At 71.0% G+C, this 57,671-nt stretch carries 42 protein-coding genes and 2 tRNA genes (2 of these 44 cut by a window edge); 26 read left to right on the top strand and 18 right to left on the bottom strand.

What is annotated here, in order from left to right; genetic code table 11:
* On the top strand, positions 1 to 241 hold the final stretch of the coding sequence (locus GF068_RS01685; RefSeq protein ID WP_170319253.1) for a protein kinase domain-containing protein. Its footprint begins 1,319 nt before the window's first position; only the last 241 of its 1,560 coding nucleotides appear in the window; its start codon lies off the left edge, out of view; the stop codon is at positions 239 to 241.
* Positions 242 to 321: 80 nt separating this feature from the next.
* Positions 322 to 2,856 (top strand): response regulator, encoded by a 2,535-nt coding sequence (locus tag GF068_RS44715; RefSeq protein ID WP_338046161.1) that lies wholly within the window; start codon positions 322 to 324, stop codon positions 2,854 to 2,856.
* On the opposite strand, the gene GF068_RS01675 is transcribed toward GF068_RS44715, so the two are convergent.
* Genes GF068_RS01675 through GF068_RS01665 form a run of 3 tightly spaced genes read right to left on the bottom strand, consistent with a single transcriptional unit; the run spans position 2,857 to position 7,345 of the window.
* A complete protein-coding gene (locus tag GF068_RS01675; RefSeq protein ID WP_153817529.1) occupies positions 2,857 to 3,891 on the bottom strand; it encodes an ABC transporter permease in 1,035 nt (344 codons plus the stop codon).
* Positions 3,888 to 6,497, bottom strand: a complete 2,610-nt coding sequence (locus GF068_RS01670; protein ID WP_338046160.1) for an ABC transporter substrate-binding protein — start codon at positions 6,495 to 6,497, stop codon at positions 3,888 to 3,890. Before GF068_RS01670 ends, GF068_RS01675 begins: the two co-directional genes overlap by 4 nt.
* Complete coding sequence (locus tag GF068_RS01665) at positions 6,494 to 7,345, bottom strand: alpha/beta fold hydrolase (protein WP_153817528.1); 852 nt, start codon at positions 7,343 to 7,345, stop codon at positions 6,494 to 6,496. The genes GF068_RS01670 and GF068_RS01665 overlap by 4 nt, the downstream gene beginning before the upstream one ends.
* 282 nt (positions 7,346 to 7,627) lie before the next feature.
* On the opposite strand from GF068_RS01665, the gene GF068_RS01660 reads away from it, so the two are divergent.
* Complete coding sequence (locus GF068_RS01660) at positions 7,628 to 8,152, top strand: MerR family transcriptional regulator (RefSeq protein ID WP_153817527.1); 525 nt, start codon at positions 7,628 to 7,630, stop codon at positions 8,150 to 8,152.
* 208 nt (positions 8,153 to 8,360) lie between these two features.
* Entirely contained in the window at positions 8,361 to 9,131 is a 771-nt protein-coding gene (locus GF068_RS01655; RefSeq protein WP_153817526.1) for a sigma factor-like helix-turn-helix DNA-binding protein, read from the top strand.
* Between the two features lie 118 nt (positions 9,132 to 9,249).
* Here the strand turns inward: GF068_RS01655 and GF068_RS01650 are convergent, their stop codons facing one another.
* Together GF068_RS01650 and GF068_RS01645 are read right to left on the bottom strand one after the other, a co-directional pair.
* Positions 9,250 to 11,724, bottom strand: a complete 2,475-nt coding sequence (locus GF068_RS01650) for a hypothetical protein (RefSeq protein ID WP_153817525.1) — start codon at positions 11,722 to 11,724, stop codon at positions 9,250 to 9,252.
* A gap of 22 nt (positions 11,725 to 11,746) precedes the next feature.
* On the bottom strand, positions 11,747 to 12,628 hold the full coding sequence (locus GF068_RS01645) for a hypothetical protein (RefSeq protein WP_240806566.1): 882 nt from the start codon (positions 12,626 to 12,628) through the stop codon (positions 11,747 to 11,749).
* 122 nt (positions 12,629 to 12,750) lie between these two features.
* Here GF068_RS01645 and GF068_RS01640 point away from each other — a divergent pair, with 122 nt between their 5' ends.
* Together GF068_RS01640 and GF068_RS01635 are read left to right on the top strand one after the other, a co-directional pair.
* Positions 12,751 to 13,269 carry a hypothetical protein gene (locus GF068_RS01640; protein WP_206079378.1) on the top strand — a complete coding sequence of 173 codons (519 nt, stop codon included), beginning with the start codon at positions 12,751 to 12,753 and terminating at the stop codon, positions 13,267 to 13,269.
* A gap of 90 nt (positions 13,270 to 13,359) precedes the next feature.
* Positions 13,360 to 13,878, top strand: a complete 519-nt coding sequence (locus GF068_RS01635; RefSeq protein WP_153817524.1) for a septal ring lytic transglycosylase RlpA family protein — start codon at positions 13,360 to 13,362, stop codon at positions 13,876 to 13,878.
* 33 nt (positions 13,879 to 13,911) lie between these two features.
* Here the strand turns inward: GF068_RS01635 and GF068_RS01630 are convergent, their stop codons facing one another.
* Positions 13,912 to 16,272 (bottom strand): PQQ-binding-like beta-propeller repeat protein, encoded by a 2,361-nt coding sequence (locus tag GF068_RS01630; RefSeq protein WP_153817523.1) that lies wholly within the window; start codon positions 16,270 to 16,272, stop codon positions 13,912 to 13,914.
* A 101-nt stretch (positions 16,273 to 16,373) separates the two neighbouring features.
* Here GF068_RS01630 and GF068_RS01625 point away from each other — a divergent pair, with 101 nt between their 5' ends.
* From GF068_RS01625 to GF068_RS01615, 3 genes are all read left to right on the top strand, one after another.
* Positions 16,374 to 17,960, top strand: a complete 1,587-nt coding sequence (locus GF068_RS01625; RefSeq protein ID WP_153817522.1) for a hypothetical protein — start codon at positions 16,374 to 16,376, stop codon at positions 17,958 to 17,960.
* 31 nt (positions 17,961 to 17,991) lie between these two features.
* On the top strand, positions 17,992 to 20,583 hold the full coding sequence (locus GF068_RS01620; RefSeq protein ID WP_153817521.1) for a dynamin family protein: 2,592 nt from the start codon (positions 17,992 to 17,994) through the stop codon (positions 20,581 to 20,583).
* Positions 20,584 to 20,701: 118 nt separating this feature from the next.
* Positions 20,702 to 22,444 (top strand): ABC transporter substrate-binding protein, encoded by a 1,743-nt coding sequence (locus GF068_RS01615; protein ID WP_170319252.1) that lies wholly within the window; start codon positions 20,702 to 20,704, stop codon positions 22,442 to 22,444.
* Between the two features lie 140 nt (positions 22,445 to 22,584).
* Here GF068_RS01615 and GF068_RS01610 read toward each other — a convergent pair whose 3' ends face one another.
* Both GF068_RS01610 and GF068_RS01605 read right to left on the bottom strand, forming a co-directional pair.
* Positions 22,585 to 23,670 carry a PEGA domain-containing protein gene (locus GF068_RS01610; RefSeq protein ID WP_153817519.1) on the bottom strand — a complete coding sequence of 362 codons (1,086 nt, stop codon included), beginning with the start codon at positions 23,668 to 23,670 and terminating at the stop codon, positions 22,585 to 22,587.
* On the bottom strand, positions 23,670 to 25,385 hold the full coding sequence (locus GF068_RS01605) for a serine/threonine protein kinase (protein ID WP_170319251.1): 1,716 nt from the start codon (positions 25,383 to 25,385) through the stop codon (positions 23,670 to 23,672). The genes GF068_RS01610 and GF068_RS01605 overlap by 1 nt, the downstream gene beginning before the upstream one ends.
* Positions 25,386 to 25,732: 347 nt before the next feature.
* Here GF068_RS01605 and GF068_RS01600 point away from each other — a divergent pair, with 347 nt between their 5' ends.
* The 9 genes from GF068_RS01600 (at position 25,733) to GF068_RS01560 (ending at position 37,125) form a co-directional block, all read left to right on the top strand.
* Positions 25,733 to 26,920: an FIST signal transduction protein gene (locus tag GF068_RS01600; RefSeq protein WP_170319250.1), complete on the top strand. Its 1,188-nt coding sequence runs from the start codon at positions 25,733 to 25,735 to the stop codon at positions 26,918 to 26,920.
* 62 nt (positions 26,921 to 26,982) lie between these two features.
* A complete protein-coding gene (locus GF068_RS01595; protein ID WP_153817516.1) occupies positions 26,983 to 28,068 on the top strand; it encodes a methyl-accepting chemotaxis protein in 1,086 nt (361 codons plus the stop codon).
* Between the two features lie 14 nt (positions 28,069 to 28,082).
* Positions 28,083 to 28,493, top strand: a complete 411-nt coding sequence (locus tag GF068_RS01590) for a chemotaxis protein CheW (RefSeq protein WP_153817515.1) — start codon at positions 28,083 to 28,085, stop codon at positions 28,491 to 28,493.
* Positions 28,480 to 29,859: a CheR family methyltransferase gene (locus GF068_RS01585; protein WP_153817514.1), complete on the top strand. Its 1,380-nt coding sequence runs from the start codon at positions 28,480 to 28,482 to the stop codon at positions 29,857 to 29,859. Before GF068_RS01590 ends, GF068_RS01585 begins: the two co-directional genes overlap by 14 nt.
* Entirely contained in the window at positions 29,856 to 30,461 is a 606-nt protein-coding gene (locus GF068_RS01580) for a chemotaxis protein CheW (protein ID WP_170319249.1), read from the top strand. Before GF068_RS01585 ends, GF068_RS01580 begins: the two co-directional genes overlap by 4 nt.
* A complete protein-coding gene (locus GF068_RS01575; RefSeq protein WP_153817512.1) occupies positions 30,461 to 33,193 on the top strand; it encodes a hybrid sensor histidine kinase/response regulator in 2,733 nt (910 codons plus the stop codon). The genes GF068_RS01580 and GF068_RS01575 overlap by 1 nt, the downstream gene beginning before the upstream one ends.
* The gene (locus GF068_RS01570) at positions 33,193 to 34,659 is read left to right on the top strand and encodes a chemotaxis protein CheB (protein ID WP_153817511.1); all 1,467 of its coding nucleotides are present in this window, start codon (positions 33,193 to 33,195) and stop codon (positions 34,657 to 34,659) included. Before GF068_RS01575 ends, GF068_RS01570 begins: the two co-directional genes overlap by 1 nt.
* A gap of 29 nt (positions 34,660 to 34,688) precedes the next feature.
* Entirely contained in the window at positions 34,689 to 36,026 is a 1,338-nt protein-coding gene (locus GF068_RS01565; protein ID WP_170319248.1) for a serine/threonine-protein kinase, read from the top strand.
* 58 nt (positions 36,027 to 36,084) lie between these two features.
* Positions 36,085 to 37,125 (top strand): hypothetical protein, encoded by a 1,041-nt coding sequence (locus GF068_RS01560; protein WP_153817509.1) that lies wholly within the window; start codon positions 36,085 to 36,087, stop codon positions 37,123 to 37,125.
* Here GF068_RS01560 and GF068_RS01555 read toward each other — a convergent pair.
* The gene (locus GF068_RS01555; RefSeq protein WP_153817508.1) at positions 37,122 to 37,910 is read right to left on the bottom strand and encodes an exodeoxyribonuclease III; all 789 of its coding nucleotides are present in this window, start codon (positions 37,908 to 37,910) and stop codon (positions 37,122 to 37,124) included. The two genes, GF068_RS01560 and GF068_RS01555, sit on opposite strands and share 4 nt — an antisense overlap.
* Before the next feature lie 144 nt (positions 37,911 to 38,054).
* Between GF068_RS01555 and GF068_RS01550 the strand changes: the two genes are divergently transcribed.
* Positions 38,055 to 38,882 (top strand): hypothetical protein, encoded by an 828-nt coding sequence (locus GF068_RS01550; protein WP_153817507.1) that lies wholly within the window; start codon positions 38,055 to 38,057, stop codon positions 38,880 to 38,882.
* Positions 38,883 to 38,969: 87 nt separating this feature from the next.
* Here GF068_RS01550 and GF068_RS01545 read toward each other — a convergent pair.
* Together GF068_RS01545 and GF068_RS01540 are read right to left on the bottom strand one after the other, a co-directional pair.
* A tRNA-Asp gene (locus GF068_RS01545) sits at positions 38,970 to 39,043 on the bottom strand.
* A gap of 129 nt (positions 39,044 to 39,172) precedes the next feature.
* Positions 39,173 to 39,244 (bottom strand) — tRNA-Val (locus GF068_RS01540).
* Between the two features lie 184 nt (positions 39,245 to 39,428).
* Here GF068_RS01540 and GF068_RS01535 point away from each other — a divergent pair.
* The 4 genes from GF068_RS01535 to GF068_RS01520 all read left to right on the top strand — a co-directional run bounded on the left by GF068_RS01535 (position 39,429) and on the right by GF068_RS01520 (position 43,818).
* On the top strand, positions 39,429 to 40,409 hold the full coding sequence (locus tag GF068_RS01535) for an ATP-grasp domain-containing protein (RefSeq protein ID WP_153817506.1): 981 nt from the start codon (positions 39,429 to 39,431) through the stop codon (positions 40,407 to 40,409).
* Complete coding sequence (locus GF068_RS01530; RefSeq protein WP_153817505.1) at positions 40,391 to 41,797, top strand: hypothetical protein; 1,407 nt, start codon at positions 40,391 to 40,393, stop codon at positions 41,795 to 41,797. The genes GF068_RS01535 and GF068_RS01530 overlap by 19 nt, the downstream gene beginning before the upstream one ends.
* Positions 41,794 to 42,921 (top strand): carboxylate-amine ligase, encoded by a 1,128-nt coding sequence (locus GF068_RS01525; RefSeq protein WP_153817504.1) that lies wholly within the window; start codon positions 41,794 to 41,796, stop codon positions 42,919 to 42,921. The genes GF068_RS01530 and GF068_RS01525 overlap by 4 nt, the downstream gene beginning before the upstream one ends.
* A 123-nt stretch (positions 42,922 to 43,044) precedes the next feature.
* A complete protein-coding gene (locus tag GF068_RS01520; RefSeq protein WP_338046159.1) occupies positions 43,045 to 43,818 on the top strand; it encodes a hypothetical protein in 774 nt (257 codons plus the stop codon).
* A gap of 118 nt (positions 43,819 to 43,936) precedes the next feature.
* Here GF068_RS01520 and GF068_RS01515 read toward each other — a convergent pair whose 3' ends face one another.
* Positions 43,937 to 45,640: a protein kinase domain-containing protein gene (locus GF068_RS01515; protein ID WP_153817503.1), complete on the bottom strand. Its 1,704-nt coding sequence runs from the start codon at positions 45,638 to 45,640 to the stop codon at positions 43,937 to 43,939.
* A gap of 290 nt (positions 45,641 to 45,930) precedes the next feature.
* Here GF068_RS01515 and GF068_RS01510 point away from each other — a divergent pair, with 290 nt between their 5' ends.
* The gene (locus GF068_RS01510; RefSeq protein WP_153817502.1) at positions 45,931 to 47,325 is read left to right on the top strand and encodes a hypothetical protein; all 1,395 of its coding nucleotides are present in this window, start codon (positions 45,931 to 45,933) and stop codon (positions 47,323 to 47,325) included.
* Positions 47,326 to 47,373: 48 nt separating this feature from the next.
* Positions 47,374 to 47,922, top strand: coding sequence for a GNAT family N-acetyltransferase (locus GF068_RS01505; RefSeq protein ID WP_153817501.1), 549 nt, complete (start codon positions 47,374 to 47,376; stop codon positions 47,920 to 47,922).
* A 446-nt stretch (positions 47,923 to 48,368) separates the two neighbouring features.
* Here GF068_RS01505 and GF068_RS01500 read toward each other — a convergent pair whose 3' ends face one another.
* The 6 genes from GF068_RS01500 to GF068_RS01475 all read right to left on the bottom strand — a co-directional run bounded on the left by GF068_RS01500 (position 48,369) and on the right by GF068_RS01475 (position 56,234).
* Complete coding sequence (locus tag GF068_RS01500) at positions 48,369 to 49,688, bottom strand: outer membrane protein assembly factor BamB family protein (RefSeq protein ID WP_338046158.1); 1,320 nt, start codon at positions 49,686 to 49,688, stop codon at positions 48,369 to 48,371.
* A gap of 11 nt (positions 49,689 to 49,699) precedes the next feature.
* Positions 49,700 to 51,019 (bottom strand): YfgM family protein, encoded by a 1,320-nt coding sequence (locus GF068_RS44710; protein ID WP_338046157.1) that lies wholly within the window; start codon positions 51,017 to 51,019, stop codon positions 49,700 to 49,702.
* A gap of 123 nt (positions 51,020 to 51,142) precedes the next feature.
* On the bottom strand, positions 51,143 to 54,484 hold the full coding sequence (locus tag GF068_RS01490) for a sulfatase-like hydrolase/transferase (protein ID WP_153817499.1): 3,342 nt from the start codon (positions 54,482 to 54,484) through the stop codon (positions 51,143 to 51,145).
* Positions 54,481 to 54,957, bottom strand: coding sequence for a transcription elongation factor GreA (gene greA, locus GF068_RS01485; protein ID WP_153817498.1), 477 nt, complete (start codon positions 54,955 to 54,957; stop codon positions 54,481 to 54,483). Before greA ends, GF068_RS01490 begins: the two co-directional genes overlap by 4 nt.
* Positions 54,958 to 55,044: 87 nt before the next feature.
* Positions 55,045 to 55,371 carry a hypothetical protein gene (locus GF068_RS01480; protein WP_153817497.1) on the bottom strand — a complete coding sequence of 109 codons (327 nt, stop codon included), beginning with the start codon at positions 55,369 to 55,371 and terminating at the stop codon, positions 55,045 to 55,047.
* 5 nt (positions 55,372 to 55,376) lie between these two features.
* Positions 55,377 to 56,234 (bottom strand): outer membrane protein assembly factor BamD, encoded by an 858-nt coding sequence (locus GF068_RS01475; protein WP_153817496.1) that lies wholly within the window; start codon positions 56,232 to 56,234, stop codon positions 55,377 to 55,379.
* Between the two features lie 79 nt (positions 56,235 to 56,313).
* Here GF068_RS01475 and GF068_RS01470 point away from each other — a divergent pair, with 79 nt between their 5' ends.
* Positions 56,314 to 57,671, top strand: the 5' portion of a protein-coding gene (locus tag GF068_RS01470; RefSeq protein ID WP_153817495.1) for a sigma-54-dependent transcriptional regulator. The gene runs 145 nt beyond the window's last position; only the first 1,358 of its 1,503 coding nucleotides appear in the window; its start codon is at positions 56,314 to 56,316; its stop codon lies off the right edge, out of view.

The raw sequence follows: 57,671 nt of genomic DNA, 5'->3' as shown, positions 1-57,671 counted from the left end.
GCCGACGACGCCGCCCGCGGTCGCGACGGAGGATCCGGCGCCGACCGCGACGCAGGCCACGGCGCCTCCGACGGGCGCGCAGACCGCGGTGGTGCGCCCGTGGACGACCGGCGGCACGTTGAAGAGCACGAGCTCGCCGCCCACAGCGACCGCGCCTGCGACCACGCCGACGCCGCCGCCCACCACGACGACGAAGAAGAAGCCGGGCGGTGGTGGAGATGTCGTGGATCCGTGGGGCTGACGACGAGCCCTTGCTGGCGGGACTGCCCGACTTGACACCGGACGCGCGCCCTCGCCATCCTTCCTGGGCGGAAAACCCTCGTGGCAAAACAACAGCTCCTCCTGGTCGACGCTGACGCCCGCAGCCTGCGGGTGCTCGAAGTAAGCCTCAAAAAGGCCGGTTTCAGCGTCACGACGGCGCAAGACGGAGCGGATGCCCTCGCGAAGATCGAGCTCTCCTCGCCGGACCTGATCCTCACGGACACGCGCCTGCCGAACATGGACGGCTACGCGCTCGTGCGGCGGCTGAAGGAGAATCGCGACTGGGCCACGATCCCGGTCGTCTTTCTCACGAGCCAGAAGTCGATCGAGGACAAGATCCGGGGCCTCGAGCTCGGCGTCGAGGACTACCTGACGAAGCCCATCTTCGTCCGCGAGCTCATCGCCCGCGTGAACCTGCTCATCGCGCGGCGTACGCGCGAGGGCATCGCCACGAAGCAGCAGAACCAGACCGGCGGTCGCACGCGCTTCAGCGGCCTCGTCTCGGACATGGGCGTGGTCGATCTCTTGCAGACCTTCGAGGTCAGCCGGAAGAGCGGCATCGTGCACATCCGCTTCGAGCGGCACGAGGCGCACATCTACTTCCGCGAAGGCAAGGTCGTCGACGCGACGCTCGGGCGCCTCATGGGCGAGGAGGCGGTCTACCGCGCGTTGCTCTGGAACGAGGGGTCGTTCGAGGTCGAGTTCTGCAAGGTCGACAATGTCGACGTGATCGGCGCCTCCACGCAGGGCCTCTTGATGGAGGGCATGCGGCGCGTCGACGAGTGGGGGCGCCTGCTCGAGGCGCTGCCGCCGCTCACGACGGTGTTCGAGGTGAACGCCGAGGAGCTCGTCGATCGGCTGAACGAGATCCCCGACGAGCTGAACGGGATCTTGCGGCTGTTCGATGGTCGTCGTGATCTGATGGGCGTCGTCGACGCGTCGCCGTTCGAAGATCTCTCGACGCTGTCGACGATTTCGAAGCTCTACTTCGAAGGCCTGCTCGTGCCACGCATGGAGCCCTCCGAGCCGCCTGCGCCGCCGGAGGACGCGGTCGTGGGCGAGGGCGCGCACGACGAGCTGGCGCCGCATACGGCCGTGGCGCGCTCGCTCCTCGGCGCGACGTCGTCGTCGCGCGCGGTCGTGCCCGGCGAGCCGATCGCGCCAATGCCGGGCGATCTGCTCTTCGAGGATCCGGTCGTGCCGGCCGCGTCGTCGATGATGTTGTCGTCGGCGCCCATGAGCTCGAAGGGCCGCGGATCGAGCGCGTGGGGCGGCGTGACGAGCCCGATCCGGTCGATCGGGATCGCGCCCGCGCCGGAGAGCCGGCTGAACCCGCCGCGCGGGCCCGAGACGATCCGGCAAGGGACGCCCGGCGCGAGCGCCGTGGCGATCGGGCGCGCGGTCGAGATCGAGGAGCGGCCACCACACACGCGGCGCGCAGGCGGAAGAGGAGCGCTCGACGCGTCGGACCGAGACGGCGCCGACGAGGGCGAGGAGACCGCGCCGCCGACGACAGCGTCGGGTCGAGCGCCCGGCGCGCCGGCCGTCACGGCAGAGCCGCAGGCGCCCGCGGCGAACGCAGCAGAGCCGACGCAAGAAGAAGCGCCCGCGCCGCTCCCGGCTGCGGAGACGACACAACCGACCGAACGCGAAGCCGTGCGGCTGCCCGAGCCCGAGGCCGCGCCGGCGGAAGCGGAGGCGACGCAGGAAGAGGCGACGGCCGAGGCGACGCGGGAAGAGGCGCCAGCCGAGGCGCCGGCGACGAACGAGGGCGCGGCGCCTGCCGCGGAAGAGGCCGCGCCGGAGCAAGAGGCGGCGCCCGCAGAGGCAGAGGCGGCGCCGGCGGAGGAGAACACGAGCGAGGAGGGCGCGGCGGCGTTCGTGGAGGGGGCCGACGCGGAAGGGGCGGGCGAGCTGCAAGAGGATGCGGCGAGCACGGAGATGGCGCGCTTCAGCGAGCCACCTCCGTCGAGCGACGTGCTGCCGATCGGCCCGTCGCCGGAGCAACGCGCGCGTCAGGCGCGGATGATGAAGATCGTCGTCGGCGTGCTCGCCGTGCTCGCCGTGCTCGTGGTGATCGGGGTGGTGAAGCAGAATCTGTCGGGAAAAACCGACGCGAAGACGGCGGCCACGCAGCCGCTGCCCACGCCCCCCGCGCCGGCGACGAACACGCAGAAGGCGGCCGTGCCCGCGGCGACGACGCAGGCCCCTCCGCCCGCGCCGACGCCGACGACCACGCCGACAGCGGAGCCCACGGCCGCGCCGACGGCAGAGCCCACGGCGAGCCCGTCGGCGGCGCCGGTCTCTACGGGCAAACCCTCGGGCGGGGACGCTCCCGCGCCGACGGAGCCTGCGCCCGCGCCCGTCGACGACTCGGGCCCGCTGCCGGTGCGGATCCAGAAGGCGATGGAGGCCGGCAACATGGGCAAGGCGCGGCAGCTCGCGAAGCAGTACACGCAGCAGTCGCCGGGCAGCGCGGAGGCCTGGTACCTGCTCGGCGCGGCGGGCGGCGGCGCTTCGGCGTTCCGCAAGTGCGCCGAGATCGCCGGCGAGTCGGCCCGCGGCGCCGAGTGTCGCGCGCTCGCGGGGATGTGATCAGCCGCCGTTCTTCGTGTCGCGATCGATTCGCGGATCGAGGAGCGGCGCGAGCAGGTCGACGAGCAAGGTCGAGAGCACGACGGCGATCGAGGCCACGAGGACCGTCGCGACGATGACGGGGCCGTCGCGGTTCAGGAGCGACTCGACGGCCATCTGTCCCATGCCGGGCCAGCGGAAGAGGCGCTCGGTCACGACGGCGCCGCCGACGAGCGCGCCGAGATCGAGCACGGCGAGCGTCGTGACCGGGACGAGCGCGGTGCGCAGGCCGTGCACGACGAGGGCCCGCGCGCGCGAGGCGCCCTTGGCGAGGGCCATGCGCACGTGGTCCTCGGCGAGCGCGGCGCCGAGCTCGGCGCGCACGAGGCGCGCGTAGAGCGCGCTCCCGTAGATGCCGAGCGTGAGGGCCGGGAGCACGAGCGAACGCAGGTGCTCGCCGGGGGTTTTTCCGATCCCGTCGTAGGGGAGCAGGCCGAGGCGATGCGCGAGCAAGTACTGAAGCGCGAGCCCGGTGAGGAACGTGGGCGCGCTGATGCCGAGCAAGGACAGGCCCGCGCCGAGCTCGTCCCAGCGCGTGCCTCGCCGCGCGGCCGTGGTGATGCCGAGGCCGAGGCCCACGGTGAGCTGCACGAGGAGCGCGGCGAGCGCGAGCTCGAGGGATCGAGGGAGCTTCGCCGCCACGAGGTCCACGACGGGCCGCCGGTAATGGAAGCTGTGCCCGAGGTCGAAATGCACGGGCCCGAGCGCCGCGCAGCTCCGGTGCTCCAGGTCCTTGCGTGCTTCGGCGGTGGGGCCCGCGCCGGTGTGCACGAGCCTTCGCAGGAAGCGCAGGTACTGCACGCCGAGCGGGCCTCCATGCCCGTAGACCTCGCGCGCGCGCGCGACGTCTCGCGCGGAGGCCTGCGGTCCGACGAGCAAACGCACCGGGTCGCCGGGCAGCACGTGGACGAGGGCGAACGACACCAGCGTCACGCCGTACACGACCACGAGCGCCCAGCCGACGCGTTGCGCCACACGCGCGAGGTTTTTCCTCATGGGCGACCTCGTCGCGAGGCGAACGGGAGCAAGAGGGACGCGGGCCCGAGCTTCACGCGCGCGTGCCTCTCGGCGAGGGCGGTCGCGTCGATCCATGCGTCGCGGAAGCGCTGCGGGACGATCGGGTGCGGCGCGTAGCCACGCAGGTAGGGCTGCCAGATCTCGAAGACACGCGGGGAGTACGTCGGCGCCCACGGGGCCTCGTCGCGGACGATCTCTTCGGCGCGCAAGAAGAGGCGACGACGCGCCTCGGGATCACGCTCGCTCGAGGCCGCGGCGAGCACGCGGTCGAGCTCTTCGTGCGCGAAGAAGGCGTAGTTCTGCGAGTGCTCGTCGTCGATCGCGCGCGAGGAGAGCGTGGGTTCGAAGAAGTTTCCGGGATCGGGGAAGTCGGCCTTCCAGCCGGCCCATCCCATGGGGGTCGTGCGCCTGCGGGAAGCTTCGGCGAGGTACGTCGCGTAACTCGTGAGCCGGAGGCGAACGCGGATGCCGATCCGCGCGAGCTGCTGCGCGAAGATCTCGGCGGCCTGTTGCTCGAAGGTGTCGGCGGGCGCGAGGTAGTCGACGGGGTGCGGGTAGCCGCCGCGTCCCGTCGCCGGATCGAAGGGGTAGCCCGCGTGTCGCATCTCTTCGAGCGCCGCGGCGAGGTCGTGGCGGCGCATCGAGGGGAGACCTTCGGCGCCGGGGATGCCTTCGGGCAGCACACGCGAGGTGGCGCGCGCTTCGCCGCGGACCTTCTCGAGCACGCTCGGATCGATCGCGAGCGCGACGGCGCGGCGCACCGCGCGCACGTCGAAGGGCGGGAGCTCGGTGTTCATGAAGATCGCGTTCGTCGCGCGGGAAGGCGAGAACGCGTGTTGCCCGGCCCATGCGGGGCTCGCGCGGTAGAGGGCGGCGTCCTGGCTGCCGAGATCACGCGTGTAGTCGAGCGCGCCGCGTTCGAACTTGAAGCGTTGCGTCGTGGAGCGCTCGCTCGTGTGCCACTCGATCGCGTCGAGGTACGGCTTGCCGGGCTCGAAGTACGCGGCGTGTCGCGCGAGGCGGATCGGCCCCTCGGGCTCCCATGACGCGAGGCGAAAAGGTCCGGCGCCGCAAGGCGGAGGAGGGCGAGCGGCGTCGACGGTGGTGCCGGACGATGGGCACACGGGCGCGGCGAAGGCGAGCGTGAGCAGCGGGAGGAACGTCGGGTCGGAGCGCTCGAGCGTGATCTCCACGGTGAGGTCACCCGTGACGCGTACGCCTTCGAGGCGGGGCGTTTTCCCCGCGTGAAAGGCGGAGAAACCGAGGATGGAGGCGTAGTGGCTCGCGGCGGGGCAGGGCGTGCGCGGGTGGAGCGTGCGCTCGAGCGAGCGCGCGACGTCGGCGGCGCGGAGAGGCGCGCCGTCGTGGAAGACGACGTTGTCGCGGAGGAAGAAGGTGTAGGTGCGGCCATCGCTCGAGATCTGGATGTCACGCGCGAGCTCGGGGACGACGCGGCCGTCTTCCGCGAAGGTCACGAGGCGCGCGAAGACGAGGTCGGTGAGCGCCGTCGCGGCCTCGTCGTAGGCGAGCGCGGGATCGAGCGTGCGCACGTTGACGAGGGTGGCGATGCGGAGCGTGCCGCCGCGTATCGGCAGGCGATCGGGCGGAGGTGACGCGGCGAGCGGCGGCGCGACGGGCGCGGGGCGGATGACCGCGACGAGCAGGAGCGCGGCGGCGACGAGCAGGAGGTCGGCCGGCAAACGCGACTTCGAGAGGGGTTGTCCCGACGGAGCTTCGAGCGCTTCACGGAGAGCCTCGCCGACGCGGCCGAAGGCGAGCACCGAGAGCAGGATGGCGATCGCGGGGGCGGCGACGAGGCCGAGGCGCGTGCCGACGAAGGGCTCGGCCTCGTGCAACATGCGGCCCCAGGTGGCCTCGGGCGGCGGCACGCCGAGCGAGAGGTAACCGAGCACGGCCTCGGCGAGCATCATCTGCCCGATGCTCGTCGTGGCGAGCACGGCGATGGAGCTCGCGGCGTTCGGCAGGACGTGGCGAAGGACGATACGCACGTGTCCCGCGCCGAGCGCGCGCGCGGCCGTGATGAAGGAGAGGCCGCGGATCTGCATCGTCTTCGCGCGGAGGACACGCGCGAAGCCGCCCCAGCCCGAGAGGCCGAGCACGCAGAGCACGGTGAGCGTGTCGGAGCGGCCGACGAACGCGCCGATGGCGGTGACGACGAGCAGGAACGGGAGCGCGAGCAGGACGTCGACGATCCGCATGAGCGCGACGTCGAGCGCCGCGGCGCGCGTGCGCGCGGCGTAACCGGCCGTCACGCCGACGAGCGTGCCGACGAGCGTGGCGATCAACGTGGCGAGCGCCGCGATGCCGAGCGAGAGCCTTCCGCCGTGGGCGAGGCGCGCGAGCACGTCGCGGTAGAGCGCGTCGGTGCCGAGGAGGTGGGCGCGTGAAGGGCCGGGGGGCGCGCCGAGCGCGTCACGCGTGAGGGAGAAGTCGCTCGTGTTGGGATCGTGGGGGATGACGAGGGGGCCGAGGATCGAGAAGCCGACGAGGCCGAGCACGAGGATGAGACCCGAGCGTGGTGCGGGGCTCCGAAGCAACGTCCGCGCGGCCTCGCGGAGCTTCACCGTTTGCCCTCCAAGAATTGCAGGGCGAGCTCGGCGAACTCGCGCGGGCGCTCCTCGTGTGGCGCGTGCGCGGCGTCGAGGATCGCGAGCTTCGCCGAGGGGAGCTCGCGGGCGAGGCGCAACGCGGAGGCTGCGGGGAAGATGCGATCGTCGCGGCCCCACACGACGAGCGTGGGCGTCGTGATGCGCGTGATACGCGCGACGATCGGGCGCGTGTCGAGGATGGAGCGGAGGACCGCGTACGCGCTTTCGCGGGCCGAGGGGCCGTTGAAGAAGTCGTAGTGCTGGTCGATGCGCTCGGTGGGCAGCGCGGCTCCGGAGCGGAAGAACTCGTCGCGGAAGTAGGCGCGGAAGGTGCCGCGGCCGTAGAGCTGCTTGAAGATCGCGCCGCCGAGCACGGGCATGAGGGGCAAGCGGGCGCGGAAGCTCAGCGGGAACGGGTAACAGAGCGCGTCCTCCACGACGAGGCGCGTCACGAGCTCGGGGTGCTCGGCTGCGAGCGTGAGCGCGACGGCCGCGCCCATCGCGTGGCCGACGACGGAGGCGCGACCGACGCCGAAGGCGGCGATGAGGTCGGCCATCGACTCGGCGAATGCTTCGATCCCGTACGGATAACGCGTCGGGCTCGGCTTCTCGCTCTCGCCGAAGCCGGGCAGGTCCGGCGCGATGACGTGGAAGCGCATCGCGAGCGTGTCGATGATGTCGTCGAACGAGCGGTGGCTCACGAGGAAGCCGTGCACGAGCAGGAGCGCGGGCCCCGAGCCCGCCTCGAGGACGCGCATGCGCACGCCGCGCGCGTTCACGTCCCGCAGGACCCGCGTGGGAGGGTCGGGGTTTTTGTCTGCCATGAGAGGGAGCAAGCCTATCAGTCGTCCGGAAAGGGGCAGGCTGTGTAGGGAGATGCACCAATTGACGGGTTCGGGGGGGATCCTCAGATGCACAAAATGATCAAGAAAAAACGATCTACGGGCGGACCAACAATGTCCTAGCGAGCATCGGAAAATGCGGGATGTGCCGGGTCTTCGTGCACCCGGAAATAATCATCGTCCGTTAGATTGACTGTATTCTACTGAGTGGAATACATTCACGAGCGTCGTTAGGGAGCTGCCCCGGACGGGGCGGAGGGCACCTTGCAGCGGATCTCGGACGACGCGCTCGAACGTCTCGAACGCGAACACGGACAGGGCATCACGTCGGCCGAGATCCTCGACATCTTCGCCGCTCACGGGATCAAATTCAGCGAGGCCACGCTGCGGAAGTACGTGCAGCTCGGCCTGCTGCCCCGGAGCGTCCGGGTGGGCAAGAAGGGCAAGCACCAGGGCTCGCAAGGGCTCTACCCGGCGACGGTGGTCAGGCAGATCCAGCGCATCAAAGAGATGATGGCGCAGGACTACACGATCGAGGAGATCCAGCGGGAGTTCCTCTTCGTGCGGGGTGACATCGAGGAGCTCGAGCGGACGATCGGCAAGGTCTTCGACGCGCTTCGTGACGCAGCCAAGGAGCGACGAAGCGAGACGAGCGACCGCGCCATACATCAGGAGCTCTCCATGGCGGAGAGGCTCGCCACCGACCTCGTGGCCAAGCTCTCGTCGATCGAAGAGCGCTTGATGGCCCAGGCTCGGCTCTCGCGGAGGGCAGCGGCGGCAGGCTCCTGAGGGGTCGACAAAGAAGATTTTCCGCGGCGTCGCGGTTGACGCCTCGGGGCTGATTTCATGCCGATGGAGGACGGCTGGACCGTCCTCCATCGGTGACGACGAAAATTGTAGTTCCAGGGAGCAGGACCCTTGCACTCGTCCGGACCGGTCTCCGAACGGGCAGGGGGACGTGCGCGCGCAGTACGGAAGGACCAGCGGGAGGCAGCGCATGGCAACGATGGCAGATGGCGAGCTCGGGGGTTTCGGCGAGCTCGAGGCAGACGTGGACGGCGGCATGAACGACGCGCAGACGAGGCAGACCGGGGACGAGAACCTCGTCGAGGGCGCGCTCGCTCGAAAGGCAGCCCCCGCGACATCCGCGACGGCGATCACGCGCGAGCAGCGGCGCTCGCGTCGCAAGCGTGAGGTCCGCGCCCGCACGATCAGCGTCAAGCGCATGACCAAGCGGGAGCTCGAGATCGGCCGGATGTTGTATCCCGAGGTCGACTACTGGAAGCCGCGCACGCGGGCGGAGTGCCTCGACGGCCCGCGGCCTTGTCCGTACGTGTCGTGCAAGCATCACCTCTTCCTCGACGTGTCGGCGAGGACGGGCGCGATCAAGCTGAATTTCCCGGACCTCGAGGCGTGGGAGATGAGCGAGAGCTGCGCGCTCGACGTGGCCGATCGTGGCGGCACGACGCTCGAGGACGTGGGGGCGATCATGAACCTGACGCGTGAGCGTATCCGTCAGGTCGAGGTGAAGGCGCTCGCGAAGCTGCAGGCGCTGCGCGACATGTCGGCGCTGCGTGACTACGTCGACGAGGGTCCTGTCGGCAAGCGCCGCTTGCCGGTGCTCGCGCAGACCGACGACGAGGACATCGACGAGGAAGAGCGCGACGAGGACGACGACGACGACTTCGAGGACGACGAGGCCGAGGTCGAGGCGAAGGCGGACGCGGAAGAGCCGCAGCTCCTCGAGGAGTCGGACGACCTCTTCTGACAAACTCCGTCGACAGCGCGCTTGCGCGCTGTCGCCCTCGGTCCAGGCCGTGCCTGGTCCGGGGTGAAGGGGGCGGACAGCCCCCTTCTGGGGCGCGGGGCAACGCCCCGCATCTCTCTCACGGATCTGGATGCGCCTCGACGACGAGCAGCATGTTCTCGGCGAGCGACGTCGCGAGGAATGCGGCGACGGCCTGCTGCGTGGGCGTCTCGCGCGCCTGGCTGCGGCCTGACCAGAGCTGGATGAGGCGGCGGCGTGGGTCGGCGCGGGACTCGGTTTCGCGGCGGAGCGCGAGGGATGCGGCGCGGCTGAACTCTGGCGTCGCGAGGCCCGAGCGCGAGATTTTTCCGAGCAGCGTGCGGACGTCGTTGACGGCGGACGCGAGGAGATCGGATGGCGCGCGCACGTCGACGACGAGCGCGGCGGCCTGGTTCGTGCCGACGATCCGCGCGGCTGCGCGGACGCCGCCTGCGGGCGGGAGTGTTGCTTCGAGTAGACCTCCCTCGCCGCTGAGCGCGAGTGTCACGAAGAGCGCGAGGTCGTGCCCGGGGGCGCCGGCTGCGGGCATCGGCGCTGCGACGAGCGCCTGCGCGAGGCCTGCGTCACGCGCGAGTCGCGCCGTGAGGGGGCCGGCGCGCGAGGGGCCACGCGTGGCCGTCGGGCATGCGCGAGCGGGTGGGCGCGGGACGAGCCATCGATCGACGGCTCGCGCGACCTCGGCGGCTTGCGCGGCGTCGGCGTTCGCCAGCACGGCGAGGCGAAGTGGTCCTTCGTGGAGCGTACGCAGGCGCAGGCGCGTGCCTTCGAGGCTCGCGCCGGAGACACGCGTGTAGATGCCGAGCGGATCGAGCCACGAGGGATGTTCGGGCACGAGCGCGGATGCGAGCGCCTGGAAGGCGACGCCGCCGCGGCCGGTCGTGCGTTCGATGTGCGCGAGCGCCGAGGTCCGTGCCTCGGTGAGGGACGCGGGCGTGAGCGCTGCGGGGGACAAGGCGCGCGCGGCTGCGTCGCCGACGCGTCGCGCGAGCTCGACGGGGGTCTCGTCGTCACGCGGCGCGGCATGCGCGACGAGGCCCATGCCATCCGGTCCGACCCAGGGTTCGAGGGAGACGCCGGAGCTCGGCTCGCGCGAGGCTGCTGCCGCGAGCATCGCGAGGGCCGTCGTGCCTGCGTCGACGACGCCCTCGTCCACGACGCCGCAAGGGCTCGCGACGAGGGCCCAGAGCTCACCTTGCCCACGCTCGACCGCGGCGCGACGCTCGACGATGGGCTCGCTCGTGGCGGCCGAGGCGCGATCGAGCTCGGCGGCGAAGGTGCGTCCCGACGAACCAGGCGCCGGGGTCGAGCGAGGTGGCAACGCGAGGGCGACGGCGAGACGTGGAGGCGCGGAGGGGACGGGCGTGGTGAGATCCCACCAGGCGGCGCGCGAGGCTGCGTCGCGCGGATCGGCGGCGGCGAGGATCTGGCGCATCGCGACGGCGGCGGTCCCGGGAACGGCGCCCTCGAGGCGGAGCTCGTGACGCGTGACGGCGGCGGCGCGCGCGGCGGCGCGCTCGAGGTCTGCGGCGTCGACGCGGGACGCGGGCTCGATCGTCACGCTCACGCAGCCACCACGAGCCCTCGCGACGCCCACGACCTGCACGGCGTGGAAGGCTTCGGGCAGGCTCCCGAGGCGCGCATGCAGCGGTGAATCGGGTGCGGCGAGGCGCTCGGCGGCGGCGACCGCGCCGAGGGCATCACCGATCCGGAGGGCGAGGGTCACCTGGCCGCGCGGCGCGCTCTGCGACGGCGCGACGTAACTCGCGACGGCGTCTGCGGCGGGGAAGGGATCGGCGGCCGGCTCGCCGACGGGCCAGCCTTCGCTCGCTTCGAGCGCCTTCGCGACGAGCGCGCTGAACGAAGCGGGGCCGACGGACGCGATGGCGGCGCGGCCCGCGTGGAGGCCTTCGCGGCGTTGCCCTTCGAGCTCGCCGGCGAACGTGGGCGAGGCGGGATCGGGGACGGCCTCGCTCGGCGAGTGGCCGAGGCGTCCGGTGCATGCGGCGATCGGCGCGAGCTCCGGCGCGTCGAGCGGCGTCTTTCGGAGGGCCGCGAGGCGGCGCGTGACGAGCGGAGATTCGGGGCCGTTCGCGACCACGGGGTCACGCATCGCGCGGACGAGCGCCGCGAGGAAGGGCGAGACGCGGGCTGCGTTCTCGACGAGCCACTCGACGCGGAAGCCCGTGCGATCGGCGCGCACGCGTGTTTCGAACCCCGCGGCGGCGAGGCGCGCCTCGACGAGCGCCGAGAGCATCGCGGCCGTGGCTGGGCCCGGGTCCGTGGCGAAGGCGACGGCGATCGCGGGCGCGGGATCGCCGTCTCGGTTCACGACGGTGAGGCGCGGCCGCTCGTCGAGGGCGTGGACCTCGATCCCTGCGACGGGCGCGCCGGACGGTGAGGCGAGCACCGAAGGACCGACCCGCGTGGCGGGGCGGTTCGCGCCGCTGCAAGAGGCGAGCGCGAGGGGCGCGACGAGCGCGGCGAGGCGCACGAACGTTCTCGAGGGGAGCCGCCGCGGGGTGGGTTCGGGCGGGGTCTCGGGCGTCGTCTTCATGTCCGATGCGAGAGATCGAGGATCAGAGCTCGAAGTCGGCCGCGGAGCGAGGCGCGATCTTGAAGCCGTAGAAGTAGGTGACGACGCCGGTGACGGCCTTGAACTTGACGCCCTCGGCGAGAAGCGGGCCCTCGTTTTTCAGGTCGAAGAGCTCGTTCGAGATGCTGGGCACGTCGATCTGGCTGATGCCGCCGCCGACGTCGATGGGCGCGGAGTAGCGGCCGTTGCTCTCGTAGGCCTGGTCGGCGATCGCGACGTTCTCGATCCGCACGAGCATGCCGAGCCACTGGCGCGCGCCCTCGTACGTCTTGAGATCGGTCGTGGGGATCGTCTTCGGCGTGAGGTCGGAGCCGAGCTCGAAGCGGAAGGTCATGGTGCCGCCGATCTCGGGGAGCGTGCGGCACTGGGGGAAGGGGCCTGCCGTGGGGCCGGGGAACTCCATCAGGTTGCCGAGCACGTCGACGACGTCTCCCTCGGCGAGGCGCAAGTCCGGCGGGCTGAACGAGGGCGCGTAGACCGTCATGCCCGCGTAGGGGCCGATCGGATCGGCGCAGCCGTCTTGTACGTAGTAGTTGCCCGACGCGCCGTCCCCGGTCTCGTCGTAGCGATCGATGGCGACGATGCGCAGGCCGGCGAGCTTGACGGCCCGATCGGGCGGGTAGCTGCAGGAATTGCTCATCGCCTGGTCGGGATCGACCCAGGTCGGCTCGCCGACGACGTCGGGCAATCGGGCGCCGCCGCCGCACGGATCGGCGGCCGGTTTGCTGGGCGGATCGCCCGTGCCGCCGTCGCCCGTGCCGCTGCAGGCCGAGGCGGCCAGGGCGGCGAGGAGCGCGAAGACGTGAGGCCGCGCGGCGGCGCGGAGCGGGGCACAGAGGGCGAAGCGGTCGCGAAAGAGGCGCATCTCCTGGCGGGCTCTTACCACGTCTCGGGCGCCGCTTGGACGCAAAGGCCCGGGTGGCCCGTTCGTGTGCTCGGTGAAACCACGCCTGTGCTCCGAGGCGCGCGCGTTGCTATAGGGAGAACGTGCTCTCCGGACGCGCGCTCGCTCTCGTGGTGCTTGCCTGGTCGTTGCTCAAGGTCCTCGTCGGGAGGATGTTCGGGCGGAAGACGGGCCTCCCGCTGTTCCACGAGAATTACGACGCCGACGGCCTGCCGGCCCTCGAGCCCGCGGAGCGCGAGCGTGTCGCGAGTTTCTCGCGCTGCATCGCGTGCGGGCGCTGCGACGTGGGGGAGGCGGATCGGATCGCGGCCTCGGGCGGGGAGTACCCCGGGCTCATGACGATCGTGCTCTCGTCGTCGCGCAGCATGCCGGACTACGACGCCGCGGCGCGGTCCCTCGCGCACGTGCCGATGGAGGTGCTCGCGCAGAAAGAGGAGATCTGCCCGACGCGCGTGCCGTTCGTCGAGCTCGCCCGCTTCGTGAGATCAAAGGCGGGCGCGAAGCCGCTCGCCGCGATGAGCGCCGTCGCCGCGGGCGTGGAGGCGCCGACGACGGAGGCCTCCGAAGGGCGTGAGCATCCTCCGGCGACGGCACCCACGTAGGCCGCGTCGCGTCCGGCAAATTTGCTTGGAGCTCCCAGCATATCGGGATAGACGGGAGGCGTACGCGCGCCTGCCGCGTGCCTCTCGATCATGCTGGCTCGACGACTCTTTTCAGGGATCGCCCTCGCGACGTTGCTCGGCCTCGCGGGTTGTGGTGGCGGCGCAGAGGCGACGGGGCGAGGGGCGGTCACGCCGGAAGCGGCGCCCGCGGGCAAGCCCGCGGACAAGCCCGCGGACAAGCCCGCGGACAAGCCCGCGACGACGGGTCGCGAGGAGCGCGGCGGGGCGAGTTATTACGCGGACAAGTTCAAGGGTCGGCCCACGGCGAGTGGTGAGCTCTACGAGCCGACGTTGATGACGGCCGCGCACAAGACGCTCCCGTTCGGGACCGTGGTGCTGGTCGAGCGGGTGAGCGACGGTCGTTGGATCGAGGTGCGGATCAACGATCGGGGCCCGCACGTGCGAGGGCGGATCGTCGATCTGTCGCGGCGCGCGGCCGAGGCGCTGGGCATCGTGCGGGCGGGCGTCGCCGACGTCGTGCTGCGTATCGTGTCGATGCCGCCGCCGAAGCCAAAAAAGAAGAAGAAGTCGGCGAAGAAACGTCGGTGAAGGAAGGGGAGGCGCCGATCGCGGCGCCTCCTTTCACACCAGGCGGAGCCGCGGACCGGTGGAGAACGCGGCGATGTGTCCGCTCTCCTCGACGACGTAGACATCGCAACGCTCGTCCACGCGGAAGAGGTCGGGCACGAGGTCGGCGGGGACGCGGCCGAGGAGCTTTCCGTCGCGGGGGCGAACGACGAAGAGCTCGCTCTGCGGGACGAAGAGGGCACCCGAGCGGAGCATGGGTTCGAGCCGTCGCGGCCGGTCGCCTTCGGCGCCGCCGAAGACGTGACGGTAACGCGTCGCGCCGTCCTTTGCGTCGATGGCGACGAGCTCGCCGCCTTCGCTGTTGAGGATGACGGTGCCGTCGACGACGAGGCACGAGGCGGCCGAGGCGCAGGCGACGATGTCGAAGCGCGGGGCGCCGGTGGCGCGATCGAAGCCGACGAGGCCGGTGCCGCGGCGGCCGTGGGTCTGGATGACGACGGTGTCCGGCGCGAGCAGGGGCGCGCCGAGGGGGCGCGTCTCCGCGGGGAGATCGATGCTCCAGCGCGCCGCGCCGGACCAGGGGTCGATGTGATGCAGGCGCGCGCTGCCGCGATCCACGAAGGCGCCGTCGCCGCTGACGGCGAAGAGCGCGTCGTGGTCGACGGTCACGTGCGAGGCGAAGCGGCGGCGATCGCAGAAGCGCCAGACGACCTCACCCGTGAGCACGTCGAGGGCGACGAGGGCGGACTCGCCCGACGCGACGACGAGCAGCTTGCCGGCGCGCCGCAGCCGGAACATGCCGCTGCGCCGCGACGCGTAGCGCCATCGCACCTCGCCGCCGTGCAGGTCGATGGCGGCGAGGTGGCGCGCGCCTTCGCTCACGACGAGCATACGCGGCAGGCCGTGCGTGCTCACGACGACGCCGGAGGTGCTCGCGCCGGCGCGTGGCGTGAGCTGCGTGGTCCAGAGGACGTCGCCCGTCTGCAGGTCGTGCAGGTGGAGGGCGCCTTCGGCCTCCATGCGGGCGAGGCCGAGGGGCGTCATCACGCTCGCGGCGCGAGGCACGGGCCGCGTCCACGCGAGCTCGCCCGTGCGCCGATCGATACACGAGAGCTCGCGCGTGGCGCCGACGACGAGCGCGTCGCCGCAGAGGAAGGTGGCGCGCAGATCGATCGAGGGGATCGCGGCGAACCAGCGCGGGGTGTAGCGCAGGCGGCTCGACGCGAGGGTCTCGTCCTCGGGCGGCTGCGGCGGCCGGAGCAGGGATGCGGCGAAGGCGCGGTAGCCCTCGGGCGCGTCGTTGATCTTGGAGTCGTCACGCGTGAGGTCGCGCATGCGCTCGCCGAGCTCGCGCACCTTCGTGCGGAACGCGGAGAGGCGGAGGTTCTGCGCCTGCGCGCGGTCGCGGCGGACGACGCTCCGCGCGAGGGCGCGGCCGAAGGCGACGACGCTCTGCACGAGCGCGCCCACGTCGACGGCGGGGAACGTCCACACGTGGCCGCGCTCGTCGGCGCCGCGGCGCGGCATGCCGATCGTGAGCGAGGCGTGCCCCTCGCCCTGGATACGCACGGCGCAGACGGCGCCGCCGACGGTGAGGCGACGGTAGTAAGGCCGGCCGAGGGCCCACGCCGAGAGCGCTTCGATCGTGATCTCCACGAGCTGCTCGGCGAAGAGGAAGACGAACACGTCGGGCAGCTCGCGCGCGTGCTCGGCGACGATGACGCGCAGCTTGCCGCGGAAGAGGAGCGCGAAGAGGTCGGCGCGTTGTACGGCCGTCTCCGCCGACGCCGAGGGCGCGGGCGTGCGCATGAGGATGTCGGCGGCGATGGTGATGGGCACGTCGCCCGTGGGCTCGACCGCGACGACGGCAGGCTCGGCGAGCCCTTCGCCTGCGCCGAACGGCGCGCTCGCGGCGAGGTGCTCGCGCGCCGCGGCGATACGCGCGGCCTCTCCGTAGAGCACGGACCTCGGCGCGTCGCCGTCGAGCGCGGCGAGCGAGGCGATGGCGCTCTGCTCCGAAGGGCGGCCCGCGAGGGCGTCGAGCGCGCCGAGGACGCGGGCGCAGAGGGCGTCACCGTCGACGCGCCGCTCGTGGAGCGCCACCTCGGGCCTCGCGCTCGTTTGCACGAGGGAGACGAGCGCGTCTCGCCCTGCGCGCTCGAGGCCGAGCTCCCAGGGTTCACCGCCGAGGCTCACGCGCACGGCGGCGCGGCGCCTGCGGCACGCGCAGAGGTCGGCTACGGTATAGGCGAGGTCGATCACGAGCGAGGTCGCGTCACGCTCGGGAAGGACGGTGGCGTCTGGCGCGCGATCGAGCACGAGGTCGAAGAGCGCGCGCAGCGCCGGGCTGTCGACCGAGGAGGTCGAGGCAGGCTGGATCTCGGGGCGTCGGGCAACGAGAGTGAGGCCGGTCATCCGTGGCCGAATGCTAAAGAGGCTTCCGGCGCTTCCTAAGTTTTGTGCGTCGATCGTCGCGGAGTGGACAAACCGATGGAGTGTCGCTAGGAGCCCCTGCCGTGCCGGTTTCTTGGCCGCGCGCCCTTTCGATCGCCGCGCTCGGCGCCGCGCTCGCGCTCGCACCGGCGCTCGTGCTTTTCGACTTCACGGTCGACGACGCGCTCATCCCCGCGCGTTACGCGACCCACCTCGCGCGTGGCCTCGGATACCGCTGGAACGCGCACGGCCCGATCACCGACGCCGTCACGCCGCTCGGCTTTCCGTACCTGCTCGCGCCCTTCGCCGCGCGTGGACCCCTGCACGCGCTCGCAGCGGCGAAGGTCCTCGGGCTGCTCGCATGGACAGCGGCGGCGGGGCTGCTCGCCGTCACCGTCGATCGCGCCTCCTCGTCGCGCCTGCGCTGGTCCGCGCTCGTGCTTCTGCCTGCTTCGGCGCCGCTCGCAGCGTGGAGCGTCGCGGGGCTCGAGACGGGCCTCGCCGCGGCGCTCGTCTCGCTCGCGGTGTGCCTCGTCGCGCTCGGTCGCCCCACGCTCGGCGCGTTTCCCGTGGGGCTCGCGGCTGCGCTGCGGCCGGAGCTCTTGCCCTTCGCGCTCCTCGTCGCGATCACGCCGCCGCCGGGGGAGTCGATGCGCCTCGGGCGCGCGCAGATGGTCCGCGTAGCCCTCGCCGCGGCGCCCTTTTTTTGCGTCGTCGCCATCCGCCTCGCCGTGTTTGGTCGTCCGACGCCTCTCGCCGTGCTCGCCAAGCCCTCGGATCCGTGGCTCGGGGCGAAGTATGCGCTCGCCTGCTTCTTGCTCACGGGCCCGCTCGCGCTCGTCGCGCCGCGTGTGTTCCTTCGATCGACGGCGTTCGTGCGTGGGCTCGTGCTCGCCGTCGCCGTCCATTTCGCCGCGGTGGCGGTCGCGGGGGGCGACTGGATGCCGCTCTCGCGCCTCGTCGTCCCCGTGCTCCCCGCGGTGATCCTCGCGGCTGCGCACATCGCCGCCGTCGCGGACGCGCGCATGACGGCGCTGCGGATCACGCTCGTGGTTGCGGGCGAGCTCTTCGTCATGGTGAAGATCGGCCCCGCGGCCGCGCGTGTCGGCAGGGATCGGGCCGCCCTGGTGCGGGAGATCGGCCCCGCGCTCGAGGGCGCTCGCGTCGTCGCGACGCTCGATGCTGGCTGGGTCGGCGCGGCGACCGAGGCGAACATCGTCGATCTCGCGGGGCTCACGGATCCGGCGATCGCCGCCTTGCCGGGCGGGCACACCACGAAGCGGATCGCGCCGGCGATGCTCGACGCGCGTGGCGTGGACTCGCTCGTCCTCCTGCTCGCGCGGGGCGCGCGCGTCGAGGCGCCGTGGACGGCGTCGAGGTTCGATCGCGGCGTCGAGGCGCGGATCGCGAGCTTTCCGGCAATGGCGGAGAGCTTCGTGGTGACCGCGGAGAGCCGCGTGCCCGGCTTGCCGTACGTGGTGCTGCGAAGGCGCGACGTCAGGGGCGAACCCGTCAACGCTCGGGGGCTCCGCGTGGACGAGCCTCGCTCTGCCCCCGAACCCGTCAACACTCGGGGGCTCCGCGCGGACGAGCCTCGCTCTGCCCCCGAACCCGTCAACACTCGGGGGCTCCGCGCGGACGAGCCGCGCTCTGCCCCCGAACCCCCTTGATCCGAAGCCACACCCGGCCTTTGATGCGGCCATGGCGCGGCTCGTCGAAAGCCTATCGAACTTCTTCGGGCGGGTCGAAATCCTGGCGCGTGGCCTCGAGAACGAGCGCCGCGCCGCGGAGCTCGCGCTCCAGCGGGACCGTCCGCTCGAAGCGCGGGACCTCGCGAGGACGATCCTCGCGAGCGTGCCTGGATCGCCGCTCGGACTCGCGCTCTGGGCAGACGCCGCCGAGGACGCGGGCCTCGATCACGAGGCCGCCGAGGCGCTCGCCGAGCTCGCGACGCTCGTGCCATGGCGCGCCGACGTGTGGCTCAGGCTCGGTCAGGCGCGGGCGCGCATGGGCGACATGCGCGCCGCAGAGGCGCTCGAGCGCGCGGCCGACGCGCCTGAAGAGCGTGAAGCCGCGCGGCTCGCGCTGCTCGACCTGTGTGATCGTGACCTCTGGGCCGGCGATCCGGCGCGGGCCGGTCGCTGGCTCGATCGGATCGGTACGCCGCTCGCGGTCATCATGGCGAGCGGGACGGAGCTGCCTGCGGCGCCCGGGGGGGCCGGGGGCGCAGCTCGGCTCGTCCGAGCGGAGCCCTCGAGCGTGGACCGCGAAGTCGCGCTGCGGCGGGCCGAGTGCGCGCTCGCGCTCGGCGACGTGGCCGCGGCTGCGCGGTATGCGCCGGTCCTCGATCCCGAGCGGATCGACGGTCGCGGCGCGCTCGTCCTCGCGCGGCTCGCGTTCGCGGAGGGGCAATGGTCGAGCGCGCTCGACCTCGGCCTGCGCGCCTGCATCCTCGACGCGCCGGGCTCCGCGGAGCTCTTGACCGCGCTCATCGCGAGCTGCCGCGACGTCGTGCTCGTCGATCGAGCGCGCCGCGTCGTGACGGCAGCCGGGCTCCTCGAGGAGCCTGCGTGGGCCGCGGCGTTCGCGTTCGCCGAGGGCCGCCGGGCCGACGCGCGCGCGGCCCTCTCGCGTGGCCTCTCTGCCGGGCACGCAGGCGCCGCGGCCGCGCTGCTCAGGCTCGCCACCGAGACGCGAGACCTCGACGCTCTGCACGCGCTCGCGGCGCGGGATCCGGGCCGCCTGCCCGAGGATCTGCGCACGCTCCGCGAGGGCGCCGTGCTCGCGGCCGAGGGCCGTCATCGCGCGGCGCTCGCCAAGCTCGAGCGCGTCTCGGGCGAGGCCGCCGCGTGGGCCGCCGAGATCGCGAGCGGCGTCATCACGAGCTGGGTCCCGGGGGAGGGGATCGCCGCCTGGCCCGATCTGCTCGACGAGCTCGGCCGCTCCGCGCGCGCGCTCGAGCGGCTCGACCTCGTCACGAGCGTGGAGGCGATCGCCGTCGAGCGCGAGCGACCGCTGCGCGTCGCCGTCGTGGGCGAGTTCAACGCCGGCAAGAGCACCTTCCTGAACGCGCTGCTCGGCGAGGACGTCGCGCCGACGGGCGTCTTGCCGACGACCGCGACGCTGCACTGGGTCGCGTGGGCGCCGGATCCGTTCGCGCGCATCGTGGTGCGTGGGGCGCCCGATCGCGTCGTACCGCATGCCGGCTTGAAGTCTGCTTTGAAGAGCCTCGCCGCCGATGGCGCGCGGGTCGAGCGGGTCTTCATCTACGCGCCGATCGAGCGGCTCAAGCGCGTGGAGATCCTCGACACGCCGGGCTTCAACGCGCCCGATCCGGATCACATCGCCGCGGCGAGGCAGGCCTTCGACGAGGCGCACGTCGCCGTCTGGCTCCTCGACGCGAGCGGCCCGATGAAGGAGAGCGAGCGGCGCGTGCTCTCCGAGATCGAGGGCCTCGGCGTGCCCGTGCAGATCCTCGTCAACAAGGCCGATCGCCTCTCGCCCGCGGAGCTCGCGCACGTCCTCGTGCACGTGCAGAAGAGCCTCGAGGAGACGGGGATCGGCTCGTACGCGCCGCCGCTCGCGTTCTCCGCGCGGCTCTCCTTGAAGGGAAAGCTCGGCGACGCCGCCGCGCTCGAGGCTTCGGGGTGGGCGGGCGTCGAGGCGCTCTTCGCCGAGCGGATCGTCGATCGCTCCGCGCAGCTACGCGAGCGCGCCCTCCGCCGCAGGGCGCTGCGCATCGCGCGCGAGCTCGCGACGGTCGCGGCCGCGCGCGCCGCGGAGGATCGCACGAAGATCGAGGAGACGCGGGCGACGCACGAGGCGCTCCGCGCGGCCGCGGCCAAGCTTCGCCACGATCGCCGCACGATCGCTGCCTCGATCGAGAACGCCCTCGAGCCTGCGCGGCGCGCGCTCGTCGCGGATCTGCGCCCGCTCGGCGATCTCACCGACGAACGAAAGCGCACCGATCCCGGGCTCGAGGCGTACGTCGAAGAGCGCTTCGTTGCCAGGCTCACGGACCCTCTCGTGCAGGAGATCGCGCGTCACGCCGGCGTCGCCGCGCCGCCTGCGGCCGGGGCTTCGGTGCGCGCGGCGCTCATGGGCGCGGTGGCGGCGCTCCCGGCGCCTGCCGAGCGTGTCGATCGTCCGCTCGGGCGCGTCCTCGAGGCTGCGATCGTGGCCTTCGCGGCCGCGCTCGTGGCCGCGGCGGAGGTCGGCTTGCCCGCGGCGCCCTTCGCGCTCCTCTCGCAACGCGCGGCGATGATCGAGAGCGCGCTCGCCGCGAAGGCGTGAGCCAGCCGGCCCAGGAAAAACGCTCTGGAGGCTCGGCCGCCGCGTATTTCGTACCCATCGCCCGCGTCCGTCCGGGTATCATCCCGCCTCTGGAATGTTGCAGGATCGAGGCAAGATCATGGATTCCTTGTTTGGCGGGAGCGGTGACGTGCAGAAGCGGAACTCTTTTCGACGGGGCATCCTCGGCGTGCTCGCGCTCGCGTCCGGCATCGTCGCGGCCACGCCCTCCTGCTCCGTCATCGTCGACACGAGCACGAAGCAATGCGACGAGCAGACGGCGTGCCCGAGCGGCTACACGTGCGACGCGAGCAACGTCTGCGTGGCGAGCAGCGGCGTGACGTGCGCCAAGACGAGCGATTGCGCGAACGAGACCGACATCTGCCGCAAGGATCCCGGCGCGCAGAGCGGCCTCTGCAAGCCCATCCGTTCGCCGCTCTGCCAGGTCGTCGAGGGAGATTACCGCGTCGACAACGCCTTCGTGATCGGCTCGATCCACCCGACGACGGCGCCCGCGCCCGACGACGTGATCGGCATCTCGATGGAGAACAGCATCAAGCTGGCCATCAACGATCTCGAGAAGACCGCGAACGGCCTGCCGAACCCGGCCGGCCAGACGGGCGTCCGTGAAGTCGTGATGGTCGGCTGCAGCGACGAGGGCCTCGAGGAGAAGAGCGTCGAGGCGGCCAACCACCTCATCGACAACGTCGGCGTGCAAGCGATCATCGGCGGTGCCTTCAGCGGCATCGCCATCAAGACGGCCACGGAGGTGACCATCCCGAAGGGCGTGCTCTTCATCAGCGCCTCGGGCACGAGCCCCTCCATCACCCAGCTCGCCGACAAACCCGCCGGCGCCCCCGCGGGCCTCGTGTGGCGCACGGTCCCCTCGGACAACTTCCAGGCCGAGGCCATCGCGAAATACGTGACGCAGCTCGAAAACGAGATCCGCGCCGAGCTCGCCTTGCAGGCGAGCGACAAGATCAAGGTCGCGGTGCTCCACAAGGGCGACGCGTACGGGACCGGCCTCAAGGACGCGCTGCAGCAGAACCTCGTCTTCAACGGCGTGCCCGCGATCGACAACGGCGCCAATTACATCCTGTCCGATTACGGCAATCCGGACGACGTGATGGGCAACCCGACGAAATACGGGGAGGCCACGAGCGCCGCGATCACGGCCGGCGCGCACATCGTCCTGCTCTTCGGGACCGGCGAGGCGATCACCGAGATCTTCGCGCCGATCGAGGTCGGTTGGAACACGGCGGCCTATCGTCCCCGCTACGTCTTCTCCGACGCGAACTTCTCCGGCGCCCTTGCGGACACCGTCAACGCCGAGAGCAACGCGACGGCGCGCGCCGATTGGCGAAGGCGCACGACGGGCGTCGTCCCCGGGCCGCAGGACGACGATCCGCTCTACAAATCGTTCCGGTTCTCGTACAGCTCGATCTTCGGGCAAGGGCAGGGGGATCCCTCGATCTTCGGCGCGGCCAGCGCGTACGACGCGGCGTACCTGCTCTTTTACGCCGCGGCCACGGTGAAGAACGGGGTGCTCTCCGGGCAGAACCTCGCCGTCGGCATGACCAAGATGTCGTCCGCGGCTACCGAGGAGGCCGAAATCCCCGCGGGTTCGAGTGCGCTCGGCAAGACCCTGAACGCGCTCAGCGACGGGACGTACGAGTCGATCGACTACAGCGGCGCCTTCGGCCCGCTGAACTTCGATTCGGCGACGGGTGAGCCCGCCGCGAACGTGCAGATCTTCTGCCTCGCGGACGACGGCACCGGGAAGGCCGCGCATCAGCTCTCGGGCGAGTACTACGACGCCGACACGAAGGCGCTCGCGGGCACGCCGGCCGCCGCCTGTCAGTGAACGAAGCTCGTTGAAGCGCACGAGACGCCGTCCTCCGGGGCGGCGTCTTCGTTTCGAAGGCGCGCGCGCGGACGAGCGGGCACGAAAAAGGCCGCGATGCCCTGCGGCGCCGCGGCCTCTCGTGTTTCAGCGAGCGACGCTCAGAAGCTGCCGGAGATGTTCACGCCCGTCGGCGACACGCCGAGATCGAGGCGCTTGACGAAGCCCGTCTTCGCGGGCGCCGTGCCCGCGGGTGGCGCCGGATCACGCAAGGTGAAGACCAGCGTCACGACGCCGGCCACGACGGCTGCGCCCGTGAAGATGTCGCTCACGAGCGCCATCGTCCCCGTCGAGCTCGCGGCGTCCTCGAGCGCTTGTTTCGTCGGCGGCGTCTCGCCGGCCTCGAGCGTGCGCAGATCCGCGAGCTCGCTGTTCTTCGAGAGCGCGAGCGCGCCCGTGGCGATCGCGCCGACCGCGAGCGCGCCCGTCACGCCCCATCCCGCCCACGGGATCGACTTGGGCGGCGGGGGCGGCGGGGTCACGGGCCCCGTGCTCGTCGTCGCGGGCGTCGTCGCCGTGGCCGTGGGCAGCGCCGTGGGGGCGGTCCCGGTCTCGGTCGGCTTCGTGATCTCGGCGAGGTCGAGCGTCACCCGCTCGGAGTCGAAGCTCGCGACCTCGATGAGCTTCGACGCGCTCGTGCGCCCTTCTTTCGTCGCCACGATCCGGTGGCGACCGGGGTTGACGAGGATCGGCTTCGCGAAGGGCGTCTTGCCGACGGGCACGTCGTCGATCGTCACGTCGGCGTCCGGGACGCTCGTCGTGATCTCCACGCGCGCGACGCGGGTGCGCAGCTTCTCGATGTCCTTCTCCACGTCGGCGCGGCGCTTCGGATCGATGTTGGCGCCGCCCGCGGCCAGGTACTTCTCGAACGAGATGAGCGCGTTCGCGTAGTCCTGAAGCTGGAAGTAGACGTTCCCGATGTTGTAGAGGACGTTGTAATTCGGGGCGAGCTCGTTGGCGCGGCGGAACTCGACGAGCGCGGCGCGGTAGTCGCCTTCGCCGAAGAGCTCGATGCCACGCTTGAAGCGCCGCGACGCTTCTTCCTTGGCTTCCTTCGTGGGCTCGGCCTGCTTCTCTGCGGGGGCCGGGGTGGGGGCCCCGCCTGCGGGCTGCTGGGCCGACACGACGAGGGGGATGACGGGGAGCGAGAGGGCGACCGCGAGGGCGATGCGTCGGGATTTCTTCATCACTGGTACGGGTTGTTCGGGTCGACGGTGCGGTTCGTCTTCTTGGTGCCGCCGGCCTTCATCGGATCTTCGGCGGTCGGGGGCGGCTGCGGAACGAAGATGACCTTGGTTTTTTCCTTCGCGGTGTCCGCGGGGGGCGTCGTCGTCGCCAGGGGCGTCGCGGCTTGCTGCTCGAGGACCATCTCGATCGTGCGGTTCTTGTCGAACGTCACGTCGCGGCTGCGCGCGGTGAAACCGGTGGCCTCTGCCTTGATGATATGCGTCTTGTCCTCGCGGGGAAACTTGCCGGCGTACGGGTTCGTCGCGAGCTCCTTGCCGTCGAGGAAGATCTTCGCGGAGGGTGGCGTGACGGTGATCGTGACTTCGACTTCGCTCGAGACCGGCGCGACCGTCGCCTGGGGCGGCGGCGCGGGCGGGGGCTTTTGCGTCATGAACCAGACGCCCACGCCTACCGCGGCCACGCCGATGAGCGCGACCGCGCCGAACAGCCCGCGCTTCGATCCCGCGGCGGCCTGCGAGCCCGTGTTCGTCGCGGCCGCCGTCGAGGCCGTGAGCGAGGTGGGCGACGAGACGCCGTTCGTGCGCCGCGTGCCGGGCGAGGAGAGATCCTGGCTCGACATCGCCTCGCGCGCGCCCGTCCGATCGACCGACATCGGGCCCGACGCCGCGCTGCCGTCGAGGTGCGGCAGGTTGATCGACTGGAACTCCGTCGTCGCCAGCGACTTCGCGGCCTTGAGCTGCGCCTCGACGATCTGCCTGATCTTCGAGCGGTTCTCGTCGAAGTGCTTCGCGACGAGCTTGCCGACCTCGCGCAGCGAGCTCTTGTCGCCCATCTCATCGAGCAGCTCCTCGAGCGCGGTCGCGAGATCCGTCGAGGTCGCGTACCTGTCCTCGCGGCGCAGCGCGAGCGCCTTCATCACGATCTTCTCGAGGCCCTCGGGCACGTTCGGATCGACCGAACTCGGCGCGGGGATGTCGCCGTTGATGAGGCGATGCAGGACCGTGAGATCGGGGATGCCCTTCCAGAGGCGCCGGCCCGTCGCGGCCTCCCAGAGCATCACGCCCGCGGAGAAGATGTCCGCGCGCCTGTCGACGCGCTCGCCGCGCGCCTGCTCGGGCGCCATGTACGCGACTTTGCCCTTCACCACGCCGAGGCGCGTCTCGGCCGACGAGTTCATCGCCTTCGCGATGCCGAAGTCGACGACCTTGACCTGCCCGTCGTACGTGACGAACACGTTGTGCGGCGTGACGTCGCGATGCACGACGTTGAGCGGCGTGCCATCGAAATCGGTCAGCTCGTGCGCGTGGTGCAGGCCGGAGAGCATGTCGACGATGATGCGCAGGTGCATCGCGAGCGTGAGCCCGCCGTCGCGGCCGATCCGGTGCAGGATGCGGTTGAGCGGCTGGCCTTCGAGGTACTCCATCGCGATGAAGTACCGATCGCCCTCCTGACCGACCTCGTTCGTCTGCACGACGTTCGGGTGGGACAGCCGCGCCGCGAGCCGCGCTTCATCGAGGAACATGCCGAGGAACTCGGGATCCGTCGCGAGCTGCGGGCGGATCTGCTTGATCACGCAGAGCTTGTTGAACCCTGCAGGTCCCTGCACGACGGCCAGGTAGACCTCGGCCATACCGCCATGGCCGAGCTCGGCGATGAGCCTGTATTTGCCGAGGGTATTGGCCTCGGGCCCCTTCGTGACGCTGGACCCCTCCATGGTCGACATTCACCTCGCTGGAGAGCCGGATCGGATGAGGGCGTGCGTGCTCCAGTACGCACCCCCACTGCAAAGCATGCTACCGAAGATTGCCCCTGGATCGCAATCGATGCGAGTTTTTGGTACGCAAAAAAAAACGGGCACACCGTTCGAGCCCGAAGCGTGGATCCAGGCTCGCATCGAGCCGGTGGCGCAGGGTACATCGATCATCCATGCGCCCCGCGCGAAGACCGATAGGTAGGTGCTCGCGAGGCGTGGCTCGCATCCCGACGACCGCCCGGGCGGCGGTTGACGGAGGGGCCCGAGGTCGGGCACCGTGGGCGCTCGTCGATCGACGGGAGGCGCACATGGCGACAAGGGCGGGTGTCGGTTTCTCGAACGAATCGTCCTCCACAGACGCGGGGACCGCGGCCGCGCAAGAGGCGCTGCGCGCGCTCGGCGGAGGCGAGGCGGACATCGTCTTCGTGTTCGCGTCGACGAACCACGACTACGGCAAGCTCCTGCCCGCGATCCGGAAGATCACGGGCCCGGTGCCGCTCGTCGGCTGCTCGACCGCGGGCGAGTTCACGAGCGCGCACGTCGGGCACGGCTCGGTCGCCGTGATGGCGATCAAGAGCGACGCGATCCGCTTCCGCGTGGGCTTCGGCCGGAACCTCAAGGGCCAGCGGCACGGCGCGACCCTCGAGGCGCTCAAGGCGTTCGCGGCGGAGCACCGCGCCGCGCGCGCGGCCGGCTTCCCGCACGCGACGTGTATCGTGCTGAGCGACGGGCTCGCCGGGCAGGGCGAGGACATCGTGGAGGGCGTGCACGCGTCCGCGGGCATGCTCGCGCAGGTCGTCGGCGGCGCCGCGGCGGACGACGCGAAGTTCGCGCGGACCGACGTGTTCCTCGACGATCGGCACCACACGGACGCGCTCGTCGTGGTGTACGCGTTCTCGAGGACGCCGATCGGCATCGGCGTGCGCCACGGCCTCTCGCCCGCGTGCCCGAGCATGATCGTGACGCGCGCCGCGGGGAACGTGATCCACGAGATCGACGGCCGCCCGGCGCTCTTGGCCTACGAGCGGTTCGCGGCGGGGATCGGCGAGCCGATCACGCCGGCGACCCGCGACGCGTTCATGATCACGCACGAGCTCGGCATGCTCACGTCGAGCGGCGAGTACAAGATCCGGGCGCCGCTCACCGCGAACGAGGACGGCTCGATCGTGATGGCCTCCGAGGTGCCGGTGGGCGCGAGCGTCACGATCATGCGGGGCAGCGAGGAGAAGCTCGTCTCGGCGGCGGAGCACGCGGCGCGCAGCGCGCTCGCGAACCTCGCGGGCGGCAAGCCGGGCGCGGTCCTGGTCTTCGACTGCATTTGCCGCCGGATCTTCCTCGGCGAGCAGTACAAACGTCAGGTCGACGCGTTCCGCTCGGTGGTGGGCCAGGACGTGCCGCTGATCGGCTGGGAGACGTACGGCGAAATCGCGCTCACGCCGGGACAGCAGTCCGGGTGGCACAACTCGACCTCCGTCGTCGCGATCCTGCCCGATTGACGGTTCGACTTTCCGGGTTGAAAAACGGGGCGACCGATCCGAAGCTGAGAAGCGGAGAGCAAGTGGCTGACAAGACGGAATCGAACGAGCAAAAAGAGCGCGATCCTGCGGCCCGCCGCGCGGTCACGCGGCGCAAGATCGACGTCTACCTCGATCGCATCGTCGCGGACGTCGAGGCCATCGCGCGCGGCGACGACGGGCGCGACCTCGCGGCCCCGCCGTCCGACGAGCCCCGCGCGGCGCGCCTGCACGCGGCGCTCTCCACGCTCGTCGAGTCGAACCGGAAGGCCGGACGCGGGGTCACCGCCGCGACGCGGATGCGCACGATCGGCCATCAGGTCGCGGGCACCTTGGCGGAGCTGCTCGCGAGCACGCGCCAGCAGGCCGCGAGCGGCAGCCAGCAAGCCGCGATGGTCAACGACATCACGACGACCATCGAGGAGCTCAACGAGGTCGGGATCCAGAACGTCGAGAAGGCCGAAGGGATCATCCAGATCGCCGAGCAATCGGAGCAGATCTCCCAGGATGGCCAGCGCGACGTCGTCGCCGCGATCGAGGGCATCGATCGCCTGCGCCAGCAGGTCGAGCTCATCGCGGCCAAGATCCTCGATCTGACCGAGCGCACGCAGCAGATCGGCGAGATCATCAGCAGCGTCAACGAGATCGCCGAGCAGAGCAAGCTGCTCGCGCTGAACGCGTCGATCGAGGCCGCGAAGGCCGGCGAGCACGGGCGCGGGTTCGCCGTCGTCGCCCTCGAGATCCGGACGCTCGCCGAGCAGTCGAAGCAAGCGACGCAGCAGGTGCGCTCGATCCTCGGCGAGATCCAGAAGGCGAGCCACAGCGCGGCGATGGTCACGGAGGAGGGCTCGAAGGCCGCGACCGAGGGCAGCTCGAAGGTGCGCCGCATCGGCGAGCGCCTCGGGCAGCTCGTCTACGTGATCAACCAGACGACCCGCGCGGCCCGACAGATCACGGGGGCGATGCGGCAGCAGAGCCTCGGCCTCGAGCAGATCGCCCAGGGCATGAAGCAGATCAACATGGCCACGCAGGAGACGAAGCTCAGCGTGGAGCAGGCCGAGGCGGCGCTCGATCGGCTGAGCCGGTTGACGGAGCCGATCCGGGTCCAAGACCACGGCACGGAGGCTTGAGCTTGGACGGCGGGGTGACGAACCTCGTCCTCACGCGGATGGGCGGCCGCCCGTGCGCGATCTCGTGCGAGCACGTGGTCGAGATCATCCCGCGTGTGCAGCTCGATCACGTGCCCGACGCGCCTTCCGAGGTGCTCGGCGTGATCAACCTGCGCGGCCGCGTGGTGCCGGTGATCGATCTCCGCCCGCGGCTCTCGCAGAAGAAGCCGCTGCCGTTCTACCAGCACCTCGTCATCGTCCGTGGCCCGAATGGAAAACTCCTCGGGCTCGCGGTCGACGAGGTCCGGGACGTGGTGACGGTGCAGGAGGACGCGATCGAGAAGCCGGGGGAGATCGGCGGGGTACGTTCGCCGGGCGTCGTGCGTATCGAGGACGATCTCGTGCTCGTGCTCGGTCCGGAGGACGCCTACCATGGCTCGAGCTGAGGGCCCGCGCGCCCCGGATCCGGGGGTCGTGCGTCGCCTCGGCGATCTGGTCCGCACGCGGACGCGCCTGCAGATGCGACCTCGCAACCTGGAGATCATCGAGCGCGTGGCCGAGCGTCGCGCCGCCGAGCGCGGCGCCACCGCGGACACCTACCTCGAGCACGTGATCCTCGCGCACGACACGGCCGAGCTCGAGCACTTCATCGCGGAGCTCACGGTCGGCGAGACCCATTTCTTCCGCGGCCCTCCGCAGTTCGAGGCGCTCCGCAACGAGATCGCCCCCGCGCTCGTGCACAAGCGGCGTGGCGCTCGCATGATCACCGCGCTCTCGGCTGGCTGCGCCACGGGCGAAGAGGCCTACTCGCTCGCCATCGTGCTGCGCGAGGCCGCCGTGAACGACGCGTTCCGGATCGAGGTCACCGGCATCGACATCAACGCGCGCGCTCTGCAGAAGGCCGAAGCCGCGCGGTACTCGGCCTGGTCGCTCCGCGACGTGCCCGAGGTCGCGCGCCGCCTCTACTTCCGCACCGAGGGCGACACCTTCCACCTCTCCGAGGACGTGCGCCGCCTCGTGCGTTTCCGCCGCTTCGGGCTCACCGAAGGCCCGCTCGTCGACGTCTTCCCGCAGGGCTTCGACCTCATCCTCTGCCAGAACGTCCTCTACTACCTGGAGCCCGAGGCGCGGCCCGAGGTGATCGCCTCGCTCGCGGCCGCGCTCGCGCCGGGCGGCGTCCTGATGTTCGGCCCCGTGGATCACGCGGGCGACGTGCCCGGATGCCGCTCCGTGCACGTCGGCGAGGTGGTGATCCACGAGCGCTTCGGGCCCGTGTCCGTGCCACCTTCCTCGCCACGCGGGCGACGGTACGCGGGCCTCTCGATCCCGCCCTTGCCCGCGCTCCGTGCGCAGGGCGCGGCCGAGCCTCCGGCGTTCGCGACGCCGCCTGCCGCCTCACCCGAGCCTGCGCCGGAGGACGCGCCCTCGCTCGCGAGCGCCTTCGCCCGCGCCGACGCTGGGGATCTGCAGGCCGCCCTCGAGGAGCTCGAGGCGCTGCTCGAAGAGGAGCCCGAGGAGCCCCGCGCGCACCTGCTCGAGGGGCTGCTCCTGGTCGAGCTCGGCGGCTTCGAAGCAGCGCTCGACGCCTTCCGCCGCTGCGTGTACCTCGATCCCTCGATGATGCTCGCTCACGCGGGCGCGGCCGTCGCTGGGCTCCGCCTCGGCCGCCCCGATCTCGTCGAACGCCACGCCGCACGCCTGCGCGCCTTCACGGTCGCGCGTGGCAGGAGCGTCGACGCGCCGATCGAGGGATGGGACGGCATGACCGTGGGCCGGTTGCTCCGGCTGTTTCGAGACACCGAGATCCAATGAGCGCCCGGGAAGAGAGCGTCTACGAGAAGCTGCGCACCTCGCTCGCCGAGCTCGAGGAGAAGTTGCGCGAGGGCAAGAGCGGCGAGCGTGAGGTCCACCCGCGCATCCTCGCCGAACGTACCCGACGCATCGCGCGCGAGCCGACGCGCCTCGATCGCGCGCCCGACTCGATAAGCTGCATCGTCTTCGAGCGGAGCGGGCGGCGGTACGCGGTGCAGCTCGAGTCCGTCGACGAGGTCGGGCCGATGAGCCGGATCACGCGTGTCCCCGGCGTGCCGGCGTATTTTCTCGGCGTCGCGGCGCGCCGCGGTCGTATCGTCGCCGTCGTCGATCTGCCGCTGCTCTTCACGCCCGACGCGCGCTCCGAGACGGACGCCGAGCACCTCGTCATGGCGTCCAACGCAGAGGTCGTCTGCGCGGTCGCGGCGGACGCGCTGCACAACATCATCGACGTCAACCGCCGCACGATCGCCAAGGCCATGCCCACGTTCCCCCCGCTGGTCCAGCGTCACACGCTGGGCGTGCTCGAGGATCGCACCGTCGTCCTCGATCTCGGATCGCTCCTCTCCGACCGCTCCTTGCGGGTCGAGGAGCGCGGCTGATGGCCCTCGACGACGCGGCGTTCGAGGCCCTCTGCGAGACCCTCCGCAACGAGGCCGTCGAGCAGGTCGAGCGCATCGGGACGGCGCTGCTCCTCGTGGAGCGCGGCGCCGAGGGCAGCGCGCGCGAGCAGCTCATCGACGAGGCCTTCCGGCAGGCGCACAACATGAAGGGCGCCGCGAGCTCGCTCGGCTTCGGCCACACCGCGCGCCTCGCGCACGCGATCGAGTCGGTCCTCGCCTCGCTGCGCGCCATGGACCACGAGCGCGCGCCCGAGGTCTTCGACACGCTGAACGCGGGCCTCTCGACCGTGCACCACGCGCTGCGCGTGGATCCGAGCCCGGATGCGGATCCGGTCATCATGGAAGCGATCGAGGGGCTCGAAGCCGTGCTCTCCATCTCGAAGCCCTCGCCGGGCCTGCCCCTGCCTGCCCCTCCACCGCCGCCCGTCGTGCGGCCGGCCGACGGCATCACGGTCGCCACGCGATCCAGGAGCCCGCAGTCCATCCTGCGGCAGCACCGGATGGCCGAGGGCTCCGCGCCGTCGCGCAACGTGAGCGCGGGCTACAGCGAGCCGAAGACCAAGCACAGCGAGCCGCCCCCGCACCCGCAGGCGAGCGTGCCCCTCGCGCCGCCGCATTACGCCGATACGCCGCTCCCCGCGGGCTTCGCGCCGCCGCCGGCCGGGTTCAGCCCGCCCGCGGCGGTCCCGTACGGCGCGCCGACGGGGTACGTGGCGCGCGGGGAGATGCCCCTCCAGGGCGGGCTCACGCCGCCGCCCGCGCCTGCGTTCACGTCCGGACCCTCGGGCAGCGCGCCCGGCACCTCGAGCGGAAGCGCGCCCGGCACCTCGGCTGGCGCGCCCGGCACCTCGGCGGGTGTCGCCGTCTCGGCGGCCCGCTCGATGGCCGGCGGAGAGCGCAGCCCGAGCCCGACGGGGCAACTGCCGCGTATCCAGAGCGCCACGCCGCTCCGCGCGAGCAGCGAAGAGACGCTGCGCGTCTCGATGAAAAAACTCTCGGCGCTCATGGCGCAGGTCGGCGAGTTGCTGGCCGCGCGCGTGAGGACCGATCAGCGCCTCGCCGAGCTGCGCGCCGTCCTCTCTGCGGAGGAGGAGCGCCTCAAGGCGCAGACTGCGATCCGCGCGATGGTCCGCGACGAGGCACCGGCCAAGCTCGAGGGCTGGTCCGAGCGGCTCGTCGAGGTCCAGAACGAGGACCTCGAGCACGAGCGCCTGCTCGTGCGCAGGCTGCGCGAGATCGTGCGCGCCTTCGAGGCCGACGCGCTCCAGTCGACGATCCTCTCGGGCCAGCTCCAGGAGGACATCCGCCGCATCCAGACCTTCCCCCTCGCGAGCGTGCTCGAGCCCTTGCCGCGCGCGGTCCGCAACATGGCGCGCGAGAGCGGCAAGATGGTCGACCTCGTCATCACCGGCGCCGAGCTCGAGCTCGACAAGAAGGTCCTCGAGGAGCTGCGCGATCCGCTCTACCACCTCCTGCGCAACGCGATCGATCACGGCTGCGAGCACCCGTCCGTCCGCTCGGCCGCGGGCAAACCTTCACGCGGCACGATCCGCATCCGCGCCGAGCATCGCGGCGACGTCGTCACCATCACGGTGAGCGACGACGGCCCCGGCGTGGACATCGCCGGCGTGCGTCGCGCGGCGATCGCCTCGGGCCTCGCGAGCCAGCTCGAGGCGGCGGAGATGCCCGAGCATCGTGTCCTCGAGCTGCTCTTCGCGCCGGGCCTCACCACGCGATCCGAGGTCGGCGAGCTCTCGGGCAGGGGCGTCGGCCTCGACGCGGTCCGCACCAACATCGAGCGGCTCCACGGCACCGTCACCGTCGAGTCGCGGCAGGGCGTGGGCACCTCCTTCGTCATCGTCCTGCCCCTCACGATCTACGTCGTTCATTCGTTGCTCCTGCGCGTCGGCGAGGAGCAGTTCGCCATGCCGATCTCCTCGATCCAGCGCATCTTGCGGATCAGCGCGTCGGACGTGCTGGAGGTCGAGCGCACCCACGCGATCGTCGTTGATGGCCGGCCGATCGCGCTCGTCCCGCTGGCGACGCTCCTCGGCCTCCCGGTCGAGTTGCCTCCGCCGCCCGAGCGGATCCCGGTGCTCGTCATCGGCATCGGCGAGACTCGCTGCGCGCTCGCGGTCCGGGAGATCGTCAGTGATCAAACGGTCCTGGCGAAAAACCTCGAACCGCCGCTCGTTCGCGTACGAAACATCGCCGGCGCGACCATCCTGGGGGACGGCCGCGTCGTGCTCATGTTAAATCCCATCGATCTCCTCCGCTCGGCCTCCGGACGCGACGCCGACCGCTTCCGGGCGCTGCTGCCGAGGGTCGAAAACCGCCCCAAGCCGAGGCTCCTTTTGGTCGACGATTCATTCACCACCCGCGCGCTGGAGCGATCGGTGCTCGAGGTCGCCGGCTTCGACGTCGTCGCGGTCGCCGATGGCAACGAGGCGCTCTCTGCGCTCGAGCTCGAGACGTTCGACATCGTCGTGAGCGACGTCTCGATGCCCGAGATGTCCGGCCTCGACCTCTGCGCCAACATCCGGCAGAACGAGCGGCTCCGCAGGCTCCCGGTCGTGCTGGTCACGTCGCTCGGCTCCGACGATGATCGCCGCGCCGGTCTCGCCGTCGGCGCCGACGCCTACATCGTGAAGAGCGAGTTCGATCACGAGGTGTTCGTGAAGACCGTGAACGAGCTCGTGGGGAGGGCTTGATGGCACGCGTTCTCATCGTCGACGACTCGGTCGTGATGCGCGACATCGTGCGCGCGCACCTCGCCGGACTCGCGCTCGATCTCGAGGTCGCGAGCAACGGGGAGGACGCGCTCGCGCGCATCGGCAGCGCGAGCCAGCCCTTCGATCTCGTCATCACCGACTACGCGATGCCCAACATGAACGGGCTCGAGCTCTCGCGTCGCGTGAAGGAGCGGGGAGGCACGCTCGCGCCGAAGATCATCCTCATCAGCGCGAACAAGGAGCTGCGCGAGCGGGATCTCCTGGCCACGGGGTACGTCGACGCCTTCTTCCCGAAGCCCGTCGACGGCACGCAGCTCGCCGCGCGGGTCTCCATGATCCTCGCGCTCACCGTCCCGTCTGCGCCCGTCGTCCCTTCGAGTCGCCGCGCGCGCCCCGTGATCCGCGTGGTCATCGCCGATGACACCGAGGTCGGCCGCACGCTCCTCGCGCGTGTCCTCAAGGCCGATCCCGAGATCGACGTCGTCGGCATGGCCCGCGACGGCCAGGGCGCCGTCGACCTCGCCGTGCGCGAAAACCCGCAGATCATCCTCCTCGACGCGATGATGCCCGGCCTCGACGGCGTCGCGGCCACCCGCCGCATCATGGCCCTCGCGCCGACCCGCGTCGTCATCGTCTCCGATCAGCAGGGCAGCCGCCCCGCCGCGCAGATCTTCGCGGCCACCGAGGCCGGCGCGCTCGACGTGATCGCGCGGCCCGCCTGGGGGGATCCCATGGGCCCGCAGGCCGTCGCGTTGCGCGACAAGATCAAGATGCTCGCCGAGATCCCCGTGGTCCGCCGCTGGGCCGACGGTCCACGTTCGGTCCGCTCGCGACGCGGCTCGAGCCTCCGCTCCTTCAACCGCGCCACGGCCATCGGCATCTGCGCCTCCACGGGCGGCCCTGCGGCCATCGCCGCGCTCTTGCCGGGCCTCGCGGGGGTCGTCTCTTCGGTCCCGATCCTCATCGTTCAGCACGTGCTCGCGGGCTTCGACGAGGCGCTCGCCGAGTGGCTCGCGGAGGTCACGCAGCTCCCCGTTCGCCTCGCCACGCACGGCATGCCCTTGCGCGGTGGGGTCATCGCGCTCGCCCCGGAAGGCAAGCACCTCGTCGCGCAGTCGCCTCTCACGATCGGCGTCATCGAGGGCCCGCCCGTCGGCAACCACCGACCTTCGGGCACGCCGCTCTTCGAGTCGCTCGCGCGTCATTTCGGCGACGGCGCGCTCGGCGTGATGCTCACGGGGATGGGCAGCGACGGCGTCGAGGGCCTGCGCGCGCTCAAAGCGGCCGGCGGAAGTGTGCTCGTCCAGTCGCCGGACTCCTGCGTCGTGAGCGGCATGCCTGGCGCCGCGATTTCTCGTGGATACGCGGACGCCGTGCTCTCTCTCGACGAGCTCGGCCCCGAAATCGCCGAGCGCGTCCGGGCACCGGCGCGCTCGCGTCATTGAAGGAGCCAAGAACTGGTATGGTTCCCCCGATGCAGGAGCCGGAGCTCCCGGAGCGGCTCGGGAAGTATCAGATCATTCGCAGGCTCGCCTATGGCGGCATGGCCGAGGTGCTCCTCGGTCGCCTCGCGGGGACCGACGGCTTCATCAAGGAGGTCGTCGTCAAGCGCGTGCTGCCGCAGTACGCGTCGAACAGCGAGTTCATCGCGATGTTCCGGGACGAGGCGCGCATCACGTCGCGCCTTCACCACGGCAACATCGTGCAGGTCGTCGAGTTCGCCGAGGAGGGGGGCCAGCACTACCTCGTGCTCGAGTACGTCGACGGCCCGAGCCTCGGCGCCACGCTCTACGAGCTCCGCAAGCGCGGCGAGCGCCTCAGCATCCCGGAGGTCGCGCACATCGCCGTCGAGACCGCGCGCGGCCTCGACTACGCGCACCACAAGCTCGGCGAGGACGGGAGGCCCTTGCTCATCGTCCATCGCGACGTGAGCCCGTCGAACATCCTGCTCTCGCGCGAGGGCGTCGTGAAGCTCGCCGACTTCGGCATCGCCCGCGCGCGCGAGCGGCTCTCGCCCACGCAAGGCGGCGCCGGCACGCTGAAGGGCAAATTCGCGTACATGGCGCCCGAGACCATCCTCCGCGGCCGCCTCGACGCGCGCTCCGATCTCTTCTCGTTCGGCGTGGTCCTCTTCGAGATGCTCACCGGCAAGAGCGCGTTCACCGGCGAGACCGAGGCGCACACCATCCAGCGCGTCACGACCGAGGATCTGCCTCCTGCGTCGAGCCAGAACCGCGCGGTCCCGCCCGAGTTCGACGAGATCGTGAGGCGCCTGCTCGATCGCGACCCGGACAACCGCCCCTCGCGTGGCCTCGAGATCGTCGACGCCATCGCCAACCTCCGCCTCCACACCTCGCCGCCGCCGAGCGAGCTGCTCATGGAGACCATCACGCGCCTCTTCCCGATCCACCGTCACGAGGCCCGCGATCGCGCCACGGTTCGTCCGGCGAAACCTCGTGTCATCGTCGTCGACGAGTCGCGCACGTTGCGCGCCCTCGTCCGCGCGAGCCTCGGCCAGCGGTACAACGTCATCGAGGCCTCGACGGGGGACGAGGCACGGGCCGCGATGCGGGGCGCCGTGCCCGACGCGGTCGTCTGCCAGCGGACGCTCCAGGGCATGTCGGGGCTCGAGCTCTGCCATTCGATGCGGGAGAACCCGCGCCTCGCGGACGTCCCGTTCATCCTGCTCGCCTCCGACATCACGCCGGAGCTCGAGGCCGAGGCTCGCGTGGTGGGCGTGCAAGCGGTGCTGCCCAAGCGCTTCGATCCGCGCCAGCTCGAGGCTACGCTGCAGAAGATCCTGGAGTCGTGACGCGGGCCGTTCGCCGCGCTCGTCCGTCACGTCCGGGGGAGGGGAAGGGGAGCGCGCCATGAACGAAACGGAACGCCTGTTCCGACATCGACCTCGCTCCGACGAGGAGCTCTACGAGCGCCTCGCGGAGATCTCGACGGCCGAGCTCCGCAGGGACCTCGTCGCGCGCCTCGCGGCCCACGGCGCGCTCCCGCGCGAGGTCCCGATCTACGTACGCGCCTTCTCCTTCGTCGGCCTCACGGCCTCGGATCTGCCTGCGCTCACCCGCGTGTTGCTCGACGTGGGCGCGCCGATCGAGGGTCGCGCCGTCGCGCTCGCGCTCGTGCGATCGGTCGATCCCGGGCGCGCGCAGGAGCTCGCGCGATCCGTCACGCAGGCCGAGCTCCTCGCGATGAACGACGCGCAGCTCCTCGTGGTCATCGCGGGCCTCTCCGCGACGCCCGCGCGCCTGCCCGAGATCACCGAGAAGGTCGCCCGCCAGCCGCGCGAGTCCCGCCTCGCGCGCTTCGAGCAGATCGATCGCCTGCGCAAGCGAGCCAAGGTCCCCGCGGCCTTCCTTTACGAGGACCTCGTTCGTCGCGACGACCTCGGCATCGGCGACGTGGCCGTCGATCGTATCGTCGGGGAAGGCGGCGCGGCTGCCCTGTGGCTCTGCGAGTCGCTCTGGCACGAGGCGTCGAGTGACACCTCGCGCGCGCGCTGGGCCGACGTCCTCGCCCGCGTGTTTCGTTCGTCGGGACGTGCTGCCGCGGAGGAGGGCCCGCGCGCCCTCGCGTTCGCCTCCGATCCGGACGTGGACGGCGCGCGTACGGCCGTGCTCTCCGTGGAGAGCCCGATCGACGGGTCGCTCACGCTCGCCCGTGTCCACGTCGACGGGAGCGGCGCCCTCGTGGATGGCGCGCTCACGACGCTCGCCGATGAGCGGGACCTCGAGGACTGGCTCTCCGAAGGCCCGGCGATCTTGCCACGTGTCCCCGCGGAGACGGCCTCGATCACCGCCTGGGTCGAGCGAGCCACGCGTCGCACGCGCACGCCGCCGCGCTCTGCGCTGCACCTCTTCGCCGCGGCTTGCTGGTTCTCGCTCGCGGCGCGCGGCTAATCGACGATCGCGTCGTCCACCTCGACGCCCACGGGGCAGTGATCGCTGCCCGTCACGTGGGGCGAGAGGAACGCGCGCCGCATGTGCTTCGCTGCGCCTTCCGACGCGAGCACGTAGTCGATGCGCCACCCCACGTTCTTCGCGCGCACGCCGAACCTCTGGCTCCACCACGAGTAGTGCCCGGGGCCCTTTTCGAATGCGCGGAACGTGTCCACGTAGCCGGCGCGGATCCACCGATCGAGCTCCTCGCGCTCCTCGGGCGTGAACCCGCTCGTCTTCACGTTCTCCTTGGGCCGGGCGAGATCGATCTCGCGGTGCGCCGTGTTGAAATCGCCCATCACCAGGATCGGCTCGCCGCGGCGCCGCGCGGGCTCGAGCACGTCGAAGAGGCGCCGGTAGAACGCGAGCTTGAACGGGATGCGGCTGTTGTCGCGGTTCGGCCCGCTCCCGTTCGGGAAGTACACGTTCGCCAGCGTGAGCCGCCCGAAGCGCGCGATCTGCACGCGCCCCTCGGCGTCGAACGACGTGTCCTTCATCGACGTCGTGATCCGATGCGCCGGCAGGCGCGACAGGAGCCCCACGCCGCTGTAGCCCGGCCGCTCGGCCGCGGAGAAGGCCGAGAGCCACCCGCCGCCGATCGACGCGAGGCACGGCCCGAGCTGCTCCTCGCGCGCGCGTACCTCCTGGATCCCCACGATGTCGGCCTGCTCCTTCGCGAGCCAGTCGCAGAAACCCTTGCCGAGGACCGAGCGCAGCCCGTTCACGTTCCAGCTCACGATCTTCATGGGTGAGACTGCTCTCTAGGGTTTGGCCGGGCCATGTCAAGGAAAACCGGTCTTCTTCCTTCGGCTCGAGCGCTCGTCTGGTTTTTACCTGCGCGCTTCTTCGCGTGTCGAATGCACCCGGACATCCATCGAGGAGGCACTCGCATGCACACGCGCGCTCTCGCCATCGCCCTTTTGATCCCCGCCGCGCTCGCCACCACGTCCTGCCGCAAGCAAGCCGAGATGACGACGGCCGAGGCGCTGCAAGCCGTGCAGGAGGCCAGCACCTCCGGCGACGCGGAGAACGTCACCGCGGGCAGCATCGAGATCACCACCGACTTCACCATCGGTCAGGCCGCCGAGGCCGCGGCGCAAGAGATCCGCGACTTCGTGACCTCGCAGCTCCCGTGCGCGGCCGTGACCCTCACGGGCGCGACGCTCGAGGTCGAGTACGGCAAGAACCCCGGGAGCTGCACCTACAAGGGCAACACGTACAGCGGCAAGCACGCGATCACGGTGACGAAGAACGACATGGACGACGTCGTCGTGAACCATACGTGGACGAAGCTTTCGAACGGCCGCGTGGAGGTCAGCGGCACGGCCGAGGTCACGTGGAGCGCGGCCGAGGAGACGCGGCACGTCGCGCACGAGCTCGACTGGACGCGCCTCTCGGACGGCAAGACGGGCAAGGGGACGGGGGATCGGACGCAGCGGCCGCTCGAGGGTGGGCTCGTCGAGGGGTTCCAGGTCGACGGCGCGCGGTCGTGGACGAGCCAGGGTGGGACGTGGGATCTCGCGATCGAAGGGGTGCAGTTCCGCTGGGCCGATCCCGTGCCGCAGGCGGGGACCTACAGGCTCGCCGATCCCAAGGAGCGCTCGCTCTCGATGACGTTCGATCGCGTCGACGAGGACACGATCAAGGTCACCCTGACGAGCGGCGCGAAGACGTTCTCGTTCGACGTCTCGAAGGGCGGGGCCGTCTCCGAGTCCTGAGCGTCGAGTGTCCGGGGGAGGGGAGACAAAAGCGAAACAGCCGAACCCTTTCGGGATCGGCTGTTTCGTTTGCTGCATTCAGTCGAGCGGGGTGGACGGGACTCGAACCCGCGGCCTCCGGCGTGACAGGCCGGCGTTATAACCGACTTAACTACCACCCCAATGTGGCAACTGCGTCGTCGCTGTTTCGTTCTTGCTGAACGGCGCCGGTATCTACCAGCCTTGTTTCCGTTTTGCAAGCCCTGTTTTCTTTTTTTCTTTCCCGGTCCGGCTCGTTGGAGCGAGCCGGGTGGGCGGGACAGGGGTCGAACCTGCGACCATCGGCTTGTAAGGCCAACGCTCTACCGCTGAGCTACCCGCCCCGACGGAGAGGCCGCGGAGTCTACTCGGGGGGTCTCATCCGTCAAGGATTATTTTTCTGGGGCGGAACGCACCACGCCAAACTTCCGCCTGCCCGGACAATCGGGCTAGAGTCGAGCCGCGGGCGTACGCAAATCTCGTGCGCCCTGGCCGCGTCGCGCGGCCCGAGGAGGATTGGAGAGTCGCATGACGGAGCGGATCGGCATTCTCGCTGGCTGGGAGCAGTCCTTCCCCCAGGCGTTCATCGACCGGTGCAACAAGGTCCCCGGCATCCACGCGGAGTTCGCGAAGATCGGAGGCACGCCGGAGCGCTTCGTCTCCCCGTACCGCGTGCTCGTCGACCGCATCAGCCAGGAGGTCAAGCACTACCGCTTCTACCTCAAGGCCGCGGCCCTCGGCGGCGCCTACGTCATCAACGATCCCTTCTGGTGGAGCGCCGACGACAAGTTCTTCGGCTACTCGCTCGCCTCGCGCCTCGGCGTCGCCACGCCCCGCACGGTGATGCTCCCGCAGAAGGACTACATCCCCGCGATCGACAAGAGCCGCTCGCTCCGCAACCTCGAGTACCCCCTGAACTGGGAGGCGATCGTCGACTACGTGAAGTTCCCCGCGATCCTCAAGCCCGCCGACGGCGGCGGCTGGAAGGACGTGAGCGTCGTGCGTACGCCGGCCGAGCTGCTCCGCGCCTACAACGACTCGAACCTCAACGTGATGACCCTGCAGGAGTTCATCGACTTCGACGACTACGCCCGCTGCATCTGCATCGGCCGCGAGCGCGTGCTCACGATCCAGTACGACCCGAAGCAGATCGGCCCGACGGGCCTCCGCGGTCGGTACATCTTCCGCGACCAGGAGCGCTGGCTCCCGCAGGACCAGCACGACCGCATCGTCAACGACGCCCTGCGCCTCAACCACGCGCTCGGCTACGACATGAACTCGGTCGAGTTCGCCATCAAGGACGGCGTGCCCTACGCCATCGACTTCACGAACCCCGCGCCCGACATGCACATCGAGCACCTCGGCCAGCGCTTCTTCGACACGGTCACCGACTGGATGGTCGAGTTCTGCGTCAAGGCCGCCAAGGAGGGCCGCACGATCCGCGACCGCTACGCCTGGAGCAAGATGGCCGCCGAGGTCGACCCCATCCGGTGGGACAGAAGCACGTGACGCTCCGCGAGCGGCCGTCGAAGCACCCCTTCACCGCCGCGCTCGACGCGGCCGTCGACCGCTACCACGACGCGCTCACGGCCTACGTGGATCGAGGAGGCGAGGATCACCTCGCCCTCCTCGATCGCATGGTGGCCCGAGGCGCCGTCTTCGCAGGCCGTCCCCTCTGCACCTTCCTCCGCCCGAACTTCGTCCTCCGCGCCCAGCACAACCTGCTCCTCGGGGCGCTGCGGCACTTCCGTAGCGCCGTCATCAAGGCGAAGGACAAGGTCCTCGCGGACCCCGCGCTCCTCGAGCTCGTGGGCCTGACCGACGGCGAGCGCAGGCTCTTCTCGTACAACCCGGCCTTCGAGTCCGTCGGCGTCGTCACGCGCCTCGACGCGATCCTCTCGGGCCCCGAGCTCTCGTTCGTCGAGCTCAACGCCGAGGGCGCCTTCGGCTCGAGCTACGCCGACAGGCTCACCGAGCTCTTCGAAGCCTTCCAGCCGATGCGCGAGTTCGCCCGCGTCTCGCCCGTCACGCCCGTCTACGCGGGCAACTCCCTCGTCGGCTCGATCCTCGACGCGTGGCACGAGTTCGGCGGGACGCACGTCCCCAAGGTCGCGGTCGTCGACTGGCAGGAGGTCGCGACGCGGACCGAGTTCGACATGATCTGCGAGCGCTTCCGGCTGCACGGCATCCCGGCCCGCTTCGTCGATCCGCGCGAGCTCGAGTACCGCGACGGCAAGCTCTCGGCGAAGGGCGAGGAGATCGATCTCGTCTACCGCCGCGTCCTCACGAGCGAGCTGCTCGGCCGCGAGGACGAGGTGCGCCCGCTCATCGAGGCGTACAAGGCGCGCGTCGTGTGCGTCGTGAACAGCTTCCGCGCCAAGCTCCTCGACAAGAAGGTCCTCTTCGCCCTGCTCTTCGATCCACGCGTGACGGCGCTCTACACGAAGGACGAAGCCGCCGCCGTGCGGAAGGTCATCCCGTGGACGAGGCGCGTCGAGGAGATGAAGACCGAGGGGCCCGACGGCGCGGAGATCGACCTCGTCCCGTGGGCTCGCGACAACCGCGCGCGCCTGGTGCTCAAGCCGAACGACGAGGTCGGCGGTCGCGGCGTGGTGATCGGCGCGAACGTGGAGAGCAGCGTGTGGGAGCGAGCGTTGAAGCTCGCGCTCGTCGATCCGTCCGTTCTCCAGCTCCGCGTTCCGCTCCCGACGTCGATGTTCCCGGAGGTCGGCGCGGCGGGCGAGCTCTACTTCTCACGGCGCCACATCGAGCTCGATCCCATCCTGTTCCGGGGCGAGCTCGGCGGTATGCTGGGCAGGTTATCCGCGACGAACATGTGCAACGTTCATGCGGGGGCGGGAACGGTCCCCACGTTCATCATCGAGGGAGATTCATGAGCACCACGGTCCAGGGTCTGCTCGACGGTCAGTTCACGCTCGGCATCGAGGAGGAGTTCCAGATCGTCCACCCCGAGACGCGCGAGCTCCGCTCGTACGTGAGTCAGCTCCTCGAAGGGGGAAAACACTCGGTCCTGCGCGAGCGCGTGCGCCCCGAGATGCACCAGTCCGTCGTGGAGACGGGCACCGGCATCTGCCGCGACATCCGGCAGGCCCGCCAGGAAATCTGCGAGCTCCGCGGCGAGCTCAGCGCCCTCGCGGGCAAGCACGGCCTGCGGATCGTCGCGGCCGGCACGCACCCGTTCAGCGACTGGAAGAAGCAAGACATCACCGACGGCGAGCGTTACAAGGTGATCGTCGAGGACCTGCAGGACGTCGCGCGCGCGAACCTGATCTTCGGCCTCCACGTCCACGTCGGCATCAAGGACAAGGAGGTCGCGATGGCGCTCGCGAACCAGGTCCGTTACTTCCTGCCGCACCTCCTCGCGCTCTCGACGAGCTCGCCGTTCTGGCTCGGCCGCGCCACGGGCCTGAAGAGCATCCGCAGCGAGATCTTCAAGCGCTTCCCGCGCACGGGCATCCCGGGTCACTTCGACTCGTACGCGCAGTTCCAGTCCTACGTCGAACTGCTCGTGAAGACGGGCTGCATCGACAACGCGAAGAAGATCTGGTGGGACGTCCGCGCCCATCCATTCTTCGACACGGTCGAGGTGCGCATCTGCGACATGACGACGCGCATCGACGACACCGTCGCGCTGACGGCCCTCATCCAGGCGCTCATGGGCAAGCTCTACCTGCTCTACCGGAAGAACCTGGGCTTCCGCGAGTACGCGCGCGAGCTCATCGAGGAGAACAAGTGGCGCGCGCTGCGCTACGGCATCGACGGCCAGCTCATCGACTTCGGCAAGCAGGCGCAGCTACCCGTACGCGTGCTCATCGGCGAGCTGCTCGATTTCGTCGAAGAAGCCGCGGTGATCTTCAAGTCCGAGGCCGATATCGACCGCATCCGCGCCATCCTCAAGGAAGGGACGAGCGCGGACAAACAGCTCGCCGTCTTCAACAAGACCGGCAACGTGCAAGCCATCGTCGATCACCTCATCGAGCAGACCGCCATGGGCGCCTGAGCCCTCGGCCGCTCCCGCTCACCCACCCGAAAAATCAAAAGATCCGAGGGCTTGGCGAGGCGTCAGGGCCCTTTCGTCACCGAGGATTTCTGTCCAGGCCCTCCACGGTGATACCGTGCGCTCGTGGGAACGAAGAGAGCGTTGCATCGGGTCGCCGCCCTCGCCATGTCGGCGCTCGTGGTGAGCGTGGGAGCCGTGAGCTGCACGTCCACGGAGTTCATCCAGGAGCCGCCGGGACAACCAACCGACCGCGCCTCGGGCGCCGTGCCCGCAGGCGCAATCGGCGTATGCAAGCGCGACGGGACGAAGCGCCCGCCCATCGTGAACGAGAAGCTCTGGGAGCACGCCAAGACGTGCACGTCGAAGACGCCCGAGAAATACATCCGCCTCGGCTACACCGACAAAGACGACCCCGGCGTCGAGCAGCAAAACGAGCAAATCCTCGCCGCGCTGAAGGAAGCCCCGAAGGAAGACGGCGGCAACAACCAGTTCGTCGCGATGCTCCGCGGCGTACGACAGCGCTCGCTGGACATCCCCGCGCTGCGCTACCGCGTCTCACGCGACACGACGTCCGCCGGCGCCTGCGACTTCACGTACATGCTCAACACGATGGGCAAGGCGCGCGAGAAGATCGAGCGCGACGCCTGCACAGCCGAGGTCTTCGACCCGGAAGAGCGCAAGGAAGTCTGCCTCTTCGACAACAGCGAGGGCCTCTGGCTGACCGCCGGTTGGGCATGTCTGATGAACGTGCGCGCGCTGGGCTCGGACCAGTCATGCCATCGTTTGTGCGCATACGATGATTACTGCGCACGGCAAGTGAGCTGCGCAGGCGCAGACATCGATCTGCTGCTCTGCGCGATGGGCGTGTGTTTGCCCGAGCAGACCGGTACGTACTGAGGGAGAGGCGGGGCATCGCCCCGCGCCCCAGGAGGGGGCTGTCCGCCCCCTCCACCCCGGACCAGGCACGGCCTGGACCGAAGGCGACAGCGCGCAAGCGCGCTGTCGACGAAGAGAGTCATTCGTAGGGGTCGGTGGTGTCGATTTTGCCGCCCGTCGGCGCAGGCACCTTCGTCGGCGGCCTCCACCACGGAGGCGGATACCAGAGGCCGTCGACGCGCTGCCAGCCACCCCCAGCGTTGTGCGGGAGGTATTTGTAGCCCGGCGAGCCGCCGTCCACGAGGCCCGCGTCGAGCGCGGCCGCGTCGCTCGCATCCGCATCGAGGGCCGCGTCGCTCGCACCTGCATCGAGGGCCGCGTCGCTCGCACCTGCATCGAGGGCCGCGTCGTCGATCGGCGCAGCCGCGCTCGCAGGAGGAGCCGCGCTCGCAGAGGGCGCAGCCGTGATCGCCGGCGCCGTCGGAGCGGGAACAGGCGCAGCCGCCACCTTCGCAGGCGGCAGGAGCCAGCGAAGCGCAGGCGGGACGAGCGGCTCGGCCATGGGCAAGTGCCCGAGCCGAAGCGCAGCCGCCGCGCCCCCGACCGACACGAAGAGCAAAAACACGAGCCACGGCCACACGGACCGCTTGCGCTTCGACGTGACGAGCGCCGTCGGCGCAGCAGCCGGGGGAGGGGGCACGCTCGGGACGACGATCGCGGGCGGCGGCGCGGGTGAAGCCCCCCCGCCGTCGAGCGAGACCGGGATGATGCCCTCGAGCGAAGCCCCACGCGACGACGGAGGACCGCCGCGCCGCCGCGACGCAGGCACCTCGTTGCTCTCGACCCCACGCGCATCCGCAGCCTGGATCGACGCGGCGATCTCGGCGCGCCGCTGCGACGATCGTTCGCCCATCACCTTGCGCATGAACGAAGCCACGTCGCCGTCGGTCACGGCCGCGCCGATGGCGTTCGTGATCTGATCGAGCGCGCGTTGCATCTCGGCGCAGTCGATCCAGCGATCGGAGGCGCGCTTGGCGAGCGCGCGCATGACCACGGCCTCGAGGTCCGGCCGCACGGAGGGCACGAGCTCGCGGAGCGGGACGGGATCGTTGCCGACGATGTTGTCCATCGTCTGTTTGTCCGTGCTCGCCTTGAACGGGTGCCGCCCGGTGATCATCACGTACATGAGGATCCCGAGCGAGAAGATGTCCGAGCGCCGATCGAGCCGCTCGCCGCGGATCTGCTCGGGCGACATGTAGTGCGCTTTGCCCTTCATCATGCCGGGCACGCGCGTGATCGTGACGTTCGCCGTGGCCTTCGCGACGCCGAAGTCGACGATCTTCACGATGCCGTCGTACGAGACCATGACGTTCGCGGGGTTCACGTCGCGGTGCACGAGGCCGAGCGGTTGGCCCTCGTCGTCGCGCATCTCGTGCGCGGCGTTCAGGCCCGCGCAGGCGCTCGAGAGGATGCGCAGGAGCAAGGGGAGGGGAAAGCCGCCCTGCTCCTTGGCCGCGCGGTTGATCACGAAGAGCGACTCTCCGTTGATCCACTCCATCACGATGTAGAGCACGCCGTTCTCGTCGCCGAGGTCGAGGATCTCGGCGACGTGCGGGTGCCGGATGCGCGACGCGAGCCGCGCCTCGTCGAGGAACATCGCCTCGAACTCGGGATCTTCCGAGAGGCCCGGCAGCATCGTCTTGATGGCGACGAGCTTCTGGAAGCCGCGCGAGCCGACCATGCGCGCGGCCCACACGGCGGCCATCCCGCCCTGCGCCACGGGCATGAGGATCTCGTAGCGTCCTAGCGTGACGCCGGGCTTGAGATCTCGATTATGAAGCACGAACGAGGATCCTCTCGGATGCGTCCGCGGCAGAGGGACCGCGAGGGAAAAGGGGAGCGAAGGCTACCGCGCAGGGGAGGGTGTCACGATCGCCGCTCGCCGCTCAAGAGGAAGCAGCGGAATCGCCCACGAGGGGCACAAAAGCGCGGGGGCGAGCGTGCGAGCGAAGAAAATTCGAGGGGTTTCGAGGGCGGCGCCTCGGCGGGCGAGGGCGGGCCCGTGCGCGGCGGGAGACGGCGCGACGGGAGTCGTGATATGGGCAAACTGCGAGGCAAACGAGCGCGACGACCATGGTTGATAGCCCGATCCCGCCCCCGAAAGACGACGACGACGAGGATGTCCACTGGGCCCTGTCGACGGCCTCCGCGCTGTGGGGGCGCGGGGAGCACGCCGAAGCGCTGCGCTGGCTGAAACGCGCCGCAGAGCAGGCCTCGGACGCAGACAGGGACATGCGTTCGCTCGAGCTCTTCAAGGCCGCGGCGGACATCGCGCCCATGCTCGCCGCCGCGTCGCAAGCCGCGTCGCAAGCCGCGTCGCAAGCGCCCGCGCCCGAGCCTGCGCCTCAGGCCGCGCCTCAGGCCGCGCCCCAGGCCGCGCCCCAGGCCGCGCCCCAGGCCGCTCCGCTCCGCTCGACGCCGCCGCCGCCCCCGGGTCGCCCGGGCCCGCCGCCGCTCCCGGGGCGAGGTGTCGCCGCGCCGCCGCCGCGCGCGCCGCTCGTGACCCAGCCTCCGGTCTCGCAAGCGCCGGTCTCGCAGGCCCCCGTGACGCGCAGCGCGCCGCCTCCGCCTTTGCCGCGTGGCGCGCGCCCGGCGGCGCCGCCGGCGGTGACCCCCGCGCCGCCCTCGGTCGGCCCGCAGAGCCACGTGCGCCCGAACATGGCCGGTCCGACGTCCGTCGGGCCCGCCGTGTTGCCCGCGGGCGTCGCGCCCCGCGCCGCCACGCCTGCACCCGCCGCCCCTGCGCCGGCCGCGGCGCCGGGCAAGGCTCCTGGGGCGCCGGGGCCTCGCAAGCGCCTGCCGTCGCGCACCGGCGCGCGCAAGAGTGCAGCGGCCATGGCCGCGGTCGTTCCCGCCGCGCCTGGAGGCGCCCGCACCCCGGCTGCGCCCGTCGCGCCGAAGGCCGCCGCGGCGTCCCCCGCGCCTGCGCAGGCCACGCCGAAGCGCAACGCCCCGAAGACGACCGTGATCGATCAGGCCTGGGGTGATTTCGTCACCTCGGCGCCGCCGGTCGCGCCGCCGCCGCCGCCGCCCCTCGAGGACGAGATCACCGCCGCGCGTGCGCGGAGCGCGCTGATGGACATGCCGGTCGACGACCTCGACGGCGAGACGAACGTGCTCTCGGGCAAGGACCTCGGCCGCATCCCGGTCGCGCAGGAGCCCGCGTCCGCGCCGGCTGCTGCGCCCACGCCGGCGCGTGTTGCCCCGGTCGGGCCTGCTCCTGTGCGCCCTGCGGCGCCCGCCATCACGACCCCGACCCCTTCGCCGACGGCTGCGCCTGCGCCTGCTTCGGCGGCTCGGGTGGCTTCGGTCGTGGCGGTTCGGGTCGCGGTCGTGGGACGGGAGGGGGAGATTCGTGTCGTCCCGCTCGCTCCTGGCCAGAACCCGCCGCCGGGCACGGCCGTGGCCTTGCTCGTGCCTGCGGGGGAAGAGGATGCCGCTGTGATCGGCCGCCTCGTGGGTCTTTAGGCGAGCCGAGCTCCGCCGCCGAACTCCTCAGACGAAAGGTTCACGCCCATGACCGACGCATCGGATCGAGTGCCGCCGCAGCGCATCCGCATCACGCGGCTCCAGGAGACGCAGGTCAGCGACCTCGTGGAGCTCGAGCAGGCCTGCACGGCCATGTACCACGACATCGGCTTCGACGCGGCCGAGGTGCCGGCGCGCACCTGGAACGACATCGCGCACCTGCCGCGGCACCACAACGTCTTCGTGGCCGAGGCTGATCACGAGGTCGCTGGTTACCTCGCGTGGCGCGACGAGTCGCCGGGGGTCGCGTACCTCGAGGAGCTCTCGGTTCATCCGCGGTTCCAGCGCTTTGGTGTGGGGACGCGGCTGCTCCAGGCGTTCGAGGAGGACGCGCTGCGTTGTAACTTGCACGACGTCGTGTTGCGTACCTTCGAGAAGGCCACGTGGGCGCAGGTGTTTTACGCCCACCACGGATTTTCGCCGCTGGGGGACCAGGCTTCGCGGAAGGTGCTCGGGTGGCGCGACGAGCGTTCGGGCGCGCGTCCGCTGACGAGGCCGGGCGAGGTCCTGATGTGGAAGTCGCTCCGGGCGCAGTGAGCTCCGGCTGGTAGGTCGAGCGCGAAGGGCGGGGTGCGCGGGGGCGCGCCTAGCTCGAGCTCTGCCTCTTGCATCGACCGCATCGCGGTCGATGTGTTCGGTCCAGGCCGTGCCTGGTCCAGGTCCAGGGGCGGACAGCCCCTGGTCGGGCCCGGGGTGAAACCCCGGCGTGACGCCGTGGAGCACCCACCGGTCCGCCTCGAGGCGGATCGCGAAAGTTGACATAATGTATCTTATGCGAAATTCTACGGTGGCCGGAGGAGGGGGATCCACGCCGGAAACCGACTCGAAACCAGGCGTTCTTCGGGTTCGTCTCGACACACGGCCGCCCTGGCGACGCGCACGCGCACCTCGACCGCGACGCGCCGAGCTCCAAGCTGGAGCTCTGGCCCGTTCCGTCCTCGTTCGACCTTCCGGGGCTCGCCTCGACGCCCCTCGCCGGCTCTTCAGCCCTTCACGCCGAGCCAGCGCGTCCCGTCGGACTGCGGCTGCGGTGTTGGCGGCGTTACCTGCACGCCCAGGAACGATCCGCCGTTCCCGACCACGAACGCTCGCACCCCGAACGCGGCCGGCGTCATCGCGAAGCTGCCGCCCGGCAGGATCCCGTCGATGAGCCCACCCGTCACGGGTGAGAACAGGAACAAGCCGTACCGCGTCGTCCCCACGAGCAGCGCTCCTGCCACGGGCACCGGCGCTGTGATCCCGCCTTCCGGCAAGTTCCGCCGCCAGAGCGTCCGCCCGTCGTTTGGATCGAGCGCCCAGAGTCCCGTGAGCCCGCTCGCAGCGAACAGGATCCGCTGCGCCGGCACGGTCAGAGCGTCTTTCAGCGGCCCCGTACGCCGCGCGTGCTCCGGTTGCTCCCACAAAACGAGCTCCGTCACGCCCACGGCCTTCTCGTTCACCCACGCCCGCGTGCCGTTCTCCGCGTCGAGCGCGTACACGCCGCCCGCGTAGCTGCCCACGAACACGACCTCACCCGAGGTGATCCGCGCTACCACCGGCGTCGTGTCCACGTCCAGGTAACGCGGCGTGTCACCGCCGGTCTGCTGCTCCGCTTCGGCTGCGAGATCCACGGCGGGCCACTGCTCCGAGCCGTCCTCGAGGTCGTACGCGAGCACGACGCCGTCCGAGAACGCCGTGTAGATCTTGTCTCGCCCGAGCGCGACGCCGGCATAACCGGAGACCTCCATCCCGAAGGCCGGCGTCCGGTGCTGGTGCCACTTGAGCGCTCCGGTCGCCGCGTTCATCGCGATGAGCGTGTCGTTGGCGTTGTTCACGTACACCACGCCGTTGCGCAGCGCCGGCTTCCGAGCCACCACGGCGTTCGTCGCGAACCGCCAGAGCAAGCGGCCGTTCGACGCGTTCACCTTGTAGAACGCGCCGTCGTTCGAGCCGAAGTAGACGACGTCCTCGTCGGCGTCGTAGAGCGGCTCGCTCTGCACGGGGCCCATGGTCTCGAAGCGCCAGAGGGTCGAGCCGTCCTCGACGCGGAGCGCGTAGAGGCCGTTGTCGCTCGACGGGACGAAGACACGCATGCCCGCGACGTCGATCGCTGGCTTGCCTCGCTCGTAGACCTCGGACTGCTGGCGAGACTCGGCCGTGAGTGGCCTCCGGTAGGTGATCGAGAGCGTGCCGCCTGGATGGTGGAGCCACGTTGGGACTTGCGGCGTGGCCGGGATGCTCAGGCTCTCGCAGCCGAGGAGCGGGAGCGCGAGGGCCGCGGCGGCCGCGAGAACCGAGCGCGAGATCGCGACGGATGCCCTCACGCGTCCCTCCTTCACGGCGTCCCGCCCTGCTGCATCGCCTTCTTCTTGGCCTCTTCCATCATGCGCCGCGCCTTCTCCTGGATGTCGGCAGGCAGAGGCCCGCCGCCTCCGAACGGAGACACCTGCGCGGCCGCAGCGCTGGGATCGATCTGGACCATGAGATCCTGCACCGCGCCCTTGAGGTACTCGAGCGGCTCGGGCTCCTTGCTCGGGAGCGCGAGTTTGTCGGAGAGCGGCTTCAGGATCTCCTTCGCCTTGTCCTTGTTGCCCTTGGCGAAGAGGAGGCGCGCCTCGTGGTACGTGGCGAGGTCCTTGTACCCCTTCACGTCGATGCCCGAGAGCTCCTTGAAGCTCGCCATCGCGCCGTCGAGATCCCCCTTGCCTTCCTTGGCGTAGGCGATGCCCTCGGTGGCGCGGCCCTTCACGTCCGGATCCGCGGCTGCGAGCGGCGACGCGAGCACGGACGAGTAGGCCTCGATCGCCTTGTCCCACTCGCGTTTGTCGAGGTACGTGGCCCCCTGCCCGAGCCGCGCGAGCAGCGCCGCGCCCGTGCCCGCGTACTGTTCGATCACCTTCGTGTACGCGTCGAGCGCGGCCTGCGCCTTCTCGGCCTCGGTCTTGAAGACACGCGTCGGGTCGTTCTCCTTCTCCTCGTCGGTGCGCTTGTCCTCCTCCATCACGAGCCCGTGACGGGCGGACACACCCGCGAAGAGGTCCTCCGAGGCGTTGCCGAGCTTCTTCTCGACACGCGACGACCAGAACGCATACCCGCCCGCGCCGACGATGGCCGCGAGGACCACCCACTGCAAAACGCCGACGTTCGCCTTGAGCCACTTCGTGACGGCAGACGCCGTGCGCGCCAGCGCGTCGTCGACCATCTCGCCGGCGTCGAGAGAGCTCGCGACCGGGCGACGCTCGGCCTCGTCCGCCTGCTCGCGGCGCCGCTTCAGGAGCTCCTTGGCGCGCGCATTCTTGTCACGAGGGAGCGAGGCGTCGTCCTCCGCGGCCTCCGCGGCGCCGCCGACGCGCTTCTTGCGCCGCGCGAGCGCATCCTCGCGCCGCCGCGCCGCGCGGTTCGGCTTCGCGGCCTCCTGCTTCTCGTCCTCGTCGGGCTCCGCGGCCGCTTCCCCGCCCTCGATCGCGCTGTCCTCTTCGCCGCCGACGCCGAGCGCAGCAGCGACGCGCTTCGCGGCCTCGTCGCCGCCTTCCTCTGCAGGATCCGACGCGCGGGCCTTCGAAGGCTCGTCGTCTCCCGAGGTCTCCGCCTCGCGCGCGTCCTCGTCCTCGCGCTTCGCGCGGCCCTCTTCCGACTTCTTGTCCTCTCGCGACACGCCCGGGACTCTAGCCGCGCCGCCCCCGGCGTCAATCGGCCTCATCGCGGTTTCCGCGGGCCTTCCGCGGCCCTTCCGGGGCCTCGGTCCCCGCCCGAGCGCCCCGGCCGTTCGCAACAAAAGTCACGGATTTCGCGGAGGATCGCCGCCAGAACCGCCGTCCTCGCCCTCCTCGGGCGTCCACGGCTCGGGCGGCGGTGGAGGCAACTCGGGGACGAGCGGCACGACCGCGCAGGCCGAGAGCTCCACGTTCTGCGTCGCGTAGACGACGAACTCGCCGTGTTGACCGGGGCGCACCTTCACCGCCGCGGGCAGCGGCGCGAAGACCTCCTGCGGCTTGTCTCCCGGCGGCACGTAGAGCGTCGCCGCCGTGCGCGCATCGAGCTCGGGCGCGCGCTTCGGAACGAGGCCGCCCGTCTCGCGATCGCCGCTGCTCACGAGGCGCCTGGTCCCCACGCCGAAGCGGATCTCGCCCGGCCGGTCGTCATTCGATCGCGCCCGGCAAAGGACCCGGAGCGCGTCGCCCGAGCCCTCGGACTTCGGCACGACCATGCCGACCGCCACGCCGCTCCGCGCGAACCGGCGGAGCTTCTGGAGGTCTCGATCGCGCGGGCCGCCGACGAGCTCGAGCACGTCCGCCTGGAGCGCGATTCTTAGGCCGTTCGGCAGCGGATCGGGCACGCCGAGCAGGCGGATGAGCGGCGCGCGGAGCTCGGGCCCGGCGCCGAGCGCGACGAGCGCCTCGGAGAGCGCGACGCGCGCGTGCTGGTAGCGCTCGGTCGCGAGGTGCTCGGCGAGCGCGGGCCGCGCCGCGTCCTGGCCGATCGCCGCGAGGGCCTCGGCCACGTGGGGCCGCAGGCGGACGTCGTCGAGCGCGTTGATGAGCGAAGGCAGCGCGGATTTGGCCCGGATCTTCGCGAGCGCGGCGACGATCTCCTTCGCGCGTTCGAAGGGGATGACCTCGCGCTTGTCCGCGCGTTTGCCGTAGGCCTCGCGGAACCACGCGACGAGATCGTCCTCGCCGCGTCCATCGCCGCCCTCGGCGAGCGCGAGCGCCGCGAGGCGCCGCCAGCGGGGATCCCGATCCTCGAGCAGCTCACGCGTGCGCGGCGCGCCCTCGCCGAGCCTCGTGAGCGTGAGCGCCGACCAGCGCCGCACCTCGTCGTCCTCGTCGCGCACGAGCGCGAGCCGCATCGTCGGCGAGACCTCGGGCCTGCGCAGTTCGAAGAGCACCTCGGCGGCCTTGCGCCGGATGAGCACGTCCGCGTCGTCGAGCAGGGCCGCGACGTCGAGCGCCGCGTCCGCGTCGCCTGCGATCCCGCGCCGGAGCGCCTCGGGCCAGCCCTTGCCCTCGCTGCGCAGCCCCGCGATCTCGTACCGCCCGTGCGAGGCCTCCACGCCGCGCAGCTCGCTCCGCATGTCGGCCATGTCGGCGGCGCGCGCGCCCGAGAGATCCCGCGTCTGCGCGGGATCTCGCTCGATGTCGTAGAGCGCGCACGCGCCGATCCTTCGAGCACAAACGAGCCGGAGGGACCCGCGCGCGAGCATGGTCATGGTCTCCGTCTCGGAGAAGGCAAAACCCCGCGCGTCCTCGGGGCTCGAGGCAGAGCCCGCGAGCGCGCGCCCGAGGTCCGCGCCGCGCACGCGCGCAGGCCTCGGGATGTCGAGCCCCGAGAGCACCGTCGGCAGCAGATCGACGAGCTGCACCGGCGAGGGCACGCGCCGCGGCGCGAGGAGCCCCGGCGCGTGCACCACGAGCGGGACGCGGACCTGCTCTTCGTAGACCGTGGTGCCGTGGTAACGGCCGCCGTGATCCTGGAACTCCTCGCCGTGATCGGCGCTCACGATCACCACCGCGCCCGGCCGACGCGCGCGCACCGCGGCGAGGATCGAGGCGAGGCCCGCGTCCGCCGCGGCGATCTCGGCGTCGTAACGATCGATGTCACGATCGCCGAACGGGTGCTCGGGGTGCGCCTCGTACGGCTCGTGCGGCTCGAAGAGGTGCACCCACAGGAAGACGCGGCTGCTCTTGTCGACGGCGTCGAGGTACGTCTCCACCTGCCTGGCGCGGCGCTCGGCGCTCGCGAACTCGACCTTGCGGTACTCGAAGTCGAGCCCGCGCTCGCGGATCGCGCCGAAGCGCTCGGCGTCGATGAAGAAGACCGCCGGCGGGAAGAAGGCCGCGGTCTTGTAGCCGTAACGGCGGAGCTGCCCGGCCCACGTCTCGGAGTCGGCGCCGAGCCCCTGCAGCACGAGCGGGCGGATGTACTTGCCCGTCATCAGCGAGGTGACGGCGTACGATGTGTGCGGCGTCGGCGTGTAGGCCCGCTCGAAGACCACGCCCTCGGCTGCGAGCGCGTCGATCGTCGGCGTCGTCTTGCGCTCGTATCCGTAGGCGCCCACGTGATCGGCGCGGAGCGCGTCGATCGTGACGAGCACGATGTCGCGGCCCGAGAGGTCCACCGCGCGCCCCGTCTGCGCCTGGCTCACGACGAGCTCGGTGTCGTCGAGCGGAGGCGGCGGCGAGAGCGCGGCCGCGATCTCCACGGCGTTCGCGAGCACCGGCGCGCGCGTGAGGTACACGAGTCGCACGTTGTCCGCGGGCGCGAGACGCGCCGCCGCCGAGGGCGCGGCCGCCGCCGAGAGCGCGAACAGGCCGAGCGCGAGCGCCGCGCGCGCGAGCTTCGAGCCGAAGGCCGCGATCGGGCCCTCCGGCTCGTCCAGGCTGCCGGGCCTCGTCCGTCGCGGCGCGTCCCACGCGACCGTGGCGAAGGGCGCGACGAGGAGCGCGAGCAGCGCGAGGCCACGATGAAAGGCCGGATAGAGGCGCGGCAGGACGAGCAGGTTGACGAGCTCGACCACGAAGAGCACGGCGAGCACGCCGAGGAAGACGCCCAGGCCGAACGTGCGCCGCGGCTTCGGCGCGAGCGCGCGCGCGATGATCGGCCCGACCACGAGCGCACCCGCGAACGCGACGGCCGCGACGATCCCCACGAACGGCGCGCGGAGGCCCCCCGAGAGGAGCCGGCCCGTGGACACGCCAAACGCCACCGCGCCCGCGAAACCCGCCGCGGCGAGCGCGAGCCCGATCCTGCCGATGCGCCCCTCTGCGTGCCGCGCGAGCTCGACGACCACGCCGCCGATCGCCGCGGCCGGCGCCGCCGCCGCGAACGCGATCGGCCAGAGCCCCACGAGCGCGAGCCCGAGCTCGTGCAGCCCGACGAGCTCACGGCGGAAGACGAGCGCGATGAGCACGAGCTCGACCAGCAGGAGCACGCCGATCGCGAGGTAGCCGTCTGCGATGCGCCACCCGAGCGGCAGATCCCGCGTCCGCGCGCGCGGCCGCGCCACGCTCGAGGTGTCCCGGTCCGGCTTCGGCGCCGAGACCGCGAGTCGACCTTTCGCGCCGCTCGGTCGGGGCGCGGCGGGCGGGACGTGCGCCCCCTCCCCGCCGCGGTTCGTCATGCGTAGGTGATCTCGAGGATCTCGTAGGTCCGCGGCCCGGCCGGCATGACGACGCGGACCTCCTCGCCGACCTCGCGGCCGATGAGCCCGCGCGCGAGCGGCGACGACACCGAGATGCGGTTCTGCTTGATGTCCGCTTCCTCGGGGCCGACGATCTGGTAGACGACCTCTTCGTCCGTATCGACGTTCACGAGTTTTACGCGCGCACCAAACTGAATTTTGCTTCCGCTCAGCTTGCTCGGATCGATGACCTCGGCGCGGCTCAGCGTCTGCTCGATGAACGAGATCCGCGCCACGATGAGCCCCTGACGCTCCTTCGCTGCGTGGTACTCGGCGTTCTCCGACAGGTCGCCGTGGTCGCGGGCCACGCTGATGTCCTTGACCACCTGCGGCAGCTCGATCTTCTTGAGCCGCTCGAGCTCCTCGCGCAGCCGAGCCTGCCCTTCGGGCGTCATGGGCACCTTTTCAGACATCGCAACACCTCGAGAACGACGCTCGGACACGCCGAGCCGGATCGAAGAACCCCTTTAGCATGTTCGCGCCGAAGCCGCGCCACCCCGTCAGGCCGGGCCCCGCCAGCGCACGATCCGACGCGGCATCGGCCGACCGGCGTCACGCGCCGCGCGCAGCGCCGCCTTGACCAGCGCCACGCCCGCCTTCTCCAGGCCGAGGGCGTCCACCCCTTCGGGTGCGCCCTCGAGCCGCGCGGTCACGTTCGTCCGGCCCTCCGCGCCGCCCTCGCTCGGCGGCTCGACGTGGATCTCGAGCGGCAGGTCGACCTCGGGCAGGTGCGCGAAGCCCCGGTACGTCGCGCCCGACGCCTCTTCCTGCCCGCGCACGAGCACGTAACGCACGCCCGCCGTGGGGCGCTTCTGCGACGCGTCCATGGGCCCTACGTCCCCTGCTTGCGCGTGGCCTTTTGCGCGTCGAGCTCCGCGAGGAACCCCTTCGCGGTCACGGCGAAGGGCCCGCCGTAGCCGTCGACCACCTTCTGGAAGACGGCGCGCGCCTCGTCGGGCTTGTTCATCCGCATGAGCGTCTCGCCCTTCAGCACGAGCGCCTCGGGCTCGAGCGCCGAGCCGGGGAAGAGCTTCAGCGCGTGATCGATCCGCGCGAGCACCGCCGGGTAGATGTCTTTCCGCAGGTAAAAACGCGCCACGTAGAGCTCGTGCCGCATCAGCCGGCCCTGCGCGGACGCGTGCATCTTGCGCACGTCCTCGGCGTAGCGGCTCCGCGGGTTGTCGCGCAGGAACGCGCCGAGCTCCCGGTACGCCTCGAGCGCCGTGCCTTGATCACGCTCCTCCTGCGGCGGGAGGAGGAACGTATCGTCGATGTCGCGGAAGAGCGACTTCGCGATGCGGTAACGCGCGTACTCGACGTCCCGATCCGTGCGGTGGTTCTGGATGAACTCGCGGTAGGCCGAGACGGCGTCCGCGTACTGCTCCTGCTCGAACGCGAGGTCCGCGATCCGCAGCTCCGCGAGCGTCGCGTACCGGCTGTACGGGAAGAGCTTGCGCACCTCGGCGAACAGGGCGCGAGCGTCCTCCCAGGCCTTGCTGCGGTACGAGCGCATCGCCTCTTCGTAGGCGCCGCGCGCGTCGTCCGTGTACGTGAGGGTCGCCTTGCGGCCGTCGCCGACCTGGAGGTCACAGCCCGCGGCCGCGAGGAGGAGAAGAGGCACGACGAGGCGGAAGGCCCGGGCGAAGCGCGCCGAGGACTTCGAAAGCGTCGAACCGCAGACCTTGCCCATCCCGCGCTCCGTAGCCCTTCCTCGGCCGGCGCGCCAGTGCTTCCTGCCCCGCCTTTCCGCAGGTATGGATGGGCGCGGCATGGAAAGCTCGTTCGTTTCGCCCCAGGCGGCCCCCGGCGAGGCCCTGGGGGCCGCCGTCGCCCCCACGGTCCTCGTCGTCGACGACGAGCGCAACATCCGTCGCACGCTCGATCTCGTCCTGCGCGGCGAGGGCTACGAGGTCATCGAGGCCGAGAGCGGCGAAGAGGCCCTCGAGATCCTCGCCAACGGCGGCAGGCCCGTCGATCTCGCGATCATCGACCTGCTCCTGCCCGGCATGGGCGGGCTCGAGCTGCTCGAGCGCATCCGCCGCGACGAGGCCATGAAGGGCCTGCCCGTGGTCGCCATCAGCGGGCACGCGACGGTCCACGACGCGGTGAAGGCGATCAAGCTCGGCGCGGGTGACTTCTTCGAGAAGCCCGTGAGCCGCGAGCGCGTGCTCGTCAGCGTGAAGAACGCGCTCTACTCGTCGGAGCTCGCGCGCAAGGTCCGCGATCTCGAGGCAGAGCTGCTCGCGCGTTACGAGATGATCGGCCGCGCGCCGGTCATGCAGAAGCTCTACAAGGAGATCGATCGCGTCGCGCCGACGAAGGCGAGCGTGCTCATCACGGGCGAGAGCGGCACGGGCAAGGAGCTCGTCAGCCGCGCGATCCACCGCCTCTCGCCGCGCATCGCGGGCCCCTTCGTGAAGGTCAACTGCGCGGCGATCCCGCGCGAGCTCATCGAGAGCGAGCTCTTCGGCCACGAGCGCGGCGCCTTCACGGGCGCCCAGTCCAGGAAACGTGGCTTCTTCGAGCAGGCCCACGGCGGCACCTTGTTCCTCGACGAGATCGGCGACATGGAGCCCTCGGCGCAGGCGAAGGTGCTGCGCGCCCTCCAATCCGGCGAGGTCGGCCGACTCGGCAGCGAGCGGACCTTGCAGGTCGACGTGCGCGTCCTCGCGGCGACGAACAAGGACCTCAGCCGCGAGGTCGCGGCCGGCCGCTTCCGCGAGGACCTCTTCTTCCGCCTCGCGGTCTTCCCGATCCGCGTGCCATCGCTCCGTGAGCGCATGGAGGACCTCCGGCCGCTCGCCGACGCCTTCATGGCCTCGTTCTGCAAGGAGAACGGCCTCAAGCCGAAGCGCATCGATCCGGCCGTACACGCCGCGCTCGAGCGCCGCAGCTTCCCCGGCAACGTGCGCGAGCTGAAGAACGTCATCGAGCGCGCGGCGATCCTCTCGGGCGACACGGTCACGATCGCCGACCTGCCCGAGGATCCCCACGCGAGCCCCTTCGACGACGACACGCCCGACGCGCCCGATCCGGGCGAGCCCACGCGCGCGCCGCCCGGCCCGCTCCCGCCTTCGATCGAAGCCATCCCGCGCACGGACGCCGGCCGCAGGCTCACGCTGCGCGA

Origin of the sequence: Polyangium spumosum (genome assembly GCF_009649845.1) — a bacterium.
Classification (GTDB): Bacteria; Myxococcota_A; Polyangia; order Polyangiales; family Polyangiaceae; genus Polyangium; species Polyangium spumosum.
The sequence above is the reverse complement of the archived record's forward strand: the minus strand, read 5'-3'. Positions and strand labels throughout refer to the sequence as shown.

Excerpts from the sequence above, each read along its gene's own strand:
- GF068_RS01675 (WP_153817529.1), bottom strand. The coding sequence starts at position 3,891 with ATGAGGAAAAACCTCGCGCGTGTGGCGCAACGCGTCGGCTGGGCGCTC.
- GF068_RS01665 (WP_153817528.1), bottom strand. The coding sequence starts at position 7,345 with ATGGCAGACAAAAACCCCGACCCTCCCACGCGGGTCCTGCGGGACGTG.
- GF068_RS01655 (WP_153817526.1), top strand. The coding sequence starts at position 8,361 with ATGGCAACGATGGCAGATGGCGAGCTCGGGGGTTTCGGCGAGCTCGAG.
- GF068_RS01650 (WP_153817525.1), bottom strand. The coding sequence starts at position 11,724 with ATGAAGACGACGCCCGAGACCCCGCCCGAACCCACCCCGCGGCGGCTC.
- GF068_RS01645 (WP_240806566.1), bottom strand. The coding sequence starts at position 12,628 with ATGCGCCTCTTTCGCGACCGCTTCGCCCTCTGTGCCCCGCTCCGCGCC.
- GF068_RS01635 (WP_153817524.1), top strand. The coding sequence starts at position 13,360 with ATGCTGGCTCGACGACTCTTTTCAGGGATCGCCCTCGCGACGTTGCTC.
- GF068_RS01630 (WP_153817523.1), bottom strand. The coding sequence starts at position 16,272 with ATGACCGGCCTCACTCTCGTTGCCCGACGCCCCGAGATCCAGCCTGCC.
- GF068_RS01620 (WP_153817521.1), top strand. The coding sequence starts at position 17,992 with ATGGCGCGGCTCGTCGAAAGCCTATCGAACTTCTTCGGGCGGGTCGAA.
- GF068_RS01615 (WP_170319252.1), top strand. The coding sequence starts at position 20,702 with ATGGATTCCTTGTTTGGCGGGAGCGGTGACGTGCAGAAGCGGAACTCT.
- GF068_RS01610 (WP_153817519.1), bottom strand. The coding sequence starts at position 23,670 with ATGAAGAAATCCCGACGCATCGCCCTCGCGGTCGCCCTCTCGCTCCCC.
- GF068_RS01605 (WP_170319251.1), bottom strand. The coding sequence starts at position 25,385 with ATGGAGGGGTCCAGCGTCACGAAGGGGCCCGAGGCCAATACCCTCGGC.
- GF068_RS01600 (WP_170319250.1), top strand. The coding sequence starts at position 25,733 with ATGGCGACAAGGGCGGGTGTCGGTTTCTCGAACGAATCGTCCTCCACA.
- GF068_RS01585 (WP_153817514.1), top strand. The coding sequence starts at position 28,480 with ATGGCTCGAGCTGAGGGCCCGCGCGCCCCGGATCCGGGGGTCGTGCGT.
- GF068_RS01580 (WP_170319249.1), top strand. The coding sequence starts at position 29,856 with ATGAGCGCCCGGGAAGAGAGCGTCTACGAGAAGCTGCGCACCTCGCTC.
- GF068_RS01575 (WP_153817512.1), top strand. The coding sequence starts at position 30,461 with ATGGCCCTCGACGACGCGGCGTTCGAGGCCCTCTGCGAGACCCTCCGC.
- GF068_RS01570 (WP_153817511.1), top strand. The coding sequence starts at position 33,193 with ATGGCACGCGTTCTCATCGTCGACGACTCGGTCGTGATGCGCGACATC.
- GF068_RS01565 (WP_170319248.1), top strand. The coding sequence starts at position 34,689 with ATGCAGGAGCCGGAGCTCCCGGAGCGGCTCGGGAAGTATCAGATCATT.
- GF068_RS01560 (WP_153817509.1), top strand. The coding sequence starts at position 36,085 with ATGAACGAAACGGAACGCCTGTTCCGACATCGACCTCGCTCCGACGAG.
- GF068_RS01555 (WP_153817508.1), bottom strand. The coding sequence starts at position 37,910 with ATGAAGATCGTGAGCTGGAACGTGAACGGGCTGCGCTCGGTCCTCGGC.
- GF068_RS01550 (WP_153817507.1), top strand. The coding sequence starts at position 38,055 with ATGCACACGCGCGCTCTCGCCATCGCCCTTTTGATCCCCGCCGCGCTC.
- GF068_RS01535 (WP_153817506.1), top strand. The coding sequence starts at position 39,429 with ATGACGGAGCGGATCGGCATTCTCGCTGGCTGGGAGCAGTCCTTCCCC.
- GF068_RS01525 (WP_153817504.1), top strand. The coding sequence starts at position 41,794 with ATGAGCACCACGGTCCAGGGTCTGCTCGACGGTCAGTTCACGCTCGGC.
- GF068_RS01510 (WP_153817502.1), top strand. The coding sequence starts at position 45,931 with ATGGTTGATAGCCCGATCCCGCCCCCGAAAGACGACGACGACGAGGAT.
- GF068_RS01505 (WP_153817501.1), top strand. The coding sequence starts at position 47,374 with ATGACCGACGCATCGGATCGAGTGCCGCCGCAGCGCATCCGCATCACG.
- GF068_RS01490 (WP_153817499.1), bottom strand. The coding sequence starts at position 54,484 with ATGACGAACCGCGGCGGGGAGGGGGCGCACGTCCCGCCCGCCGCGCCC.
- greA (WP_153817498.1), bottom strand. The coding sequence starts at position 54,957 with ATGTCTGAAAAGGTGCCCATGACGCCCGAAGGGCAGGCTCGGCTGCGC.
- GF068_RS01480 (WP_153817497.1), bottom strand. The coding sequence starts at position 55,371 with ATGGACGCGTCGCAGAAGCGCCCCACGGCGGGCGTGCGTTACGTGCTC.
- GF068_RS01475 (WP_153817496.1), bottom strand. The coding sequence starts at position 56,234 with ATGGGCAAGGTCTGCGGTTCGACGCTTTCGAAGTCCTCGGCGCGCTTC.